Below are 57,671 nucleotides of genomic sequence, written 5' to 3'. Positions count from 1 at the left end.
TATAAATTTCTATCATGGAAATATTTCATATTAGTGCAGAATGTTATCCAATGGCAAAGGTTGGGGGTTTGGCTGATGTTGTCGGTGCATTACCAAAATATCAGGCGAATGCAGGTCACCAGGTAAGAGTTGTAGTTCCTTGTTATGATACAAAATTTAGAAAAGAAAATGATTTTGAATGCGTTCATTGGGGCAATATCAAATTAGGAAATTTCGATTTTCCTTTTAGTGTTTTAAAAGAAACTACAGATAAGTTGGGTTACGAATTATATCTGATAGAAATAAATGAATTATTTGATCGTCCAAATGTATATGGATATGAAGATGATATTGAACGATTTTTTTCTTTTCAAATTGCAGCATTAGATTGGTTATTAGCTAGAAAAACGATTCCTGACGTTATTAATTGCCACGATCATCATACCGGGTTAATTCCGTTTTTGATCAAATATGCTTATAAATATGAGAGTTTAAAAAGCATACGTACTGTCATTACAATTCATAATGGTTTGTATCAGGGTTGGTTTGGCTATGATAAATTGCATTATTTACCTGAGTTTGATTTGATTCATGTTGGTTTTCTGGAATGGAATAATTCTTTAAATTCTTTAGCTGTTGGCGTTAAATGTGCTCATGCAGTTACGACTGTTTCGCCAAGTTATTTAGATGAAATAAATTATTCGGCAAATGGTTTAGAATCTTTGTTTAATTCGGTTCGAAGTAAATCAAAAGGTATTTTAAACGGAATTGATTTCGAAGTTTGGAATCCATCCAAAGATCAAATGATTGAGAAAAACTATTCAATAGACGATTTTGAAATTGGAAAACAAAAAAATAAAGAAAAACTGTGTAAAGAATTTGATTTAGATCCAACCAAACCTTTGTTTAGTTTTATCGGACGTTTATTTGAAGAAAAAGGAGGAGATTTATTGCCTCAGGCTTCTGCACTAGCTTTGTCGGAAAATTTTGAGAACATTAATATCCTGATTTTGGGTTCTGGAAATTCTGTAATCGAAGAACAATTGGTACAGTTAAGAAATGATTATAAAGGAAATTATAATGTTTTCATTGGTTATAATGAAGATTTGGCACATCTGATATATGCGGGTTCCGATTATATTTTGATGCCTTCAAGAGTAGAACCTTGCGGATTGAATCAAATGTATGCGCTGCGTTACGGTACGATTCCGATTGTGAGAAGAACAGGAGGTTTAAGAGACACAGTAATCGATTTTGGTGATAATGGTAACGGAATTTGTCACGATCAGGCATCGGTAGGAGATATTTGTTACTCTATAAATCGTGCCGTGAAACTGTATAATGACAAAACAGATTTTAATAAAATAAGAAAAATAGGAATGGCGACAGATCATTCGTGGGAGAGCGTTTGCCAGGAATATTTACAGATATACAACCTAATAATTGAAAAAAATGAAATTTAAAAAGAAAAATGTCGTTGCTATTATTTTAGGAGGAGGACAAGGTTCTCGTTTGTTTCCATTAACGGAAACGAGATCAAAACCGGCTGTACCCATTGGTGGAAAGTATCGTTTGGTTGATATTCCAATCTCAAATTGTATCAATTCAGATATTTTTAAAATATTCGTTTTAACGCAATTTAATTCTGCGTCGTTAAATGCACATATAAAAAACACGTTTAACTTTAGTATTTTCAGTCAGTCATTTGTTGACATTTTAGCTGCAGAACAAACTCCGGATAATCCAACATGGTTTCAGGGAACTGCAGATGCTGTGCGTCAATGTATGCCACATTTTTTAAAACATGAATTTGATCATGCATTAATTTTATCCGGTGACCAATTGTACCAAATGGATTTTAACGAAATGTTAGAAGCACATATTGCTGCTGATGCTGAAATTTCTATCGCCACTTTACCTGTAAATGCGAAAGATGCGCCTGAATTTGGAATTCTTAAAACAGATCATGAAAATCGTATTCAGGCTTTTATAGAAAAACCACATGCTTCATTATTGCCAGAGTGGGAATCTGAAGTAAGCGAAAAGATGCATGAAAAAGGGAAAAAATATCTGGCTTCGATGGGGATTTATATTTTCAACAAACCATTGCTGGAAGAATTAATGTGTAATCCTGAAACGAAAGATTTTGGAAAAGAAATAATTCCGGAGGCCGTTAAAAAGCATAAAATTTTAAGTTACCAATACGAAGGCTACTGGACAGATATAGGAAACATAGAATCGTTTTTTGAAGCAAATATTGGGTTAACTGCGGATATTCCGGAGTTTAATTTGTTTGATAATGAAAATAAAATTTTCACGAGACCAAGATTATTGCCGCCGTCAAAATTTAGAAATTCCATTATAAATCAATCCCTTATTTCTGAAGGCTGCATTATCAATGCCAAAGAAATTAAACGTTCGGTAATTGGTATCCGATCCAGAATTGGTGAAGGAACTGTTATAGAAAACTGCTACGTAATGGGTAACGATTTTTATCAGGATCTTGATGAAATGCATGAGGAAAGCAATAACAATAAAATTCACGTTGGGATAGGAGAGAACTGTTTCATTCAAAATGCCTTAATCGACAAAAATGTGCGAATCGGAAATAATGTTCATATTAACGGTGGCAGGCATTTAGATAATTTTACTAATGAATTGTACAGCATAAAAGACGGAATTGTTGTGATTAAAAAGGGAGCAATTCTCTCTGATAATTTTAGAATTGAATAAGATTTAAGTAAAATTCAAATAAAAAAAATCAAAATCCAAAATCCGAATTCCAATTTTAAAAAACAAAGATGACTAAAGTAATCACGCATTCTCTATTTACTGATTTTGATATTGATTTATTTAAAGCAGGGAAACACTTCAAATTATATGAAAAATTAGGAGCGCATTTAATTGAAGTTGAAGGAGTAAAAGGCGTTTACTTTTCTGTTTGGGCCCCGACTGCACATTCTGTTTCTGTTGTTGGCGATTTTAATTATTGGACTCAGGGAGAACATCTTTTGAATGTTCGCTGGGATTCTTCCGGGATTTGGGAAGGATTTATTCCACATATTGAAAAAGGAGCACTTTATAAATATAAAATTCACTCAAATATTGACGGGATTGTCACTGAAAAGGCAGATCCTTTTGCTTTATATTGCGAAAAACCACCTCATACAGCCTCAGTTGTCTGGGATTTGGATTATAACTGGAAAGATGAAAACTGGATGAAATCGCGTAAGGAAACCAACAGACTTGATAAACCTTATTCGGTTTATGAAGTTCATTTAGGTTCCTGGAAACGTGCAGATCATAATCGGTTTTTGACTTATTTAGAATTGGCCGACGATCTGGTAAACTATGTAAAAGAAACCGGATTTACGCATGTAGAATTTATGCCCATTATGGAATATCCTTATGATCCTTCCTGGGGTTATCAATTAACAGGATATTTTGCGCCAACTTCCCGTTTTGGCAAACCGCAGGATTTTATGGTTTTGGTTGATAAATTACATCAGGCTGGTATTGGTGTAATTCTCGATTGGGTTCCGTCGCATTTTCCTGATGATGCACATGGCTTGGGTTTCTTTGATGGTTCGCATTTATATGAACATCCGGATCGTAGAAAAGGGTATCATCCCGATTGGAAGAGCTTGGTTTTTAATTACGGGCGAAATGAAGTTCGGGCGTTTTTAATCAGTAATGCAGTTTTCTGGCTTCAGCATTATCATGCAGATGGTCTTAGGGTTGATGCCGTTGCTTCCATGCTGTATCTTGATTATTCCCGAAATGAAGGGGAATGGGAACCTAATATTTTTGGAGGAAGAGAAAATCTTGAAACGATAAGTTTTCTTAAAGAATTTAATGAAGTTATCTACGCTAATTTTGATGGAGTTCAAACTATTGCGGAAGAAAGTACTTCTTTTCCGATGGTTTCAAGACCAACATTTACGGGTGGTTTAGGTTTTGGAATGAAATGGATGATGGGATGGATGCACGATACTTTAAAATACTTTCAGAAAGAAACAGTTTATCGAAAATACCATCAAAACGATTTGACTTTTTCGATGACGTATGCTTTTACTGAAAATTTTATGCTGCCATTTTCACATGATGAAGTGGTACATGGAAAAAGTTCTATAGCCAATAAAATGCCGGGGGACGAATGGCAGAAATTTGCCAATTTGCGTTTATTGTACGGCTATATGTTTACCCATCCGGGAACTAAACTATTGTTTATGGGATCTGAATTTGGGCAAAGTGATGAATGGAATTTTGAGAAAAGTTTAGACTGGCATTTATTGCAATACGATTATCATTCCGGAATAAAAAAGGTGATCACAGATTTAAATCAATTGTATAAATCGCATCCGGCTTTGTATGAAAAACAATTTACGGGTGAAGGTTTTGAATGGATTAATTATTCTGACCATCAAAATGCTGTTTTGTCTTATATAAGAAAAGGAAATAACCCGAAAGAAAATGTGATTGTGGTTTGCAATTTCACGCAAGTGGTTCGGGAAAATTATCGAATTGGAATTCCGCAAAAAGGAAAATTAAAAGAAATTTTTAATAGTGATGCTACTGTTTATGGCGGAAGCGGGGTTGGAAATTCAAAAGAATTAACAACTGAATCCGTTCAATATGATGGCAGGGATTTTTCTGTAGAATTAACATTGCCGCCTTTAAGCGTAACTGTTTATTCTTTTTCATAAAAAAGGAAGTAAATTTTATAATGCAATTTTATCAGTTTAGCGTTTATAAATTATCAATTTATTGATTTTTTGAGATGGAATTTAATACTCGTTCAGAAAAAACGTTTTCGTGAATAAACCTTTTATTCATAGAGGCTTACCAAGTTTTTTTGTATGTTTGAAAGGAAGATTAGCGTTATTATAATTAATTCATCAGTGATATGATTACAAATACAGCATTAGAGTATAAAGGCGATTTATATCCATCAAAAATTGTTTCGCATGAACATGAAGGCGATACCATTTTTTTTCATACAGACAATAAAGTAATCTTAAAAGTCACTGTTCTCAGAGACAGCTTAATTCGGTTTCGATTTACTACAAAAGGATATTTCAGTAATGATTTTTCGTATGCAATCGATAAAACGCAATTGCACGGTTATAATTTTCTGGAATTAACCGAAGAAGAAACTTATTTTCAAATAAGAACCAGTAAAGTAAAATGTAAAATTCAGAAATTAGATCTTCGTTTGTCGATTTACGATTTAAATGATTTTCTGATTCTGGAAGATGAACTTGGTTTTCATTGGGAAGAAAGCTACGAATATGGCGGGAATATCGTAAAAATGAGTAAATCTTCAAAAGATGGAGAATGTTTTTACGGTCTTGGAGACAAAGCCACACAAATGAATTTAAAAGGCAAAAGACTCGAAAATTTTGCCACCGATCAATATGCTTTTCACAAAGAACAAGATCCGCTTTACAAAGTAGTTCCTTTTTATATCGGACTGCATAACAAGCAATCGTACGGTATTTTCTTTGATAATACGTTCAGGACTTTCTTTGATTTTTGTCAGGAAAGAAGAAACGTAGCGAGCTTTTGGGCAGAAGGCGGTGAAATGAATTATTATTTCATTTACGGACCGCAAATGCAGGATGTTGTGACCACTTATACAGATTTGACCGGTAAACCGGAATTACCACCACTTTGGGTTTTAGGATATCACCAATGTAAATGGAGTTATTATCCGGAAAGTAAAGTAAAAGAAATCACTTCAAAATTTAGAGAATTAAAAATTCCGTGCGATGCCATTTATCTGGATATTGATTATATGGAAGGTTTTCGATGTTTTACCTGGAGTAAAGATTATTTTCCCGATCCCAAACGAATGGTTGCCGAATTAGCTGAAGACGGTTTTAAAACCATTGTCATCATCGACCCGGGAATTAAAGTGGATAAAGATTACTGGGTTTATCAGGAAGCGCTCGAAAAAAATTATTTCTGCAAAAGAGCCGATGGCCCTTATATGAAAGGAAAAGTCTGGCCCGGCGAATGTAATTTTCCGGATTATACAAATCCCGTAGTTAGAGAATGGTGGGCAGGATTATTTAAAGAATTAATTTCAGAAATTGGTGTAAAAGGGGTTTGGAATGATATGAACGAACCCGCTGTTATGGAAGTTCCAAATAAAACTTTCCCTATGGATGTTCGTCATTCGTATGACGGAAATCCCTGCAGTCATAGAAAAGCACACAATATTTACGGAACGCAAATGGCGAGAGCGACTTATCATGGCGTAAAACGTTTTGCATATCCAAAACGTCCTTTTGTCATTACAAGGTCTGCTTATTCTGGTGCTCAGCGTTATACATCGTCCTGGACGGGTGATAACGTTGCAACCTGGGAACATTTATGGATTGCTAATATTCAGGTACAAAGAATGTGCATTTCCGGAATGGGTTTTACAGGTTCTGATATTGGCGGATTTGCGGAACAGCCAACAGGCGAATTATACGCGCGTTGGATTCAGTTAGGCGTTTTTCATCCTTTCTGCAGAACGCATTCTTCCGGTGATCACGGCAATCAGGAACCTTGGGCATTTGATGAAGAAGTGATCAATATTACCCGAAAATTTGTGAGTCTTCGCTACCAGTTATTGCCTTATTTATATACGATGTTCTGGCAGTATATTGAAGAAGGTGTACCAATGTTAAAACCATTGGTTTATTACGATCAGGATGATACGCAGACGCATTATCGTAATGATGAATTCATCTTTGGAAATCAAATTTTGGTATGTCCAATACTTGAACCTAATGCTTTAGGAAGACGAATGTATATACCAAGAGGTGAGTGGTATAACTATTGGACAAATGAGTTTGCTATTGGCGGAAGAGAAGTCTGGATCGATACTAAATTTGATGAAATACCGGTTTTTGTAAAAGCCGGAGCAATAATTCCAAAATATCCGGTTCAGCAATATGTTGGAGAACTTGAATTTGACGAATTGACTTTGGATTTATACTATAAAAACGGTAAAGAAAAATCAGTAGTTTATGAAGATGCGCAGGATGGTTATGATTACAAAAAAGGGCGTTACAGCTTTTTGTCTTTCAGAACCATTGGAAAAGAAAAAGAACTGATTATTCAATTGCATAAAGAAGGAAAATACGATACGCCGTATAGTAAATATAAAATTAATTTAATTGGTTTGCCATTTAAAGTAACTGAACTTGAGATTGATAACGAAAAAGTTGAATTTGATCCTGTAAGATTTGAAGAAAATCATTTTCTGGTTATAGATAAAGAATTTACAGAACTTCATATTATTGGACAATAATAATAATTATGATACGTTTCGATTTAATTATATAAAAATACCTGTTAAAATTAATTGTATTTTTATTGTATATTTAAATCTATGATCATGAAGAATTACTTTTTCTTAACTGCTTTTGCAGCGCTCTTACTGGCTGCATGTGCAACAAATCCTGTAACAGGAAAACAAACGCTTAATTTTGTTTCAAACAGCGAATTATTTCCAACGTCATTTCAACAGTATAATGCTTTTATTGCAGAGAATAAGGTAATAACCGGAACTGCAGATGCTAAAAGAGTAGATGTAGTTGGCAGTAAAATCAAAGCTGCGGCAGAAAGATATTTAACTTATTTAGGACAAACCCAATATTTAAAAGATTACCGTTGGGAATATAAATTGGTAGAAAATAAAGAAGTAAATGCATGGTGTTTACCGGGAGGTAAAATCGTGGTTTATTCCGGAATTTTGCCAATAACTCAGGACGAAGCCGGTTTAGCTACCGTTTTAGGACATGAGGTTTCTCACGCATTGGCCAATCACGGGGCACAAAGAATGAGTGCTGCCCAATTACAACAAATTGGCGGAGTAGCTTTGGGCGCTGCAACAAGCGGTAAATCTGAGGCTACACAAGCAATATTTTCACAAGCTTACGGAATTGGTTCTGAAGTAGGAGTAATGCTGCCATTTAGCAGAAGCAATGAAAGTGAAGCCGATAAAATTGGTTTAACACTAATGGCCATTGCAGGATATAATCCGGATGATTCAATTGCTTTTTGGAGCAGAATGTCGGCTAAATCCGGAGGAGCTTCAACTCCTGAATTTATGAGTACGCACCCTTCTGATGCAACCAGAATTGCAAATCTTAAAAAATTAATTCCTGATGCAAGAGCAACAGCTGCAAAAGTTGGTGTTATCAGATAATTAAAACTACATAAAATTGTATTAAGCTATTCTTTTTAGAGTAGCTTTTTTTTGTTTACAATGTTTAAATTCAATAGGTTAGTTTTATATAATGATTTAATAATATAGATTTTATCATGTTCTGTATTAATTTCAAAAAAAAGGAATATTTTAGCATTCAAAATCATAAATATGGCAGATTTACCTAAAGGAGACAAAAAATTATTAAATGCATGGGCTTTTTACGATTGGGCAAACTCGGTTTATCCGTTAGTTATTTCATCAGCCGTATTCCCAATTTTTTACGAAGCATTATTTTCAAAAAGAAAAGATCATTATATAGATATTTTCGGAATGAACTTAAAGAACTCGGCTTTAATTAGTTTTACAACTGCTGCAGCCTTTTTAGTGGTTGCTTTTATATCTCCCTTATTATCGGGAATTGCCGATTATGTGGGGAATAAAAAATCATTTATGAAATTCTTTTGCTATACGGGAGCTTTGTCCTGTATGGGTTTATATTGGTTTGACCTCGAAAATATTTATATCGGTTTACTTTTCTATTTCTTGGGATTAATTGGTTTTTGGGGAAGTTTGGTTTTTTATAATTCGTATTTACCGGATATTGCTTTTCCTGAACAGCAGGATAAATTAAGCGCAAAAGGATATTCATTAGGATATGTAGGAAGCGTTATTTTAATGTGTGTTAACCTTTTTATGATTATGGGTGCCGAAGGCGGTGAAGCTAAAATGGCCGCAATGCGATATTCTTTTTTAATGGTGGGTATTTGGTGGATACTTTTTAGTCAATACACCTATTATTATTTACCAAAAGGAAATAACAATAAAGACCAAAAAGTAACAAGAGATGTGATTTTTAATGGTTTTAAAGAATTAAAGAAAGTCTGGAAATTGCTGGAAGAAAATATCTCATTAAAAAGATATTTAGGCAGTTTCTTCGTTTATAGTATGGCTGTTCAAACTGTTATGATCGTTGCTACTTATTTTGGAGCACAGGAAATCAAATGGAGTTCAGAAAGTGAAAGCACAACAGGTTTAATTATCTGCATATTACTAATACAATTAGTAGCTATTCTTGGTGCGTTTTTAACATCTCGCGCATCAGCAAAATTCGGAAACATTCCAACATTAATTGTAATCAATTGTATTTGGGTTGTACTTTGTATTTTGGCTTATTTCATAACCTTGCCAATTCATTTTTACGTGATGGCGACTTTAATTGGTTTTGTAATGGGCGGAATTCAGGCATTATCACGATCAACTTATTCCAAATTATTACCTGAAACAGAAGATACAGCATCTTTTTTCAGTTTCTATGATGTTTCTGAAAAAATAGGAATCGTAATCGGGATGTGTGTTTACGGAATCATTGATCAAATTACAGGAAGTCCGAGATTTGCAATTGTAATCCTGGCTTTATTTTTTGCTATTGGAGTATTATTGTTGCGCAGAGTTCCAAAAAAAGGCGTATTAAATTAATAAAACACCTTTTGATTTGGATTCCTTTTATAATATTTAAGCTCAATAATAAAAGAAAAGTGATTGTTCGTTTTTTGATTGAATGATTTTGAAATTCTTTTATTATTGAGTTTATTGAATTAACCTTTTGTAATATTCCCTGATCCTGAAACTTTTACATCGCGTTTTTCAGGATTTCCAAAATATTTAATGTTTCCCGAACCCGCAACTCTTGCTGTTAAACTTCCTTCGCAGTTCACAATACTGTTTCCTGATCCTGAAACGTTTGCTTCAACATTTTTAGATTTTAAATCAGATGCATTTACATTTCCGGATCCTGCCAGTTTTGTTGTGAATTTATCAGCAGAACCTTTTATAATAACATCTCCTGAACCGCTAACACTCAATTCAAAATCATTTGAATCAATATTTAAATTAAAATTTCCTGAACCGGCCAGTTTTGCCGAAAAAGTATCGCTCTTAATTTTATCCTTTGTTTGAATATCTCCTGAACCCGACAAACTTACTGCCGAAATTTTTTCAAACGGAACCGTAATTTCAATTTTATGTCCTGAACTTGGTCGGATATTAACTCCTTTTTCGACATAAATTTTCAAAGCATTATCTTCAACTTCTACTTTTATATTAGAAAGTAAATTTTCTTCCCCTTTAAGGGTGATTTTTCCTTCTTTTCCTGCAACTAAATTGACATCAAAAGAACCGCCCACTTTTATAGCATCATAATCACCCGTACTTCTGTTTTGGGTAATAATTTTGCCATTTCCTTTTACTTTATTACTACTATCAGACCATTGTGCCTGAGCCATAAAGCTAACTAAAAATGCACCGAAAACTAATAATTGAATTGATTTTTTCATTTTTTGATTGATTGAGTTATTGTTTTTTGATTAATGATACACTGCCATAATTAGAGTTTACAACTACTTTATTTTGGCCTTTTTTCTTATTATATCCGCTGATTCTTTTACTTGTATTTTTATTCTCGTTTACAGAAACATCCAATGAATTATCACTTTTTATATTTCCATACTTGGTATTAATATCAAAATCAAAAGAATAATTGACATCGTATCCCAATGAAACATCAGAATAAGTCGAATTAATATTCACATTATTAGCTTTATCTGTTATTGTCGAAATATTGATCTTGCTATAATTTGTATCCAGATTTACAGTATTTGAAATCTCAGCAATATTAACCGTCAGATAATTTCCTGAACCGGAAAACGAATTGATCTTTTGAAATTTAAAGTTTCCATAATTACAGTCGTATTTGATATTATTACTTTCTGCAATAACCAAATCGGTGTAATTGGTATCTAAAGTAAGATTACCAGAGTCGTTGATTCTCAGACCGGAATAACGAGCTTCAAGAATACCGTTTTTGATATAGTCAATAGTTGAATTTTGGCAATATTCGATATGAATACGATTGCTGGAACCATTTAATTTACCCAAAGTAACTTTACCGTATTTACACGAAATATCAGTTGTAGATTCTAAAGTAAGCGTCGTAATATTACCATATTTATTGTCGAGTTTTACTGTTCCGTTTTTCGGAATTTTAATTACATAATTGATTTCAAAACTGTTGCTGCTTCCACCACTTTTTATAGAAGAATTTCCGAGTTTTGTTATTGCCGAAACCATACTTTTTAATGCCGTAATATCTACATCAATACTGTTAAGTCTTTCGTTAACCCAATTTTCATTTCCGCCGGTCACTTTTATGGTAATGTCAAGATCAATTTTGTCTTCATCCCATGTACTTACAATAATATTTCCGTATTTGTTTTCAATATCAATTCCTGCATTTGAGTTTACGATATAGGTTTTTTTAATGTTTTTTTGTTTTGAGATAACGGTGTCATCATTGTTTGAAAATCCTAAAAAAGGAAGTAGTAAGAATAAAATAAGTATGTTATAATGTTTTTTCATGAGTCGTGTTTTTTAAATTTTCATTTTCTTCGATACGCTGCAAAACCGTTTGTAAAAAAGAAATTCGGGTTTGCAAATTGCTGATCATGGCATAAATAATTTGTTTGTTCTCTCCGTTTTTCTGAACCTCTTTTATGATCTTTTCATAATCGGCATCAAAAACTTTCATTTGTTTTAAAGCGTCATTTATGATTTGTTCATTTTCTGGAGAACTTTTTTCTTTTAATTTAACTAGCTCATTATCAATTAAAATATTAAAGATAGAATCGGTACGTTTGGTTTCTTGTGATGCAAACTTAAATTCTCTGGGTTTTTCGTAGTTCTTATAGAAAACAGAAACGCCCAGCAATAATGCAATCGAAGCAGCAATTGCCCAAACGGCATAATTCTTTTTCTTTGGTTGTTTTTTATTCAGTTTATTCAGGAAATCAAGCTGATGATCAGAACTTATTTCGTGAACATCCCATTGATTTTCAAATTTTTTAAATAATTCATCTAAATTGTCATTTTCCTTTTTCATAAATCCTCTAATTTTTTTCGTAAATTTTCTTTAGCTCTGCTTAATGTAGTTCTGCAGTTTGCATAACTGATATTTAAGATTTCACTAATTTCTTCCTGATCGTAACCTTCAATATAAAATAGTGTCAAAACCATTCTGTAATTGTCTTTTAAATCTGAAATAGTATCTAAAACCTGTTTCACTTTAAGTGAATTCAAATCGATATTTTCAGATAAGACTGAATCGTCTTCTTCAATTTTATAAAGCGTTTTGTTCAGGTCTTCCATCTGAAAAGCGTTTTTCTTTTTATAAAAATCAATACTATAATTAATAATGATTTTTTTAAGCCACGCCCCAAATGCAACTTCCTGCTTATAATCGTTAATTTTTGTAAAAGCCTTCAAGAAACCTTCCTGCATGACGTCTTGTGCAAAATGTTCATCTTTTACAATTCTGTAAGCCACATTATACATCGCTTTACAATAACGGTTGTAAACTTCAAACTGCGCTTTTTGATTATTTGATTTGCAAAGCGCAATTAATTCTTCGATATTTTGATTGGTTATATTCAAGTAATGGTTGCTAGTTTTTTATAATGACTTTGCTTTTTTTGGTTTGTTACAGTTTTGGATATTTTTTTTTAAAAATATTTTGAATTATTTATTATGATAATCTCAAAAGTAAATTTTTATTACATCCAATAGACTTTATTTGAGTTGTAAAATATTGAAAAATAAGTACTTATATTTAGTATTTGTTTTTAAGAATTAGTTTGTTAAAAAAAAGTGAAATAAATAATATTTTATGTTAATTTTGGAGTACTAAAAACAAATTAACCATGAAAAAAATTAAAAACATTGCTCTATTGGCATTATTGATGTCAACAACATTATTTACTTCTTGTTCGAATGATTCGGATAATGAAAACACTGCAGAAGATTCAACAGGAGATTATTGGCCAACTGCGGTTAATAATCAATGGGTTCTGGATCAAAATGGAACACAAACAACAATGAAAATTATTAGTTCGTCAAAAGTTAATGATGATACTTATTTTAAGTTTGATCAATTGGCAGGAGCGGGATCAGGAGTAGAAGGAGCAGCTTCAGCATCAATCAAAAAAGTAAAAGGAGATTATTATATTAAAATTGATGAAGTAGTTTATAATAGCGATGGAATTACAGGAAAAATGACAGGATATGAGTATATTTTCTTAAAAGATTATTTGGAAGTAAATAAAACATGGACAGGAAGTTATTCTCAGGAAACTTCATTTAATATTCCAAATTTTCCAACTATAAACATGACTGTGAATTATACAGGAACAATTTTAGAAAGAGGAGCAACTGCAACAATTAAAAATGTAACCTATAAAGATGTAATTAAATTTAAATTTCGTCAGGAGGCTAAAACTAATGGACAAACTTCAAGTGCTGATACAGAGTACTGGGTTGCAAAAGATGTTGGAGTTATTAAAGTGGTATCAGGAAGCTCAGTTATAGAATTAGTTTCTTACGTAAAAAAATAATAAGTAAGATTGAAAAATCCAGCTTGAACCCGAAAGTAATTTCGGGTTTTTTTGTGCGTACTATTTTCTTTAAATAAATACGACAAAAAAATAAAAACCCAAATTTCAAAGCCTACTCCTTTGCATTTGGCACAATGATTGTCTATTTTTACCTTCTATCTTGTAATTGAAACACTTATTATAGTTTTAACAAAAACTGCTGAATTTAAGGTTAACTTTGCAGTTAGGATTTAACTTTTAATGACAAAACGACTTATATATTATTATGTCAAATCATAAAATACTTACTATTGACAATCTGTCACTTCAAGAATTTGATTCAGAAGCAGAATTAATTCCATTATTAACTCCCGAAGACGAAGAGGAAATGAACAATGAAGAGCTTCCGCTTTCGTTACCAATTTTACCTTTACGTAATACCGTTTTATTTCCAGGAGTTGTTATTCCAATTTCTGCCGGACGCGATAAATCAATAAAATTAATTAATGATGCCAATGCCGGAGGGAAAATCATCGGGGTTGTTTCTCAAATTAACGAAGAAGACGAAGATCCGTCAAAAGACGATATTCATAAAATAGGAACTGTAGCCAGAATTCTGCGTGTTTTAAAAATGCCTGACGGAAATGTTACGGTTATTTTGCAAGGAAAAAAACGTTTCGAAATTGACGAAGTAGTTTCTGAAGAGCCTTATATGACGGCTCAAATTAAGGAAGTTGCAGAAACACGTCCCGAAGAAAATGACAGCGAGTTTACCGCCATTTTAGATTCTGTAAAAGAACTGGCAATTCAAATTATAAAGGAAAGTCCAAACATTCCATCAGAAGCAACTTTTGCGATTAAAAATATTGAAAGCCAATCGTTTTTGATCAATTTTGTTTCTTCGAATATGAATTTATCGGTAAAAGAAAAACAAGGACTTTTATCAATAAACGGATTAAAAGAAAGAGCGCTTGAAACCTTGCGTTATATGAACGTAGAGCTGCAAAAATTGGAATTGAAAAATGACATTCAGTCAAAAGTTCGCTTTGATTTAGACCAACAGCAGCGTGAATATTTTCTTCATCAGCAAATGAAAACCATTCAGGAAGAATTGGGTGGCGTTTCGCAAGAAGAAGAAATGGACGAAATGGGGCAGAAAGCGAAAACCAAAAAATGGGATGAAAAAACGCAAAAACATTTCGAAAAAGAATTGTCTAAAATGCGCAGAATGAACCCGCAATCACCAGATTTTGGAATTCAGAGAAATTATTTAGAATTGTTTTTAGAATTGCCTTGGGGAGAATATTCCAAAGATAAATTTGATTTAAAACATGCTCAGAAAATATTAGACAAAGATCATTTTGGACTTGACGAAGTGAAGAAAAGAATGATTGAACATTTGGCTGTATTAAAACTTCGTAACGATATGAAGTCGCCAATTATTTGTTTAACAGGGCCTCCGGGAGTTGGTAAAACATCAATTGGACGTTCTGTTGCGGAAGCTTTAGGACGTGAATATGTACGTATTTCACTAGGTGGTTTACGTGACGAAGCAGAGATTCGCGGACACAGAAAAACGTATATCGGAGCAATGCCAGGAAGAATTATTCAAAGTTTAAAGAAAGCCGGAACATCAAATCCCGTGTTTATTTTAGACGAAATCGATAAGCTTTCAAGCGGAAACAGCGGCGATCCGTCCTCTGCTTTATTAGAAGTTTTAGATCCGGAACAAAACAATGCTTTTTATGATAATTTCCTTGAAATGGGGTATGATTTATCTAAAGTGATGTTTATTGCCACTTCAAACAATATGTCAGCCATTCAGCCGGCATTGCGTGACAGAATGGAAGTAATCAAAATGTCAGGTTATACAATTGAAGAGAAAGTAGAAATTGCAAAAAGACATTTATTTCCAAAACAATTAGAAGCGCACGGTTTAACGGCTAAAGATTTAACGATTGGAAAAAAACAATTAGAGAAAATCGTAGAAGGTTATACACGTGAATCTGGTGTTCGTAATCTGGAAACTAAAATTGCACAAGTAATTCGTAACGCAGCAAAATCTGTTGCGATGGAGGAGGAGTACAATAAAAAAGTTACCGATGAAGATATTATAACCGTTTTAGGTGTGCCAAGATTAGAGCGCGATAAATATGAAAATAATGATGTTGCCGGAGTTGTTACGGGTTTAGCCTGGACAAGTGTTGGAGGAGATATTTTATTTATTGAATCTTTAATTTCTGAAGGAAAAGGTGCTTTAACCATTACCGGAAACCTTGGAAATGTAATGAAAGAATCGGCAACAATTGCTTTGGAATATATTAAAGCAAATGCCAAAAAATTAGGCTTAGGCGTAGAATTATTTCAAAAATATAATATTCACTTACACGTTCCGGAAGGTGCAACGCCAAAAGATGGTCCAAGTGCGGGTATTGCGATGCTGACTTCTTTAGTTTCGCTACTGACACAAAAGAAAGTGAAGAAAAACCTGGCTATGACAGGAGAAATTACGCTTCGTGGTAAAGTTTTACCGGTTGGCGGAATCAAAGAAAAAATCTTAGCTGCAAAAAGAGCCGGTATCAAAGAAATCATCTTGTGTCATGAAAACAAAAGTGATATCGATGAAATTAAAGCCGAATATTTAGAAGGTCTGACTTTTCATTATGTGAAAGAAATGAGCGAAGTTCTGACTTTGGCTTTGACAGATCAAAATGCTAAAAATGCAAAGACATTGAAATAAATTTCAATTGTAAATTCCAATATTTTAAAATTCCAAATTCCAAACTTTATTTACAGAATGGGATTTGGATTTTTTTTTATGATTTTGATTCTATTGGAATTTGGGGTTTTAAAATATTGGAATTTCCCTTTAAATTGGAATTTGGAATTTAAATATTGGAATTTCTTTTTCAATTGGAAATTGATTTAAAATTATTTTTTCTGTTATATAATTTTATCTTTGTATTTGCGTTATTCCCATATAGGAACGCCAAAAACACATGGTAAAACAATTTGTTTTATTTTTAATGGTACTAGTTTGTTCGGTTTCCTTCGGGCAAATTGGAGGGCGCTACACCTATCAATTTCTAAATTTAACGACATCACCAAGGCAGGCAGCGTTAGGTGGTAAGACGATAACGATTTATGATGAAGATGTTAATCAGGTCATGTTTAATCCCGCTACTTTAAACGCAGATATGGACAATCACCTGGCGATGAATTACGGTAGTTATTATGGAGAAGCTTCTTATGGAACTGCTTCTTACGCTTATACTTACGATCGACATGTGCAGACTTTTCAGGCCGGAATAAGTTATATTAATTACGGAACATTTGAAGGGTATGATGAAAATGGTCAGGCAACTTCTGATTTTACGGGAAGTGAAGCAGCTTTATCATTGGGTTATGCTTATAATATTCCTTTTACCGATATTCATCTTGGAGTAAACGCAAAGTTAATAACTTCAACTTTAGAGAATTATAATTCATTTGGTGGTGCGATTGATTTAGGTGCTTTGTATGTAAATGAAGAAAATGATTTAAATGTAGCACTTGTAATTCGAAATGTTGGAACTCAGTTTACAACATATTCAGGAATACGCGAAAATTTGCCACTTGAAATCATTGCAGGAGTTTCACAGGAATTAGAACATGTGCCGTTGCGTTGGCATCTTTCTCTGGAGAATTTACAACAATGGAATGTTGCCTTTTCGAATCCTGTTCGTGGCGAAACCAATATCGATGGATCAACAAGTGAAGAGAAAGTTTCGTTTGTAAATAATGCTTTAAGACACGTAGTGTTTGGTTTTGAACTTTTTCCACAAAAAGCAGTTAATTTACGTTTAGGTTATAATTTTAGAAGAGCAGAAGAATTAAGAATTAATGATCAGCGTAATTTCTCCGGAATTTCTTTGGGCTTTGGTTTAAAAATGAACCGTTTAAAATTTAATTATTCATATTCACGATACACATTAGCGGGTAATTCGAGTCTTTTTGGACTAATCTTAAACTTTCAATAATTAGGTAATTTATGAAGCTATTTTATTTGATTCTGTTTTTTACTACAGGTTTTTTTACTACCTCAAATTTAAATTTTAAAAGTGAAAACATGACTGTTGCAGAAATCGAAAGATTTAATTACCAGTTAAACGAAGTAAAGGAAGTGATAGATGCCGGTCCGCAGTATAATAAAAAAATCGCTTTTTTGGTAGACATGAGAATAAAGTCGGGAAAAAACCGCTTCTTTGTTTATGATCTTGTAAACAATAAAATATTAGACCAGGGACTTGTAGCGCACGGTTCAGGTTCTGAAACCGGGATTAATGGAGAATTAAAGTTTAGTAATACACCAAATTCTAACTGTACCTCATTAGGCAGATATGCTATCGAAAAATGCTATAAAGGTATATTTGGCAAAGCTTACAGATTAAATGGTTTAGACGAAACGAATAGCAATGCTTTGCAAAGAGCTATAGTTTTGCATCATTACTCAGCAGTTCCTGAACAAGAGCAAGAATACTATATCTCAAGAAGTCATGGCTGCCCAATGGTAAACGAACAATTTTTTAAAAGAATAGAAAAGATAATTGATAGTTCTAAATCGAAAATAGTATTAAATATCTATTATTAAAATTCACATTACAAACCATATAAAATTAAAAGATTATTTTGAAAAAAATAACGATTGCAATCGACGGATTTTCGTCAACAGGAAAGAGTACATTAGCAAAACAGTTGGCAAAAGAATTAGAATATGTTTACGTCGATACAGGAGCAATGTATCGGGCAGTAGCCTTTTTTGCTATGCAGAATCAGCTTATTGGAGCTGATTTTTTTGATAAAACAAGCTTAATAAATGCTCTTCCGACAATTCAGCTCGAATTTAAATTTAATTCTGATTTAGGATTTGCAGAAATGTACCTAAATGGTGAAAACGTCGAAAAACAAATCAGAACCATTGAAGTTTCTAACTTTGTCAGCAAAGTAGCCGAAGTTTCTGAAGTGCGTTCCAAATTAGTAGAACAACAACAGGAAATGGGAAAAAATAAAGCCATCGTAATGGACGGCAGAGATATTGGAACTGTTGTTTTTCCGGATGCCGAATTAAAAATATTCATGACAGCCAGTGCAGAAACGCGTGCCCAAAGACGTTTTGATGAATTACAGCAAAAAGGAGACAATGTTTCCTATGAAGATGTTTTAAAAAATGTTGTCGAAAGAGATTATATAGATACACATCGTGAAGATTCTCCTTTAATCATTGCCAGCGACGCAATAGAAATAGATAATTCTTACTTAAATAGAGAAGAACAGTTTTCTGCTGTTTTAGAATTAGTAAATGATGTTGTTAAAACAGATTAATTTTTTGCAGATATCATTTTTAATGGTAGTTTTACCGCTTCATTTATTTCTAAAGACAAATTCATCATATGGGCATTAAAAACAGGTTGATTATAATGAGCTTTCTTCAATTTTTTGTTTGGGGAGCGTGGCTTATAACAATTGGAAATTATTGGTTTGGAACTAAAAACTGGGAAGGAACCCAATTTGGTCTTGTTTTCGGAACCATGGGAATTGCTTCTTTATTCATGCCTACCTTAACGGGAATTATTGCTGACAGATGGGTTAATGCTGAAAAGTTATATGGTTTTCTACATATAGCTTATGCCTTAGTTTTATTTGGTATTGCACAAGTTACCACTCCGGATAATTTTATTTATGTAATGCTTGCGGCAATGTGCTGTTATATGCCAACAATCGCACTGAGTAATTCTATATCGTATACTTCACTAAAATTAAACAATAAAAACATTGTAAAAGATTTTCCGCCAATTCGTGTTTGGGGAACTATTGGTTTTATTGCCGCCATGTGGATTACCAATTTAAGTGGAAGTAAAGCAACTGAATATCAGTTTTATATTGCCGGAATTGGTGCTTTAATTCTTGGAGTTTATGCTTTTACATTACCAAAATGTGAGCCGCAGCGTTTAACAAAAGAAGATGCTTCATTGGTTGAAACTTTAGGTCTAGAAGCTTTTAAATTATTTGGAAATTATAAAATGGCTTTGTTTTTTGTTTTCTCTATGTTTTTGGGAGGAGCTTTACAATTAACAAATGCTTACGGAGATGTATTCTTGGATGAATTCAAACATTTTCCTAAATATGCAGATTCTTTTGTAATTAAATATTCGACGATTATTATGTCGATCTCTCAGGTTTCAGAAACGTTATTTATTTTGGCAATTCCATTTTTCTTAAGACGTTTCGGAATCAAACAAGTAATGCTTATTAGTATGCTTGCGTGGGTTTTACGTTTTGGATTATTTGCTTTTGGAGATCCTGTAACAGGTCTTTGGATGATTATTTTATCTTGTATCGTTTACGGAATGGCATTTGATTTCTTTAATATTTCAGGTTCATTATTCGTAGAAAGTAATACAGATTCTAAAATTCGTTCATCGGCACAAGGATTATTTATGATGATGACAAATGGAGTAGGAGCCGTTTTAGGAAGTTTAACTTCCGGTTGGGCAATTGACCGTTTCTTTACAAAATCATTTACCAATACAACTGAATTAGCAGGATTTTTGCAAACTGAAACTACAAATTCTAAAATGTTAGAATTTGTAAAAGGACAAGGAAATTCAGTTTCTGCTGATGGAATTTTTTCAAATCCAATTTTAATGAAAGACTGGCATACGATCTGGTTATCATTTGCAGCTTATGCTTTGGTTATTGCAATTGCTTTTGCGATTTTGTTTAAACACAAACACGATCCAAAGGAAATAGAAAATTTGAGTCATTAAAAAACTTTTAATTATATATTTCCCTATTTCTGATTTTTAGAAATGGGGATTTTTTTTTAAATCTTTGTCAAAGTTTTGAACCTTGACAAAGATAGTTACACATAGTAAACCCGACAGGTTTTTAAAACCTGTCGGGTTTGTTGTTTTAAAAAGTTTATCTTACAAAGTTTACTTTATATAAAAAAACTTAAATTTGATTTTACTAAAAACTTTCGATTATGATAAGACAAATTTTAGGAGTTATTATAAGTTACGCCATTTTTGTAATTAGTTCTGTATTTCTTTTTCGATTTTCAGAAGTTAATCCGCATGACGAGGCTTCGAAGTTATTTATGGTTTTGACTTTTGTTTACGGATCTGTTTTTTCTTTTATAAGCGGACTTGTTGCTCAATTAATTGCAAAGACTAAAAACTTAAAAGTCAATTATGTGCTTTTCCTTATAATGGCTGGTTTTGCTGCTTTTTCACTTTTTAAATCGAGTGGAAGTTCGTGGACGCAGTTATTGGCAATTTTTATTTTTGCTCCAATTTCTGTTTTGGGAGGATTATTTTGGATTAAGAGAAATCGATAATAATGAAGTGCGTTAAAACTATATATTTAATTATTGTTTTTATGACTTTAAGTTGTGATAAGAAAATTGAAAAATTTGTGCCAACAACAAAACTTGCTACAATTCTAAAAGATGATGAAATCAATAAGATATATTACAATTTCAGAATGGAAAATCCTTATTTATCTTATATGCTTACAGATAACAAGATTTTTATAAAATTCATTAATGATGCTAAGATCAATGATTTACTTTTATTAGCGGAATGTGAAAATCCTAAGGTTCGTTGTTTTGCTTTTAAAGCATTAATTGAGAAAAACTATCCAAAAATTAGAGAAGTATTATTTAAACATAAATATGACGATGAAGGTGTTGAGTATTTATCGGACATTGTATTAGAATGAGGATACCAGTTAAAGAATATATGTTGCAACAACTTGACCCATACTCAAAAAATAAATATTGTTTCAATAAAACCCAATACGAGGAAATTCAGAAAAAGTTTTGGAAATACTAAAGATCTTAAACTACAAAATTTCTAACCTAGCCCCGATAGAGCGGTTATCCTTTTATGGTGGGGTTCACCATAAAAGATAGGAGCGAAAGCGGGACTTCAGGTCTTGAAAAACCTCAAAATTGCTGCTCCTGAATAATTGACTGATTATCATTTACTTTTATTTTGCTATTACAAAAAAATGTATTAATTTTGCAGTCCTTTTGGCAAAGAAGAGTTTCCTTTAGGTATCAACTATTTATGTAAAACAACTTCTGTTTTTTCTAATGCTTATGAAACTCGAGAAAAACAGAATACAAATTTTTTATCAGCATGTCTGAACAATTAAAATCACAAGAAGAGTTTTTAGCAAATTTTAACTGGCATAACTTCCAAGAAGGAATTGATGCAGTAGATGAGAAAAACTTACAAGAATTCGAAGAACTAGTTTCAAAAACTTTCATCGCTACAGATCAAGAAGAAGTAGTTGAAGGTGTAGTTGTTAGAATTACAGATAGAGACGTTATCGTTGATATCAACGCAAAATCGGAAGGTGTTATTTCTTTAAACGAATTCCGTTACAACCCAAACTTAAAAGTTGGTGACAAAGTAGAAGTATTAATCGACATCCGTGAGGACAAAACAGGTCAATTAGTATTATCTCACAGAAAAGCACGTACTATTAAATCATGGGATAGAGTTATTTCTGCAAACGAAACAGGAGAAATCGTTAATGGTTTTGTAAAATGCAGAACTAAAGGTGGTATGATCGTTGACGTTTTTGGAATTGAAGCTTTCTTACCTGGTTCTCAAATTGACGTTAAGCCAATTAGAGACTACGATGTATATGTAAACAAAATGATGGAATTCAAAGTGGTAAAAATTAACCACGAATTCAAAAACGTTGTTGTATCTCATAAAGCGCTTATCGAAGCTGATATCGAAGTACAGAAAAAAGAAATCATCGGTCAATTACAAAAAGGACAAGTATTAGAAGGTGTTGTTAAAAACATTACTTCTTATGGTGTGTTCATTGACTTAGGTGGTGTTGACGGATTAATTCACATTACTGACCTTTCTTGGAGCAGAATCAACCACCCAAGTGAAGTTCTTGAATTAGACCAAAAATTAAACGTTGTAATCCTTGATTTCGATGATGAGAAAACAAGAATTCAATTAGGATTGAAACAATTAAACGCTCACCCATGGGATGCTTTAGATGCTAATTTAACAATTGGTGATAAAGTAAAAGGTAAAGTAGTTGTAATCGCTGATTACGGTGCATTTATCGAAGTTGCTGAAGGTGTTGAAGGTTTAATCCACGTTTCTGAAATGTCATGGTCAACTCATTTACGTTCTGCTCAGGATTTCGTAAAAGTTGGAGATGTTGTTGAAGCTGTTATCTTAACTTTAGATAGAGATGACCGTAAAATGTCATTAGGTATCAAACAATTGACTCAAGATCCATGGACTGATATCACTTCTAAATACCCAGTAGGTTCTAAGCATACAGGTATCGTTAGAAACTTTACAAACTTTGGTATTTTCGTAGAATTAGAAGAAGGAATTGATGGATTAATTTACATCTCTGACTTATCTTGGACTAAGAAAATCAAACACCCATCTGAATTTGTAAATGTTGGTGAGAAACTTGATGTAGTTGTATTAGAATTAGATGTTGAAGGACGTAAATTATCTTTAGGTCACAAACAAACTACTGCTAATCCTTGGGATCAATACGAAGATTCTTTCGCTGTAGGAACTATCCACAATGGTGAAATTTCTGAAATCGTTGACAAAGGAGCTACTGTAGAATTCGGAGATGATATCGTTGCTTTCATTCCTACTCGTCACCTTGAAAAAGAAGACGGAAAGAAATTGAAAAAAGGTGATACTGCTGATTTCAAAGTAATCGAATTCAACAAAGAATTCAAAAGAGTAGTTGCTTCTCACACTGCTATCTTCCGTGAAGAAGAAGAGAAAAACGTGAAAGCTGCAACTGAAAATACTTCATCTAACTCTACTACAAATGCACCAGCTGCAACTTTAGGAGATAACAATGATGTATTAGCTGCATTAAAAGCTAAAATGGAAAAAACTGAGAAAAAATAATTCTTAAGTTTTTTATAAATAGAAAGTCCCACAGTAATGTGGGACTTTTTTTTGTTTCAGGATTTTCTTGTTTTGTTGCCTTTTCATATAGCCCGTGGTTTCAACCATGGGATAAAGAGATGTGATATTTACTATGTATTCCAATGGTTGAAACCATTGGCGATGTTCTTATCTCTAAAATTAAATTTTATTTAGAAGCTAATAATTTTGTTTCTTCTGGAGTAAAATCATCAACAATCGCGTAACTGTTTATTCCGCTTATTTTCATCTCATCAAGAATATCGACTAAATTACCATAGTTAGATTTTTTACCAGGTTTTATAATTACAGTTAAACTTTCAGGTTTTGTATTTTTACTAGTGTATTCTAGAATAATATTTTTTCTTTTTAGCAATTCTTGTCGAATTCCATCTTTACCATATTTAATTCTTTTGGAGAAATAATTGGTGAATTCAAAAGTCCCATATAGTATATCAATTTATTATTTTCTCCTAACATTACTGTTATTGATCGATTTTCGCCATCATAGTTGGATGGAGGACAATCACAACATCCACGATCAGGAAAATCAAAATCAATCATTTTCGGCTTCGCCAACTCAATCGTCACCATAAAAAATATAATCAACAAAAAAGAAACACCACCATTGCCGTTAAATCAACTCTTGTAGACAACTTTTTACTTCTAACTTTTTTAGGCAGATTTTCCATGTATATTTATGTTTTAATTTGACGCCAATAATTTTGTTTCTTCGGGGGTGTATTCATCTGCAACGGTGTAAATGTCAATTTTTGTAATTGCCATTTCATCTAAAATATCAACTAAATTTTTGAGGCTGCATTTTTTGCTTGGTTTTATGACGACTATTATTCCTTTTCTTGGATTTCCTGTATATTCGTATATCAGATTTTTTTTATTTAATAATTCTTTTCGAATACCGTTTTTACCAAAAACAACAGTTTTGGGATTTTCTAAAGGATCAATCAATAATCCGGAATATGTTATTATCCTATCATTTTTATCTAATAATATAGTGTAAATTCGATTTCCATCAATACATCCAACAGAACCACAACCTGGATCTTTATCAGGAAGGCCTAAATAAACAGCTCTTGGCTTCGCCAACTCAACCGTCACCATAAAAAATATAATTAACAAAAAAGAAACGCTCATCATTGCGGTTAAATCAACTCTTGAAGACAACTTTTTGCTTCTAACTTTTTTAGGCAGATTTTCCATAGTAAATTAATTTTAAGGAAAGTTATCGAAAAAAACGAAACAAAATATACTCCCATTCTAAAATTATTTAAAAATATTTTTAAGGATTAAAGCCTTGTTTTACAGCGTTTTTTAAAGATGATTCAATAATATTTGTATTTTTTTACATTTTCTTTAAAACCAAAACGATTGTTATGGCGTAAATGAGCTTATAACTTAAAATATTAATTATGAAAACTAGAAATTTTTTAGCCGTAGCAATCTTAACATTAGGATTTGGATTTGCATCATTTGCACAAAAAACTGTAATGGTTGGCGGAGCAGCAATGTATCCAAACAAAAATATAGTAGAAAATGCAGTTAACTCAAAAGATCACACTACACTTGTTGCTGCTGTAAAAGCTGCAGGATTAGTAGAAACATTACAAAGTAAAGGACCATTCACCGTTTTTGCCCCAACAAATGCCGCGTTTGACAGATTGCCAGCGGGAACTGTTGATACATTATTGAAACCGGAAAACATTAAAGCATTACAAAATGTTTTGACTTACCATGTTGTTGCAGGAAAAATGAATGCATCTGATATTGCAAAAGCAATTAAAGCAGGTAAAGGAAAAGCAACTCTTAAAGCGGTTAATGGCGGAACTCTAACTGCCTGGATGGATGGAAAAGATTTATACATCAGCGACGAAAGCGGTAACAAATCTAAAGTTACTATTGCAGATGTAAACCAGTCAAATGGTGTAATTCATGTTGTTGACACAGTTTTATTACCTAAAATGTAATACAATTTTAAAAATTCAATTTCTAAATTCCAAATTCCAATTTTTAAAGTTGGGATTTGGAATTTTTAATTTTTTTGGAATTTGTAAATCTATTTTTTCGCTGTTAAAGTTGATCCGGCAGAAGCTACAACAACACAAACAACAGCCAAAATTTCATAGAAATTTAGATTTTCCTGCAAAAATATAAAAGCACAAATAGAAGCAGCGGCAGGTTCTAAACTCATCAAAATACTAAAAGTACGTGGAGGAAGCTGCCCTAAAGCTTTCATTTCTAATGTAAACGGAATAGCGCTTGACAAAAGCGCAAGAGCAACACCCATTCCGAAAAGTTTTGGAGTAAGATTTGCTAAACCATTTTCTAAAAATCCGAAGGGTAAAATTAAAATAGCGGCGAAAAGCATTCCGGTAGAAACAGCCTTACCACTATTCATTATTTTAGAAATTTTTCCACCCAAAACGATATAAGCTGCCCAAAGTCCGCCTGCAATAAGGGCAAACAAAACACCTAACGGATCTATTCTTTCATTTGACCACGGAGCAATTAAAACTATTCCTGCCGCCGCAAGCAGAACCCAGCAATAATCAACCCAGCGTTTTGAGCCAATAATCGCCACCAATAAAGGACCAATGAACTCTAAAGTAACGGCTAAACCAATTGGAATTCTTTCTATCGCAAAATAAAAAATCAAATTCATGGCTCCCAATGACAAACCATACGGAATTACAATTTTCCATTGTGCGGGTGTTATTGCTTTTAAATTTGGCCTGTAAGCCAATAATAAAATCAAAGCGGAAACTCCAATTCGTATCGAAGCCGTTCCCGCAGCTCCTATAGCCGGAAAAAGGGTTTTAGCAATCGCCGCACCGCATTGTACACTAATAATAGCTAAAAGTACTGCCGGAACAGGAGGGATGTTGAATTCTTTATTTTTCATGGAAATTATAATGAAAATAAAACTGTGAATCAGTTTTAAAAGATATTTTTTCTAATTTATTCAAATAGAAAGCTGTGTTGAAATTTAATCAACATTTATAAAAGAGAATGTTTTTAAACTATTCTAAAGCGCGTTTGGTAACATAAGCACGATAGCCAATAATAGCCATTTGCCATTTTTTTGCTTTAGAAATATCCAAACCTTGTTTGGTAAAACTCGGTAAAAGAATCTTATTTATTTTGGCTAAAATTTTATACATGGTTGGTTAATTTTTATCAAAGATATAAAAAAAGACTTTGCGTTTCGGCAAAGTCTTTTATATGGTTTTTAATTCAAGTAATTAAGTGTTATTCAATCTTTAAGAGTAGATTTTGATCAGGGCCATTCTCAATATTCAAAGCACTTTTTGGAGCTTCTATCCATCCGGTTTTATTGATAACAAATTTGAACATTCTGACTTTATCATTTTTAAACTGGCTTTTGGGAACAGAAAGTTCAAAAGTATTTTTGTTTTTTCGAACCATTTGAAAGCTTTTATCATTTGGATTCCAATTGTCGAAAGAACCCGCAATGGAAACGCTTTTGACTAAATCAGCATTAAGCGATTTATCATGCTGATAGCTAAAAACAACAGCATCATTAATGATTTTATAACCGTAAATTTCTTTTTTATCATTATTCTTGGCCAATAAATCACCTGCGATGGCTACTATTGCATTTCCTAGCGCATTTGAAGTTTTTTCATTACTGATATTCACAACAATAGAAAGCCCCAAACCACGTTCCGGATAAACCAAAAACATGTTTTGTGTTCCAAAAGCACCGCCGTGTTTCCAGCAGTTTCTGCCGTTATTATCAACTTGAATACCATCCCAAAAATATCCGCTAAAGTCACGATCAGAATCTAAAAGATTTCTCTGAGATTCCAATACGATTTTATTTTTGGTATTTAATTCAAAAGCAAGAAATTTGGTTAAATCGCCTAAAGTAGATTTTAGATAACCTGCCGCTCCCCAAAGTTTATCAGACAACATTGGCATTTGTTTTTTGCCATTATAACCGTTCGCGATAATCGTGTTTTTGTCCGGATTTAAAAATGTTGACGTCATATTTAATTTTGAAAGAATATTTTCTTTCAACAGCATTTCATAACTTTTATGATAAATATTTTCCAGAATATGTGCCGCTAACTGAACACTTCCATTGCTGTATTTAAATTTAGTTCCCGGCAAAGTATCTAATTTTATGGTTTTTAAATCTTCAAAAAATTTCTCTCTTGAATAAGATTTATCCATTTTTTTAAATCCAATATAACTGCTGTCATTTTGATTTTTCCTTAATTCAGAATTATCCGGAAGATCTTTATTAAAGCCGCTTCTAAAAGAAACCAAATCTTTTATTTTTATTGGAGTTCCCTGATATTCTAAATTTGGATAAGAACCGGTTATGTATTTTCTAATGTCGTCATCCGGACTTATTTTGCCTTCTGTAACAGCTTGCGCCATTAACAATCCGGTAAATAATTTTGTGATCGAAGCCACTTCAAAAACAGTATTATTATTGGCCTGATTTCCTTTTCCTTTGTCAATTTCGCCATAGTGTTTTGTGTATGTTTTGCCATGTTTTATAATACCAATGGAAACAGAATTGGCCTTTGAATTTTCTAATAAAACCTGGGCATTTTTATCCATTGTAACCAGAATATCTTTTTCTGATAATGAAATTATTTTTTCTTGTGCAAAACACGAAAAACTATAAGTTATAAAAAGTAATAATATTAGTTGCTTCATTATTAGTGTGTTGTTAAGTTTTATTTGAATATTTATTCCCTTTTGAAGAAATTTAAAAGAACTGAACTGCAAATAAAAAACCAGTGATTTTATACACTGGTTTCTTAGTTATTTACAAATTTTTATTTCTATCACTTTTTTGATGCAGTGATCAAATTTCAGTTTCGTTTCGTTCTTTTCTTTTTGATTAAAACATAAATTAAAAACGAACAATATAGCTGCAATAAAAAATGTCTCTTTCATTTTAATAGGTTTAAGATCTTTTTTCTTTTTGAGCTTTTCTTGCATCCTTTTCATATTGTCTCATGCTTTTCTCATAAGCTTTCATGCCTTTTTCATATTGTTTCATATTCTTAGCAAATTCCTCACTGTCCGGTCCAAATTTTTGTTCAATGTATTGATTGAATTTTTCCATATCTGCGTCAAATTTTTCCATGGCAAGATCGTATATCTCTATTTTCTTATCATAAATGGCTTCACGCTGTGCCATGATTTCTTCTACCTGTTTCTCATAAGCAGACATATCAGGCTCAAATGCTTCCATCTTTTTCTCAAATTCAGCCATTTCTTTTTCGAAATTTTTCATAGCTGCTTTGTCGTTCACATCTTTTGGAGCTTTAGGAGCTTTTGGCATTTTAGACATATCGATCGGAGCCGGAGGCAGTGGTCCGTTTGGAAAAGATGGCGGTGAAGGCGGCGAAGGAGGAGAAACTTCATCAACATTAGGATTTTTAACCTCTTTAATTTCAATTCTGCGATTTTGGATAACTATTGGTTTATCAATTGCATCATCCGTCAGTATACCTATTTTCTCAGAACCGTCATTATCAGCAGATACAATAATTCCGCATTTTTTTATAGCTGTATCACCTTCAATTTGAAGAGTTTGGGTTTGTTCATTTCCTTTTTTAATGTCGATTCTAATAGACGTTAATTCGTCTTTTGAATTTCTTTTAACATTAGAAATTGCGACATCAGCATTATGGTTTTTCTTTAAATTTTCGGCTATTTCTTTTAAATCCTGATCTGTTGTGTTTTTATGAATTTTGTAAACATCAACAGGATCTTTTTTCTCCACAATTTCGGTTTTCTCTTTACTTTCTTTTTCCTGCGCAATAACTTTGATCTGAAATAAAAATACAAAGGCAACAAGCGCCGGAATTACGGCATAATACTTCCAGTAATTCCATTTTTTTGATTGATTTTTGTTTAACATGACAATTCGTTTTTTGATTAATGATTGATAAAAATGATTGGTAATGGCAACGCATGATTGGTGCGTTGTTATTTTTAAAAGCGTGTATTGGTACGCTTTTTTGTCGGATATTTTTTTGGCAGCCTCGCTGTCAGCAATAAATTCCAAGTTTTGCAATATGGCTTTTTTGTACATCCAGATAATTGGATTAAACCAAAACAGGACACAAAAAACTCTGGAAATCAAAACATCAATAGTATGATTTTGATCACTGTGCACTTTTTCATGTTCCAGAATACTTTCTAATTCTGATTCGCTGTACATTGATGAGTTGTAAACGATATAATCAAAATAAGAAAAAGGAGCAATATTTTCTTTGATGTCAACAAATTTAAAATCAGCTTGTTGTTGTACTTGTTTGCCTTTTAAAACAGAATTTAAACTATAAAAATCAAGCGCAAATTTGATCATAAATGCCAAAAATCCAATTGCATAAATGGAAAGGGAAACTAAATTCCAATCTATCTCAAAAGTCTCTTTTTCAATTGGATTTGAAGCATAAACGTGCGGATAATTGAAATTCGGCATTGGAGTGGGATCAACCCAGACAATTTTGGTGTAAACTAAAAATGGCAATGCAACCGAAGTTATCAAACCAATTAATAAAAACCATCTGTTGCTGTTAAAGAAGGTTTCTTTGCGTAATAAAAAATAATAAGCAAAGTAAAACAAGACTAAAAGTCCACTTGATTTTGCGACAAAAATGAAAAGTGCTTCCATACAAGATTTTTTTGGGTTTTTATTTTTCTTTCGGGTTTTCGATCATCGCCAGGATTTCGCGTAATTCGTCTGCAGAAATTTTTTCTTCTTTGGCAAAAAATGAAACCATACTTTTATAAGAACTATTAAAATAGTTGTCGATGGCCGTACTCATAAACCCTTTTCTGTAATCTTCGATGCTTACAATTGGATAATATTGATGCGTATTTCCAAAAGCATTATGAGCCACATATCCTTTCTCTTCCAGATTACGCACAATTGTCGAAAGCGTGTTGTAATGCGGTTGATCTTCCGTTATTTCTGCCTGAACTTCTTTTACGAATGCTTTTTTAAGCTTCCATAAAATGTGCATGATTTCCTCTTCTTTGTTCGTTAGCTTTTGCATGTTTTCTAATTTTAATTCAAATCTACAACTATTTTTTTAGTTATACAACTATAAATGTAGTTATTTAACTAAAAAAGAAGTTGAATTACTATTTAAATATCGAAATATAGTTGTAAGTAATTGATTTTCAATGTAAAATTAGAATAAAGAAATTTTACCACAGAGTACACAAAGATTTTACTTTTAGGATTTTATAAAAAAAAAAACACAGAGATACACAAAGCTTTGTGAATAAAACTTTGTGTATCTCTGTGTAAAACTTAGTACACTTTGTGGTAAAATTCTCTAAAGTAAATTAATTAACTTTCTCGTCGATTAAAGCTTTTCTAATCCAAAAGCAGCATCCTGTTGCAATAACTCCAATACAAGCCATAAATAACCAGTTCGTTTGATAGCCCAATCTTGTAATTATTTCGAAACCTACTTTTGAACTTACAATATGAGCCAAACTAAAACTCATCGTATAAAGTGCCATATATCGACCTTCCTGACCACGAGGAGCACGACTTAAAGCGAAAGCATTCGAAAAAGGAAAGGTTAGAATTTCTCCAATCGAAATGCAAATCATACTTATAACCAGAATTCCCGCCCATATATTAATGAGTAATAGAAAGAAACTCAAAGCCATAATAAAAGATCCGAGAATAATAATTTTAATTTTGGGAAAAGCTCTTCTTTCCATAAAACCAACCGTAGGCATTTCTAAAGCAAAAATCAAAAGTCCGTTTAAGGTCATTAATAAACCTGTTTGGAACTCGCTTAAACCAAATTTTTCATTGTGATATAGAGGTAAAGTCGTAAATAACTGAAAGAAAATCATGGCTGTTACAAAACTCACAAATAAGAAAACCCAAAAAATGCGATCATGAAAAACCGATTTTATTTCTGCCGAAATTTCCATTTTATCTCCATGAACTGCTTTTTTCTTCTCCTTAACTAATAACGCAAAAATGGAAATCGAAATAATACACGAAGCACCATCAACCCAAAAAAGTCCCTGATACCCAATTCCCATAATAATTAAACCGCCCAAAGCAGGTCCGGCAGCAAATCCTAAATTTACAGCCAAACGCACTAAAGTCAAAGCACGAGTGCGATTTTCAGGTTTGGCATAAGCGCCTAACGAAACAAACATCGCCGGCCTGAACATATCGGCAATAGTCATCAGAATGAACATGGCACCGCATAAAGCCCAAAAGGTTGTAATATATTGTACGAGAAAAAGAGAAACTCCACTTGTAAATAAACTAAAAATCATGATTTTATAAAACCCAATTTTATCAGATAATTTTCCGCCAAGCCACGAACCCAGCATCGATCCCAAACCAAACGAAACCATAATCCAGCCTACTTGATTGTAGCTAAAATGTAAATCTTCTTTTAAATATTTAGATAAAAAAGGAAGCACCATGGTACCGGCACGATTGATAAAAGTGACCAACGTAAGTATCCAAATTTCTCTTGAAAATCCTCTGAAATTATTGATGTAATGGTTAAAAGCAGTCTTGAGCATTATAAATATGTATTTGCAACAAAGTTAGGAAACTTTGTCACTTCCAGCGGTTGGTGCTTTGTTACTTTTAAACTATTTTTGCTTAAAATTTCAAAGATGAAAAATGTAATTGCTTTTTTAGTATTGCTATTGGTTAATTTTTGTTTCGGTCAGAAGAAATTTGACAAAAGCGAAACAGAAAAATTTCAGAAAACCATAAATTCTGAATACGCTGATCCTAAGACAAGTCCGTTAATGGAAGAAGATTTAAAGACTTTTAAAAGTTTAGCATTTTATCCTATTAATGGAAAATATTTTGTGAATGCAAAGTTTGTAAAAGCAAAGAATGAAAAAGTCTTTGAAATGAAAACTACCGGAACAAGAACTCCAAAATACATCAAATACGGTACTTTATTTTTTACGATTGACGGTGTTGCTTTGCAATTGAATGTTTACAGAAATATTGAACTTTCTAAAACAAAAGAATATAAAGATCATTTATTTCTGCCATTTTCAGATTTAACAAGCGGTAAAGAAAGTTACATTGGAGGAAGATATATTGATTTGAAAATTCCGAAACGAAATACAATTGCAGTTGATTTTAATCAGGCTTATAATCCGTATTGTGCTTATAATCATAAATATTCCTGTCCGCTGGTTCCTTTAGAAAATGATTTGAAAGTTGAAATTAAAGCCGGAGTTAAAACATTTCATTAATGGAATTCTTTAATTTTCATACCCATCAATTTACCAATCAAACTGATATTTTGGAACTGGTGAATCAATATCCACAGGAATTTGATGCTTCGATTCCGTATTATTCTGTTGGAATTCATCCATGGTATATTGCAGAAGACAGGATTGATGCCGATTTGAAAATTATAGAAGAAAAATTGCATACGAAAAACTGCCTCGCTATTGGCGAATGCGGTTTAGATAAACGCATCGAAATTCCGTTAGAGCAGCAAATTATAGTTTTTAAAAAACAATTGGCTTTAGCCGAAAAATATAAAAAACCGGTTGTGATTCATTGTGTTGCTGCTTTTCAGGAAGTAATTGCAATCAAAAAAGAAATGAAAATTTCAGTTCCGATGATTATACATGGTTTTTCTAAAAATATTCAAATTGCAAATCAGCTTATTTCGGCAGGATTTTATCTTTCATTTGGAAAATATTTATTGAAAAATCCAGAATTAAAAACGGTTTTTCAGCAAATTCCAAACGATCGTTTTTTTCTGGAAACTGATACAATTGAAGAAAATATCAAACAGGTTTATAATTTAGCAGCAGCATACAAAAATTTAGAAATAAAGGAATTACAAGATATTATCTCAGGTAATTTTAAAAATGTATTTAAACAGGAAATAAGAGAAGCCTGAAACCTGAAACTTGAAACAAAAAAATAAACAAAAATAAACAAAAGATTATATGGCAGAGTGGACGGAAAGAGCCGAACTTTTATTTACAAAAGAAGGATTGCAGAACTTGCAAAATGCAAATGTATTAGTAGTAGGTTTAGGCGGAGTTGGCTCCTTTGCAGCTGAATTTTTGGCAAGGGCAGGAGTAGGAAATATGACAATTGTAGATGGAGATGTAGTTGATATTACAAACATTAACAGACAATTACCGGCATTACATTCTACAGTTGGTGAGCCAAAAATTAAAATTGTAGGCGATCGTTTGATGGATATAAATCCCGAATTAAAACTAACCCGTGTTCAGGAATTTTTATCTCCGGAACGTGCTTTTGAGATTGTTTCTCCAGAGTTTGATTATGTTTTGGATTGCATTGACAGTATTACTCCAAAATTAAATTTAATTATCGCCGCAAAACGCAAAAGAGTTAAAATTATAAGCAGTATGGGCGCTGGCGGAAAAATGCTGGCTTCAAAAGTAAAAGTAAGTGATATTTCTAAAACTATTAATTGTTACTTTTCAAAAACGATCAGAAAACGTTTAAAAGAAGTGAAAATCAATAAGTTGAAAGTAGTTTTTTCTTCTGAAATTCAGGACGAAAAAAGCTTAAAGTTAACTGACGGAAAAAATTTCAAAAAGTCATTCTACGGAACAAATAGCTATATGCCAGGATTATTTGGTCTTCATGCTGCAGAAACCGTGATTAGACATTTGTTGAGTAAATAGAGTTGCTAAGTTTGCTAAGGTTCTAAGTTACTAAGCTGTAGCTGAAAAACTTAGCGACTTAATAACTTAGAACCTTAGTACCTTAAAAAAATGATTAAAACAGTAATATTTGATATGGACGGCGTAATTGTCGACACAGAACCCGTTCATCGTTATGCTTATTATAAACAATTTACAGAATTGAATATTGATGTAACCGAAGAAATGTATACTTCGTTTACGGGATTTTCAACGCGAAATACGTTTCAAACTTTAAAAGGATTTTTCCCAACGATTGAACACGAAGTTGAAGATCTGATTCAAAGAAAAAGAAATATTTTTAATGATGCTTTTGATACCAAAGAAGATTTGTATTTATTAGAAGGTGTTGAAGATTTAATTAAAGATTTGTATGCCAACGGAATGCAGCTGATTTTGGCTTCTTCGGCTTCAAAAGTTACTATTGAGCGTGTTTTTACGAGATTCAATTTGCATCAATATTTTACAGATATTGTAAGCGGTGAAGATTTTCCACAATCAAAACCTAATCCGGCGATTTTCATTCATGCGGCTTCATTATCTGTTGCACCGCCAGAAAATTGTATTGTAATCGAAGACAGTACAAACGGAGTGAAAGCTGCAAAGGCCGCAAATTTATTTTGTGTGGGATATAATAGCCATCATTCTAAAATGCAGGATTTATCTGCTGCAGATTTAGTTATCAATCATTTCAATGAATTAAATGCTCAAAAAATATCACAGTTAGGCTCTTGAATTATAGAATATTTAACATTTGTTCGCTGATTGAATTTGTAAATTTGAGGAAAACAAAATAAACTCAAGAAATGAAAAAACTACTTATTGCATTAGTCATTATTTTGGCTCCTTTTGCTGCAGAAGCACAAATAAAAACACCACAAGCGAGTCCGAAAGGTTATATAAAACAAACCGTTGGTTTAACTGACGTTGAAGTTACTTATTCTCGTCCTGGAGCGAGAGGCAGAGCGGTATTCGGGAATTTAGTTCCGTTTGGTAAATTATGGAGAACAGGAGCTAATGAAAATACAATTATTAGTTTTAGTGATGATGTTATTATCGATGGTAAAACATTAAAAAAAGGAAAATACGCGATTTATACTATTCCTAAAATCGAAAGCTGGGAAGTAATTTTTTACCTTTCAACAGACAATTGGGGATTGCCGGAAAACTGGAATGAATCGTATGTTGTTTTAAGAACTACTGTAAAAGAAAACGCTTTACCAACTCCGGTTGAGACTTTTACAATTGGAATTAATGGTTTAGATCCAAATTTTGGATATTTAGAAATGGCTTGGGAAAACTCTCATGTTGCTTTGAAATTTGAAGTTCCAACTGCGAAAAATGCTATTGCAAGTATCGAGAAAACTTTGGGCGGACCAAATTCAAATGATTATTTTGCAGCGTCTCAATATTTGTTTCAGTCAAACGGAAACATAGAAACTGCGAGAACTTATGTTGACAAATCTCTGGATATGAGTACAGATAAGCCTTATTTTGTTTTAAGACTAAAATCATTAATCCAGGCTAAACAAGGTGATAAAAAAGGCGCAATTGAAACAGCAAAAGCATCTTTGGCCGCTGCAGAAACTGCAAACAACCAAGATTACGTAAAATTAAATAAAGACAGTATTGCGGAGTGGAGCAGATAATGCTTTAAAAATTCCAATATTTTTTATAACTCAATATCTTAAAATCCAAATTCCAAAGCTCAGACCTTGGAATTTGGATTTTTTTTATGATTGGAATTTGAAACCTGAAACCTGAAAAAAAATATTAATTCATACTCGGTGGTTCGGGAATTTTAATTGTTCTTTTGGTTTTCTTCACTATTAAAAGGTAAAAAGTAATTCCGCCTAAAACAATAAGTAAAGCAATTTCAAGCTGTCCCAGACTATTCGTGTCGTTATACATTGCATTTGCACTCGCTAATTTTGATTTTCCTTCTGTAATCTGAATTTGGGATAATTGCTATAAAATTTTTAATGCCTTTTCACTTAATTCTACAACTTGAATCCAGTTTTTATTTTTAGTTTGTTTATTAATTGATTCACAAGAAGTTATAAAGTTTTGAAAAAATATTCTTTCTGTGGGGGTTAAGACTGTTTTTGAATACAAATCGTCGATAGAATGAATTATTTTTAGTGTACTGCTAATTTCATTTGTTTTAATCGTATCACTTAAATTTAATTTTTCAGCTTCCGTTTTTATAAAATGGAGTTCTTTCGAATATTGAAAAATATAATTAGCAACAACCAATCTATCTTTATAAATCGCATTGATGTTTTCATTTACCTTTTTGGAATTTTGCAGTGTATTGAAATTACTTAAAATAATAATCAGCATCACAATTAGCAAAATGAAAGCAGCTTTGGTTTTATTGCTGATTTTATTTAGGTCTTTCATAATAAGAGAGTTAGTCTCTCAAAGGTAAAGATTTTTAATGGAGAATTAACAATGCAACTTTTTGTGCAAATTTTAAACATTGTCAGGCTTTTCAAGACTTAAATTGGAATCTTGAATTTAATTTATAAACTCCAATATATTTTTTAAAGTTTCTTCTTGCTGTTTTTCTCTGGAAATAGAAGCGGAGTCATCTCCTAATTGAAAACCATAATAACCAAATTGTCCATGATTTGCGCCTTCAATTTTTACGAATTTTGTAGATATAGGAAGCTTTGATTTATTTTTAAAAATTGTTCTTTCATCAGCGACACCATCGTTCGAACCGTATATTTTCATAATCGGAATTCTACATTCTGCTAATGAAATATCTCGCGGATGTGTAGTTCCAATTAAAATCAACTTTTGGATTAAATCAGGATTTTCTTTTACAAATTGCGCTGCCATTTTTCCGCCTTGCGAATGTCCGGATAAGATATAGGTTTTGGTTTTATCAGCAAATAAATTAAGCTCTTTCGGTATTTCATATCCTTGAGAAGCTAATCTCCACGGCATTTTAATCAAATAAACTTTAATTCCGTTTTCAGATATCCTTCTGCACAAAGGCACATAAGCTTTTGGATCAACCATTGCACCGGGGAAGAAGATAAAGACTTTTTCAAATTTTTGTTTTGGCTCAAATAAAAAATAATCGTTATTGTCTTTTACCACTATTTTTGAGGTACTTTCTAAATAAGAATCTGAAACATCTTTAGCCTGATAAGAATAAAACAACCAAATCGTAAACGAAATGGCAATGATGAACCATATTCTTTTTATTATACGTATGATTGAATGTTTCTTTTTCATAATAAAAGAAATTAATCGATTTCTTCCTTTGTATTTCTCTTTGCCAGCAACAGAAATATTTTAAAAACTACATTTAGTACCGGAATAAAATTAAAAATAAGATATGTTGTATTTACATTTAAATCATGTAATCTTCGGGTTGTAGCTGCTTGTATTGGAATAAATGTAAATAAAATAATAAAACAGATGTAGAAAAAATTAAGAATTTTTTCGTTATCTAGATTTATATTTTCGTGCAAATGAATACCAATAATGTATGTTAGAATATTGACTAAAAGATAAATTCCAAATTCTATTCTTCCAGATTTTCCAGAAAAAGAAGAATAGAAAAAAAATATATTTTTAAAATGCCTCATACAATTTTACGCCTGTTCTAGCTGTTTTTAAATAAATGGCTATTCAAAAACTACTTCTTCATTATCAGTTTTTCGTTTAAAAAATAAAACCTGCAGCAACAATGCCAACAATATTGTTAAAATTGCTCCAATAAAATTCAGCCATAAATAACCCAGTTTTTCCTGAGTGTAAATCAGGAAATAATAAATAACAAAAATGGTGGTCTGACTTATTACAGCGCTACAAAACATAGCTTTTGCGCCAACACGACGCAGATAAAATCCAACCAGAAAGATTCCTAAAACAGTTCCGTAAAAGATTGAACCAATAATATTTACAAGCTGAATTAAATTCTCAAATAAAGTCCCGACGCAGGCAAAAAGTATAGCTACAATTCCCCAGAAAAGCGTGAAAAATTTGGTTGCATTCAAATAATGCTTCTCTGATTTCTCTGTTTTCAGATTTCGTTTGTAAATGTCAATTGCAGTTGTCGAGGCCAAAGCATTTAAGCCAGAAGCTGTTGAAGACATTGCTGCCGAAAGAATTACGGCCAATAACAAACCAATTAAACCTTTTGGTAAATAATGCAGAATGAAATGAAAAAACACATAATCTTTATCATTCGTTTCACTATTACTGTCGGCCTTTGAAATAATTTCTTTGGCACGATCGCGTAAATCTTTTTCTTTGTTGGATAAAGCAACTAATTCTTTTCGCAAAATTGGATTGTCATAATCCTGATTTAACTGATCGATATACAATAAGTTGATTACTTTTTTATCTTCAGAAAGTGTACTTAGTTTTTTTTCTAAAGCATGATATTCTTCCTTAAAAGCTGATTTTTCAATGACAATTTTATTATTCGGATTAAAATTTAAGGGAACCGGATTGAATTGAAAAAACACAAAAACCATAACTCCCGTTAACAGAATAAAGAACTGCATTGGTACTTTTAAAAGTCCGTTCATGATTAATCCCATCTGGCTTTCGCGAATTGATTTTCCGGATAAATAACGTCCAACTTGTGATTGGTCTGTTCCAAAATAGGCGAGAGCTAAGAAAAAACCACCTGTAATACCGCTCCAAAAAGTATATTTTTCTTCGGGATTAAAAGAAAAATCAACGATATTCATTTTATCATTGGCTCCCGCAATATGCAGCGCACTTGTAAAAGTCATGTCGTTTGGCAAATAATGCAAAATCAGGAAAAACGTAATAAACATACCAGACATAATCACAAACATTTGCTGTTTCTGCGTTACGTTTACGGCTTTTGTCCCTCCGGAAAAAGTGTAAATAATAACAAGAACACCAATCATAATATTCATGAAAGTTAAATTCCAACCTAAAAGTGCCGACAAAATAATAGCCGGTGCATAAATGGTAAGTCCGGTTCCTAAACCTCTCTGAACCAAAAAAAGAATTGCTGCCAGAGAACGTGTTTTTAAATCAAATCGTTTCTCCAGAAATTCATATGCTGTAAAAACCTTATTCTTATGATAAAGGGGAATAAAAGTCAAACAAATTACAATCATAGCAATTGGCAATCCAAAGTAAAATTGCACAAAACCCATTCCGTCATGATAAGCTTGCCCGGGAGTTGACAAAAATGTAATGGCACTGGCTTGTGTTGCCATTACCGAAAGTCCCACGGTATACCATGGGGTTTCGTTGTTTCCTAAGATAAAATCTTCGACGTTTTTACTGCCTTTGGTTTTCCAGGATCCATATCCAACAATAAATAAAAGCGTGACAATAAGTACGATCCAATCAAATAATTGCATAGGTTATGAGTATAATTGCATGATTAAGAAAAAAATTGCAATGTAAATAGCGTTTGCTACTAAAACATACGTGTAGCTTTTTTTCCAGTTTTTTGTTTTTTTAGCTTCCATATCTTCAGGATTTATTTTTTTAATTCTTGTTTAGGAGCTTCTATTGGTTGTTTAAGCGAAATAATATTCGAAAGCAATCTATATGCTCCGGCAACACCTTCCGGTAATTCTCTAAAAAAGCTCAAACCGGTGTAAATGTAATATCCTTTTCCATAAGGCGCTACTAATAAAGCACCATCTTTTGCAGATTCGCCTTTGTCGTGCGATGACAGAATAGGAGTGAAGGCTGCATCATATTCATTAGGATAATACAAACCTTGTTCCTGCGTCCAGCCTTCAAAATCTTTGGTTGTAATTTTATTTGGCGTATTTAAAACCGGATGATTTGGTGCTAAAAAAGTAACTTTTGCATTTTCTTCGGTCACACGATCATTTGATATTTTTAACGGATATGGCGCAATCTGATCTGTTACGGTTCTCCCAAATGTGTTGTATTGAACAATCATATTTTTACCGCTTTTCACAAAATCAAAAAGTATTTTTTGTTTGTTAGCCAATGCATTTACTGTATTATAAGCACGAATTCCGGTAATTACCGTAGCAAAAGAATCCAGTTTTTCAGGTGTAATTTCTTCCGGTTTTACGATGGTTACTTTATAACCCATTTGCGTTAAACTTTCAGGAACTTCGTCGCCGGCGCCCATAATGTAAGCAATAGCATCTCCCGAAGTTTTTAAATCAATTCGAATGCATTTTGATTCGGCAGATTTTAAAACCATTTGTTTCGTAATATGATTGAAATCAATAATAATTTCGTCTCTGTCAAAACGTTTATTATCAACAGTTGCTACACTTTTTGCAATCGCTTCTTCCGGTAATGTTGGCGGAGTTACTTCAAAATAAAAGATTTGTTCTGTTCCTTTTTTTGCTAATGTAAACGGAATTTCCTTTGGAGAAACAGACCAGCTTTTTGGTAATTCTAATTGTAAATTTCCTTTAATATCATCTTTTCCGGCACGAACTTTTACAGGAATCATTTTGCTTTTAATACTTCCAAAAAGTAAAACTCTTTCTAAAATGGAAGTTGTAACATCAGGAACGATATCCAGAAAATTATACATTTCGCCTTTTACGCCATCATTATATTTATAAACAACTGTGCGTTCAAACGGAATTTCAATACCGTTAATTTTCACATTAAAAACGACCTTTACTTCTCTGATAATATCTGGAATTCCAATGTTTTCCTGATTAGAAACGGTGTACATTCCAACACCTGCTTTTTCTTTCAGCCAGTAAGGTTGTGTATATTCAATATTATTGGGAAGCTGAATCTGAAGATTTATTTTTTGATCGTTATTGTTTTGCAGAACAGTGTTTTGAACCGTAGTTTTATTATCCGGCAACGTAATTACACTTGTTAACTGCATTTCAACAGCACATCTGTTGATGGCTTCAAGACTTAATTTAACGGTACTTCCCGGAGTTGCTTCCTGTTCGCTTGCTACTGCTTCAAGATAAAGTCCGGAGCAGGAAGCTATAATGTTTTTTATAGCTGTAGATTTTAATGTTTTCCAATGATCATCCTCTAAAGCCTGAATCATGGAATATGCTTTTACTAAATCCGGAATACTGGCAGATGGATTGCTGAAATTGTAATTTGAAATAATTTTAGAAATTAATTCTCCAACAGGTTTTCCATTTTTCACACGATTCCAGGTCGTGTCAATTCCGTCAAATAAATTATCGCGTTCTTTAGGATTTTCTCCATTAATAAGTTCCAGATATTCCGTTTCATTTCCGCGAACGCCGGTACTTCCAAAACCTTGTGATTGATGACGGCTTCGGCTTAAAGCAGCAATTTCCTGATTTGATTTTCCAATTCCGGTGTAATAAACACCCGTTTCTAATTTCGTAAATTTTGATTTATTGGCTGCGTCAAATTTTTCCTGACTTCCATAAAACCACCACGATGGATTAAAAAATTGGCGTTTAACCTGCCATGGTTTAACATATTTTAATTGTTCAGGATATATTTTAGGGTCATTTGTTAACTTAAAACTTTCCACGCTTAACATCGCCGATGATGTATGATGCCCATGTGTAGTTCCCGGCGAGCGATGATCAAATCGGTTAATGATTACGTCAGGCTGAAATTTTCTAATTGTCCAGACAACATCTGCAAGGACTTTATCTTTATCCCAAATTTGTAACGTTTCGTCCGGATTTTTAGAAAAACCAAAATCATTTGCACGTGAAAAAAACTGTTCTCCGCCATCAATTTTTCTCGCTTCTATTAATTCCTGAGTTCTTATAACACCTAGTAATTCACGCAATTGTGGTCCAATTAAATTTTGTCCGCCATCGCCGCGTGTTAGTGATAAATAACCTGTTCTGGCATTCATTTCGTTTGCCATAAAAGAGATTAAACGTGTATTTTCGTCATCAGGATGTGCAGCAATATAAAGTACAGAACCTAAAAAGTTTAGTTTTTTAATTTGATTGTAAATTTCAACTGAACTTGGTTTTTGTGGTTGTTGTGCAAAAGAAATAGAAATTCCCGTAAAAAAAAGCAGAAGAATTTGTAATTGAATTTTTCGCATAGCGTATTTAAGTGTTTTTTTGAAAGAGCCTCAAAAATACTAATTATTTTATTGAACAGTATTTAAATGAAATGTTAATGCTTAATAAAAAAGAGAGCACCAAAAATAATGATGCTCTCTTTTCTAAAAAATTGGTAATTATCTTCTTCCATGTCCTCCGTGGTGATCGTCATGATGATCGTGGTGATCATCGTGATCGTGTCTTCCCGGTTTATCATGTTTGTCATGATTTCTGTTATCATGTCTATAATCTCTGTGCTCACTATAACCATAAACCGGTCTTGGTCTGTATGGTCTTTGCGGCGCACCATGATATCCTTTATAGTATGTAACTCTGTGTCTGTCAAAATAAGTATAAGGAGTTCTTCCATGGTAGTCATTTAAAACTACTTTATAACCTCCGTATAAGTCATAATTACGATATTGTCTTGGCAAACGAGTTGCTCTAATCCATCTTCCGCCTCCAAAATAAATAAATTGTGAAGCTCTAACATCATAATACGCTTCGATATCCGGCAAATAATAATATTCCATTTCAGCGTAACCAGATGGTCCCCAGGCTGGTGGCGTTCCGATGTTTACATTTACTGATACTTGGGCTTGTGTGGCATTTGCAACCAAAAGAAATAATCCTGCGATTGCTATCTTAATTGTTTTCATTTTTTTTAGTTTTTATGTTAATCGTAATGTTACTTAGCGATATTCATATACTGTGCCAAAAAATAAAAATGGAGTGTATTTCGACGAAGAAAAAAGGTATTTTGTCGATGAAAAACCCTTACTATACTTGGAAATATTTGATTATTAAAAAGTTATAAAAAATTTAAAAAATATTTTTTTTTCACTTTTTTAAACAAAAAAATTAAGCTCAGACTTTCTTAAAAATGACTATCTATATTCTATAGTTCGTGGTTTAGCCAGCTCAAAATTCTGCAAACCAAAATCAGTAGTTTCAAAAGTATTGGTTTTAAATACATTATCTCCCTGAAAAGGAATACTAGGATAATATGACAGTGACAGTTGAAAAGAACTGAAAACCAAATAGTCATTACTGATCAAAAGACCTATCGTAACTTTTTGATAAGCTTTACTTTTGAGCATGGAATCGTTTGGAGTTCCTAATAATGCGACAGTGTAATTAAAAAATGGATTCAAACGAAATCCCCACAAAGCATGAGGCGAGTAGGTTTGTGTTTGCAATGATAAAACCGCTTTGCTGGTTCCGTACAATGCAGCATTGAATCCCTGTAATGCATTTTGCTCATTTAAATTAAGTTCATCGCCAATAATCTCTTCCCTGTTAATTCCTAAAACCAGTTTAGGATTAACGAATTGTCTTAATTTCCAATTTCCAATACTATATAATTTTGTAAAGTAATTAGATTCGAATAAAAACGAAGTCTGATATGTTTTTGATTGATGAAAATAAGTTCCAGCTTCAAAATTGGTACTTAAAAATCCCCAGTCATAATAATTTCCAAAAGAAAACTGGGCACCTACATAAGGCCGCCAATATTTATTTTTATATTGATATCCCAGCGTTATCCCGTAGATTCTTCCAATTGGAACGTCTTCGGTCACACCATTTCTAAAAATATAACTGTCCTTGACGAATTTTCTGGTGTTGATTCCGATTCCGCTTAAAAGCAATTTTTCATCTGAATAAAAATGCGTAGGATCATAAATATCCGAAGGCATTTCTGTGTAATCTATATTTAGAAAACGTGCAGATACAATCAAATTTGTAATTCCGTTATTTTCATCTTCAAAAACTTTTGAAGCTTTTCCCACCCAAAAATCCTGAACATTATTTTTAAAAGGCTGCCACTCATATAAAGTATCAGGCGGAACACGAACCTGTAATGTATCCCGTCTAAAATTTTGGGCAAAATACATTCCGCCCGCCCATTTGGTTAAAGGAGAGTAAAAATCACGCTCAATATCAATGCTTTTGCTGTAATTGTTATCCAGATCTACATTGTATTTTAGTTTTGTACTAATATAAGTATTCTTGATATTTGGTACTGTATAGGTGATATCATTACCATTTGCGCCATCATCAAAACGATTGGTAAATCGATATTCCAGTTCTTGTCCTGAACCAAAAAAATCTTTTTCTTTAAATCCAACAGAGACACGGTTACCTGAAATGGAGAATTTCGGAATTGTACTCCAGGAATCTAAAACACGAATCGTAATATCTACAGAATCTGATGTCGGACTGGGCAGTTCTTTCGTGATTTTTACGGCAGTAACATATCGCTGAGCACGTATAAGACGCTCAGATTCCTGTACTTTATAAGAATCATACGGAACGTTTCTTTTAAAAAGCAATAAATTATAAATCGCTATTTTTTTTGTTTTAAGGTGAATTTTATTACCCGTTCTTTCTCCCCAGTTACGAGGCATTGCCGTAGTATCTACGACCGAATGTCCAAAAGGATCTAAGGTGATTACATTAATTTTTCTAATAATTTTACCGTCGTAATTGGTACGGTCTTTCTTTTCAACTATTTCAGCTTCTTTCTTTTTAGGTTTATTGGCTCTGAAAAGTAATTTATGTAAGGTTTTGGTAAATTTATGTTTCTTAGAATAATTCTGAATCTTTTTATACATTGCAGCGCTATCCTTTTTCGTTTCAGTTTTTGGCTTATTTACCTGCGCGCAAACGCTTTGCATAAAGAAGCATAGTAGAATAGAAATGATTATTTTTAATTTTCGAAACATTAAGTATAGTTGGCTTATTACAGATAATTTTTACATGAATATAAGATAAATAATACAGATATTTTTAAAATCTAATTATTTGATTTCGATTGGTCGTTTTCGTATTCTCCACGTAAATTTCTTGGGCATATGATTTCCCATTAAATAACCCCAAGGTTCTAATGATTCTATTCTTTCAAAAATAATTTTTAAAATAGCCAAAAGCGGAATTGCCAAAAACATACCCGAAATTCCTGCCGCAGCGCCACCCACAATGATTCCCAGAATGGAGACAAAGGCATTAATTTCAACTTTAGAATTAATAATTAACGGCACAAGTAAATTATTATCAATTAACTGCACGACAACATTCACAATTAAAATGCTAATAAATACAGAAGTATCCGGCGTTCCTGATAAGGTAGCCAAAAGAGTGATAACTCCGGCAATTGTAATACCGATATAAGGAATCAGATTTAAAATTCCGGTTATTAATCCTAAGAGGATAAAATATTTGACACCAACAATCCAAAGGCCTAAACCTGTCAGAACTGAAACTACAATCATTTCTAATAATAAACTAACAATGTAATTATTTATCGAAACGCGTATTTGCGCCAAAATATCTTTTAGCGCAGAATGATCTTCCTTGTTCACCAACTTCGCTAGAAAAAGAATAAAATGATCTTTATAAAGCAGAAACAAAAAGGTGTAAATTGGAATAATAGTACAATCTATTAGAAGATCTGTGATAGATAATATTGCAGTACCTAAGGTAACAACGCCACTATTTTTAACGGAATCTTTTGTGACCGTATCAAGGTATTTTTTTTGTTCGCCAATACTAATGTGAAAATTATCTTTTACAAACTTGTGAACCTCAGTAATAAAGACATTTGTGTTTTTCTTAATTGTATCAAAATCATTGGCAATGTCTTTAACCTGATAGGAGATAAAAACCAATATCCCTACAATAACGGCGGCAAATATAAGAACGCAGATAATCGCAGCAAGATGTCTGGGAAATTTAAGTCTGACGTTTAAAAGTGTGAAAATAGGAAGTAATAAAACTGCAAATAAAAAGGCCATCAATACGGGAGTAATGATATCTTTTCCCATACAAAAAATAGTCGCAAAACAAATTAAACTTATAAGTATAAAGGAAAGCTTAGCATAAAATGGCAATTTTATAGTTCGAATCATTGGTATAGAAATTAGGTTTAGATAGATCGAAAAATGATCTTAACAAAATTCCTTAATTCTAAACTAAATTATGTTCTACGTTTTTTGAATTACCTTACAAGATTCCCATTACAAATTTCAATCAAAAAATTCTCTTTCTTCATAATGACTTGGCATAATCGAAATTCCCTTTTGAAGTAAAAGATTATTTGGAAAAATGATTCTTTCGCCATCTTTTGTTCGAAGATTGACATGAAAAGCACTAATGTCTTCTATTTCAGCTTCTATTGGAAAATCTTTATCATGAATTTTAATTGTATCCCCAATTCTGAAAGGAAAAGAAAAGAACAAAATCATTCCGGAAGTAATATTGCTCAAAATAGACCATTGCGCAAACATAGCCACACCAATTACAGTTGCAATTGAAGAAACGGTAATAAAAATATCCTTTGTATCAACACCCCAAATCACGATAAGACTTATCGTAACCAAAACGTTCATTAAGATGTGAATGTATTTGATTACCAGATTAGTTCGGTGTTCTAATAATTGACTTGAATGTGCATAACGACGAATTAATTTTGCAATAATAATACGCAATGCAATTAATGTAAAAAGGAGAATTATCGTGGATACTATTTCCTGGCTATATTCTTTGAAAGAAAACATAAATGAATTTTTACACTAAAGTACTCAAATATTCGTAAACTTTGGCTGTTGGCAAGCCCATAACATTGGTATATGAACCTTCGACTTTTTCAACTGCCATAAAACCAAACCATTCCTGAATGCCATAAGCTCCGGCTTTATCATAAGGTTTGTAGTTTTCTATATAATAGGAAATAGCTTCATCAGACAAATCTGTGAAAGTTACTTTTGTAACATCATTAATTAGAGTAGAGCCGGTATTAGTTTTAAAACAAACCGATGTAAATACTTCGTGCGTAGCATTTGACATTGATTTGATCATTTCAAAAGCTTCTTCGGCACTTTTTGGTTTTCCCAAAGCTTTATTTTGATGCCACACAATGGTATCGCTCGTCACTAAAATTTCATTTTCTTTTAATTCACCATCAAAAGCGCTGGCTTTTAGTTCGGCTAAATAATCTGTGATTTCAACGGCCTTTAATTCAGGCGGATAAATCTCTTCAATATCTTTCAGTCTAATTTCAAAATCAAGATCTAAGTCTTTGAAAAACTGTTGTCTTCGAGGCGAACCCGAAGCCAGAATTAAAGTATATTTTTTTAATTTTTCTTTAAGCATTATATTTGATATTTAAGGTAATAACCAAAATAGATAAAATTCCAAAAAGCAAAATCAGTTTTAAAATTGTACTTAAATGCTGGAAATCTTTTTGAGATTTGGCACTCATTATTTTAACGGCAAAATATCCTAAAGGTGCTAAAACAAACGCAAACGCATATAAAGTCACAATATAGAGGTTGTTCTCAATAAAATATTTATCGATGTAAAACAAAGTTAGAATAAACGGAATTGCGGAAAATCCTAATGCTACTTTCGCAGCCCGGCTATTTCCTATTGCAATTGGTAATGTATTCATTCCCTGATTGTAATCGCCATTTACATCTTCGATATCTTTTATAATTTCACGAATAAAATTAATCATAAAAGCAAATATGGCATAATCAATTAAAATGGAAAACATACTCGCCATCTGAGCTTTATTTTCAATAGTAGTTGCCGGAAAAAGATCGAAAACCCCAATAATAATGACGCTTAAAGCCAATAATAAGGCTACTACAAAATTTCCTAAAACCATGATTTGCTTTAAGGATGTAGAATAAAAATAAAGCAACGAAGCAATGAATATAAAAATTACTGCAAAAGTAGGTCTCATAATCACGTTTGACAAATAACAGCCAATCGCAACTCCGGTAACATTTAGTCCGAAATAAATATTATAAGCACGCGTTTCCGAAATTCCTTTGCCAACCACAACATCATTTGGTTTGTTGATTGTATCGGTTGCAACATCAAGAATATTATTAATTACATATCCGGCAGCCGCCAATAAAACACTACTTAAAACCAATAATCCATATTGCCAATCGGCCAGAGCCAAGGGAATATCCTGCTGTTTTAAAAAAGCATAACGAAATAAAAGCTGCATAAAAGCCAGCATGAGTAGGTTTTGATAACGTATTAGTTTGAGGTATTTCATCTGTGTAAGGTTCAAAGGTTCAGAGGAACAAAGGTTCAAAGGTTTTGTTGCAATCTTTGTCAAAGTTTAACTTTGACAAAGATAATATTACGTACTGACTGAAAACTGTAACTGGGACTGAGACTAAAAATTAATCGTGTTTTCCGTTAAAATATTCCATCCATTTTCCCTGTACTTTCATCACTTGTTCGATTACGTCGCGTGCAGCGCCTCTTCCGCCTTTTACGTGTGAGATATAACCGGAAATATTCTTGATTTCAGGACTTGCATCTTGTGGGCAGGTTGGCAATCCTACTAATTTCATGACATGAAAATCGGGAATATCGTCGCCCATATATAACACTTGTTCCGGTTTAATATTATATAGTTCAATATATTCTTTAAAGGTTTTAACTTTATCCGGAGTTCCTAAATGAATATCGGTAATACCCAGATTACGAAGTCTTACGCGTACACCTTCATTGCTTCCGCCAGAAATAACACAAACATTATAGCCGCTTTCTACAGCTGCTTTCATCGCGTAACCATCACGAATATTCATCGTGCGAAGAATTTCTCCTTCGCTGGTTACAAAAACAGAACTGTCTGTAAGTACGCCATCAACATCAAAAATAAATGTGGTGATGTCGTTCATTATTTCTTTATAACTTTTTGCCATTATTTTGTATAGATTGTGTTAGTATTTTATATATATTTTTTTGATTTTCGTCGCTTAAGTACTCCAAATGTGCATCAATGGTAATCGAGTCATGGCGTTTTGCTGGTCCGGTTTGAGCGTCAATTGGGTTTAGGGTATTTATTTTATCAGCCGTTTCCTGAATCAAAGGTTTCAGGATTTCGAAAGGAACCTGGTTTGCTTCACAAATTTCCTGACCAATCTGATATAAATGATTGGTAAAATTATTGACAAAAACAGCTGCAACATGCAATGCTTTTCGCTGTTCTGAATTGATAGGAAAAACGGAGTTTGAAATGCTTTTGGCAACAGTTTCTAAAACTCTGAAATCAAATGTATTTTCAGCTTCCACACAAATTGGAATCGCTGAAAAATCAACCTCTTTATTTTTAGAAAAAGTCTGAAGTGGATAAAAAACGCCTTGACGATTTTTATCATCCAAAGTTTCAATTGAAGCCGTTCCCGAAGTATGGGCCACAAGTTGATTGTTGAAAGGTAATTGTGCTGAAACTTCAGCAATTGCGTTGTCTGTAACGGCAATAATATATAAATCGGCTTCTTTTAAATCGGTAAAATCATCAACAATTTTATCAAATTCAATTACAGCACTTAAAGTTTCTTTTTTTCGCGAAAAAACCTGCACAATTTCGATAGCTTCACTTTTATCAAAAGCTTTTATCAAATGCTGTGCGACATTTCCCGAACCAATTAGCGTTATTTTAATCATAACGCAAAATTAGCATTATTTTTTTAAAGTAGAGACGCACAGCAGTGCGTCTCTTGTATAGTTTTACAATTTAACCGCTCCTTTAGCAACAGTTTCACCAATTGTAGTTTTTTTAGAATAATCTGTTTCCTTAGAAGAAACCAATTCAATTTTCTCACTCGCAGCGCCGTCAATTGTAACCGCTTTTGGAGAAGTTGAGCTGAATTCTACATCTTTTAAAGTCATATTTTTTCCGTTATAGATTTGAAAAACAGTCGAATCCTGAATATCTAATTTCACATTTGTGATTTTTATTCCGTTTGCATCGATAATTGAAAAGCCTTTTTCTGCTTTAGCAGTTAAGTTTGAGATTTCGATGTTTTCCAGATTCATTTCAGGCAAACCTTGTAAAAAGACCGCTTGGTAAGCTCCTGAAATTGTAATGTTTTTTATCGAAATATTTTTAAACTGAGGCGTTTCTTCATTAACCGGAACTGCTTTTGTGCTGATTTTATTTCCGCCTTCAGCTAAAGTTTCGGCGATAGATTTTCCTCCATAATAAAGGTCAAAAGAAATTGCCTGCGATGGAATATCAGTCATAAAAATATCTGAAATGAAGATATTCTCCACAATTCCACCACGTCCGCGTGTACTTTTAAAACGCAATCCAACATCAGTTCCCATAAAAGTACAGTTGGAAACATGCAGGTTTTTTACACCTCCTGACATTTCGCTTCCTACCGTAACTCCGCCATGTCCGTGATATACGACATTATTTCTTACGATGATATTTTCGCATGGAACTCCGCGATCACGACCATCTTTATCTTTTCCTGATTTGATGCAAATGGCGTCATCACCAACATCAAAACTGGAATTTTCTATCAATACATTTTTGCAGGATTCTACATCTAGACCGTCTCCGTTTTGAGAATACCATGGATTTCTAACCGTTACATTTCTAACAATTAAATCTTCAATCATTAAAGGATGAATATTCCAGGCTGGAGAATTTTGAAAAACGGGCCCGTCAAAAAGCACTCTTTTACTATTTTGAATGCTGACCATAACCGGCCGTAAAAAATCATGAATAGCTTCAAATTCTTCTTTGGTTTTCAAATCAAGACGTACGTTTTGATCTGCTCCAACAGCAGCCTTCATAAATGTTTCAGAAGGATACCAACTGTCTTTTTTCTCATTTAAAACACCACCTGAAGCCACAAATTTTTTCCATTGGCTATCGGTCAATTTGCTTTTTTTAACTTGTCTCCAAACTTCTCCCGAACCATCCCAAACGCCACTACCTGTAAAAGCAATATTCTCCAGGTTTTTACCGTAAATAGGAGAGATGCAGCGCCATGTATTTAAACCTTCAAAACTGGTTTCTATAATAGGATATAAACTTTTATCTGGTGAAAATTTAATCAAAGCTCCGGTTTCAGCATGTAATTCGATATTGCTTTTCAGGATAATGGGTCCTGTAAGCCAGATTCCCGGCGGAATAACCACTTTTCCTCCGCCTTTTTTTGATACAGCGTCAATAGCATCTGCGAAAGCCTTTGTATTTAAAACATAACCGCCATTTACAGCGCCAAAATCTTTTATATTAACTGAGTTATTAGGAATTTTAGGTTCCTGAACTTTTGACATTTTAAATTCAATTCCGGCATAAGTTTCATTAGATTTTGACTTTTGAGCAGAAATATCCTGAGAGAAGCAAGTTGCCAAAAATACTGCCAGAAGACCTAATAAATTGATTTGTTTAGTTTTCATTTTGAGTGTGGTTATTTGATAGTGTAATTATTATTCTGAAACTAGATTTTTATTAATAGTAAAATAAATCACTATTTTTAAATATAAATTAAAAATGTAATCGATTACACAAATCTATAAAAAATATTTAGATTTAAAAAAGAAATGTTTGTTCATATTAAAAACAGTTTTAACTTAAAAGGCCACGAGTTGAATCTTTTTTTTAAGACTTTTTTTTGGTTTTAATTAACAAATCTCAAATATTGGAACTCAACATTTTTAAGTACTTTTGTGGCACTTTTATACAATGTAATTCCTCAAAAATGGATAAAAAAATATTCTCTTTTTTGTTTTCTACACGATTAATGGCCGTTCTTTTTTTAACATTTGCAATCGCAATGGGTGTTGGAACTTTTATCGAAAGTAGATACAATACTGATACAGCCCGAATTTTAGTTTACAATACCTGGTGGTTCGAGGCTATAATGGTTTTCTTCATGATCAATTTCTTCGGAAACATCAAACGTTATCAATTATTGAAAAAAGAAAAGTGGGCTACTTTTTTACTTCATATTGCCTTTATTTTTATTCTTTTAGGAGCTTTTATTACACGATATATTAGTTATGAAGGTATGATGCCAATTCGCGAAGGCGCTGCCGAAAATCAAATTTATTCTGATAAAACATTCATAACTATTTTTGCAGATGGTGATTACAAAGGTGAACCGAGGAGAAGAGTTTTCGAAAAAAGCGTTTTATTATCGCCGGTTACCAATAATGATTTTAGCGTTTCAGGAAAATTTGACGAAACTCCTTTTGAAGTGAGTTACAAAAATTATATCATGGGAGCTAAGGAAACTATAAAGCCAAGTGCAAACGGAACTTTATATCTTAAATTGGTTGAAGCAGGAGCAGGCGGGCGTGAAGAACATTTCCTGAAAGAAGGTGAAGTTCAGAATATTCACAATGTTTTATTTGCTTTGAATAAACCAACGGATGGCGCTATAAATATTAATACTAAAGGCGAAAAATATACGATTCAAACTCCTTTTGAAGGACGTTTTATGCGAATGGCCGATAAATTAGAAGGAGACGTTACAAAAGATAATGTACAGCCTTTAATGATGCGTTCTCTATATAGTATTGGCGATATTAGAATCGTTTTTCCGGATCCTGCTATAAAAGGAATTGTTGATTATCAATCAAATAATGATTTTAAAGCCAAATCACATTCAGATGCTTTGATTGTAACTGTAAAAGCGGATGGTCAGGAAAAAGATGTTAGGCTTATAGGTTCTAAAGGCAGTATTGGTGAACCGCAAACCGTAAAAATAGGTAAAATAGAATATACTTTATTCTACGGAAGTAAAGCGTATGTTTTGCCATTTAAAATAAAACTAAACGACTTTATTGCAACGAAATATCCGGGAACTGAAAAAAGTTATTCTGCTTTTGAAAGTAAAGTAACTGTTCAGGATTCTGCAGAAACTTTTGATGCAGATATTTATATGAATCATGTTTTAGATCATAAAGGTTACAGATTTTTTCAATCTTCATTTGATCCCGACGAAAAAGGAACAGTACTTTCTGTAAACCACGATTTCTGGGGAACTTCAATTACTTATTTAGGATATTTTATGTTATTCTTTGGTTTGATGGCTATTATGTTTACCAAACATTCTCGTTTTGCTGATTTGAAACGTAAACTGGAAAATGTGAAAAAGAAGAAAGAAAAATTAATTACCATTTTCATTTTATTATTCAGTTTAAATGGTTTTGCTCAGGCACCGCACGTTCACGAGCATAATCACTCGCATAACGAAGATCCAAATGATCATGCTAATCACGTTACGGCTCCGCCAAGTCAAAAGCAATTAGATTCGCTATTGACAATTTACAAAGCTCCCGTAGAACACGCAGCAAAATTTGGGCGTTTGATTATTCAGGATGCGGGAGGAAGAATGAAGCCTATTAATACTTTTTCATCTGAATTATTGAGAAAAGTAAGCCATAGCGATACATATAACGGAATGAATTCTGATCAGGTATTTTTGTCAATGACACAATACGCCCAGGTTTGGATACAAATTCCGATTATCTATATTAAATCAGGAAATGACAGTATTCGTAAAATTATTGGTGTTGACAAGGAAGCAAAATTTGCTCCTTTTGTAAATTTCTTTGATGCAAACGGAAACTATAAATTATCTCCTTATTTAGATGCTGCTTACAAAGCCGCAAATCCAAATCAGTTTGAGAAAGATTTTATTGAAACTGATAAAAAAGTAAACTTAATGGAATCCGCTTTAAGCGGAAGCATTTTGAAAATATTTCCAATTCCGAATGATCCCAACCATAAATGGGTTTCTTATTTAGAGCGTCAGCAAGGAGGTTTTAAAGGAATGGATTCTACTTATGTGGCACAAATTCTGCCAATGTATTTTAGTGCTTTAAACAACGGTTCGATTTCTAAAAACTTTAGTACAGCAGATCAATTGGTAGAAAGTATTAATGGTTTCCAGAAAAAATTTGGAAGTAAAGTACGTCCGAGCGAGCAAAAAATTGATGCTGAAATTGCCTATAATAAATATGACGTTTTTAAAGTATTGCCATATTGGTACATTACAGCTTCTATTTTAATGTTGATTTTTACAATCGTAAACATCTTTTTTGAGAAAAAATGGCTTCGTATTACGGTGAATGGTTTCCATATCATTATCGGATTATTATTTGCACTTCATACTTTAGGATTAATAGCGCGTTGGTACATTTCAGGACATGCTCCATGGAGTAATGCATACGAATCTATTGTTTATGTGGCTTGGGCAACAATGTTTTTTGGATTGGCTTTTGACAGAAAATCAAAATTAACGGTAGCATCATCTGCCTTTGTAACGGCTATGATTTTAATGGCGGCTTACATGAACTGGATCGATCCGGAAATTGCAAACTTACAACCGGTTTTGAACTCTTATTGGTTAATGATTCACGTAGCGGTTATCGTAGCAAGTTATGGTCCTTTTGCTTTGGGAATGATTTTAGGTTTTGTCGCCTTGATATTGATTTTCTTTACAAATGAGAAGAACAAAGCTAAAATGAGCCTGAACATAAAAGAAATCACCTATATCAACGAAATGGCTTTGACTATTGGTTTGATAATGTTAACAATAGGAAACTTTCTTGGAGGACAATGGGCTAACGAAAGCTGGGGACGTTATTGGGGATGGGATCCAAAAGAAACCTGGGCTTTAATCTCGATTATGGTTTATGCGTTTGTAATTCACGCTCGTTTTGTTCCTTCATTAAGAGGAAAATGGTTCTTTAACTTAATGAGTATGTTTGCTTTTATTTCGATTTTGTTTACGTATTACGGAGTAAACTTTCACTTGGTTGGATTGCATTCCTACGCAAGCGGAGAAGCACATTCTCTAAACTGGATTTGGTATTGTATGGGAACAATTAGTATAATTGGTGCCATTACATATCCAAGTTATCACAAGCATTATAAAAGCAAAAAGTAATATTTAATTCATAAAAAAGGTTCAACATTTTAGTTGAACCTTTTTTTATGCAGAAATTTTATTTAATTATTCAGGCAGTTTTCCTATAATAGCAAGTATTGAAATAAAGAGGGTCATAAAGCAAATTAAAAAAATGATATGACTTAATATCGTTAAAAAGAAAGCTTTTGTTTCTGACATTTTATTAAAAAACTGAATGTTGGTCCAGAATGTTAATATAATTCCAATGGCGTAAGTTAACGATGAAAATTTCGCGGCTTGGTGCGTATTATTTAAATAGATCAATATGGGAAAAGTGAGGATTTGCACAAAAAGTCTTTGTGAAGCCTTATAAGTATTCAATACAAAAAATTCGAAGAAATTATATCCTTGTTTTTTAAAAACAATATACGTTCCAATAGTATAAATTGGAATAGTGGCAATTGTAACCCATGAAAAATGCGTTGCCATCCATTCATTATAATCGCTTAAATCGATTGAGTCTGAAGTAGCTACAAATAAATTGATATGAAAAGAATGGTACAAAAAGCCATACAATGCGCCCAAAACCGCAACTAAAGACAAAGGTTTGAAATGTTTTATTCGTTTTCCCTCAATAAATTCGCGTATTGAATGACCGGGTCTGGTGAATAATTCTTTTACAGAATAAGGAATTCCAGTATCAAAATGTAGTAAACCATGCTGAATATCATGCCATAAAAAATGGGCATTTATTCGATGTGTATCAGCAGGCTGACCACAATTATTACAATAATGGCCTTTGTAATTTTGATGGCAATTTTTACAGATTATTTCCATTTTAAAATTGTTTTGAATTATAGTTGATTTCTTTTTTTCAAACCATTTGGATACATTATTGCCAGCAAAACGCAAATCAATAAAAAGTTATACTCAACACCATTTCTTCCGCCGCCAACCACAAACCAGCCTTCCTGAAAATGAACTAAAATAATTCCCATTATCAGAACAAAAATGGTTACAAAACTGGCTAACTTTACATATTTATTAAGAAGTAAAAGAATTGCCGCAACAATATGAGATAATTTAATGAACCATGCTATAATAACACCAAATGGCGCAAAACCAATCTGATTAAGAAATAAATTGCCAAAATCGTTTATGCCGTTATTAAAAATTCCAAAAACAGAATGGGTGAGAAGTATAACTGCAACTGCAATTCTTAAAAGTAGATTTCCGTTCATATTATAATAGATTGGTTTTTAGTATTTTGAATTAAAAATAATAAAAAAACGCACATTAATAAATTAATATGCGTTTTAGATTTATGTCAAATTGCAATTTAAACTTTTCCTAAAGTATATAATTGTGTCATTGTAGGCGTTAAACTTCCGCCGGCAGGCTCAAGTGTAATTCCAAAAGCTTCTGCTGAATCTGTCTGATCTACAGCAAATATCTTTTGATCGTTTTGATCAAAATTATCCAGTAAACCAATACTTGTTGGCGTAAGAACCGGACTTAATTTTAAAGACCAAACTTGGTATACCATTCCTTTTGGTGGTTTTGGCAAACCAGCAGCATCAATATAAGTCGTTTTGGTATCTTTATTCCAGTATACTTTTGCAAATGATGTTGGAGAAACTGCCTGACCGCCCAATGTTACACCGGTATTTTTAATATCTCTAACAATAGTTAGATTTTTCTCTGTTTCTTTATTTTGCTGATCTAAATAAGCAAACTCTCTTTGAATTTTATTTTTTTCATTACCAACAGTTGCAATAGCTTCTTTGGTTTTTGTTAATTCTAAAGTTTGATATCCAAGACCTAAAAGCATTACCACTGCAGCTGCCCAGCCCACATATTGAGACCAGTTTGATGCCGGTTTCATATCGACTACTTTGCCGTGTTTCAGTTCCAGACGTGCTTTTATTTTCTCGAAATTGGCTACCGAGTGAAAAGGAGAAAAACTGGAAGATAGTGCTACAATTGCTTTTTCTATCGCAAGGATTTCCTGTTCAACTTCGGGATTTTTTTTGGCCAGTTCGGCGATTTCCAGATTTTCTGCTTCGGTTAATAAACCATAAACGTAAAGTTCCAGAGTTCCTGATTCTATATATTCTTGTGCTTCCATTAGATTTTTAAATAGTTACGTAAATCGTTAATACAGTTTCTGTTTTGTGTTTTGATAGTTCCCAACGGAATTGCCAGTTCTTCTGACGCTTCTTGTTGAGTATATCCTTTAAAGAATAATAAGTCAATAATTTCAATACACTTTGGTTTCAATTTTTTTACAAATTCCTGAATCCCGATTGTGTCAATTTTATTAGTAAGCTTATTACTGTCATCTAACAGATTTACGAAATTATCTGAAGAAAGGTTTTTTTGGCTGTTATTAAAGTTTTTAGATCTTAACTTATCTATGCTCGTATTACGGGCTATATTAAGGATCCAGGTGTAAAATCGGCCTTTACTTTCGTTGTATGAATCTATGTTTTTCCATATTTTAACAAAAACTTCCTGCAAAACATCTTCAGATTCTTCGCGATTTTTTATCAGAACATTGATAACCGAAAATAAACTTTTCGAATACATATCATACAAATGGGTAAAAGCTCTTTCGTCTTTCTTGTAAATTAAAACTAACAATTCTTCTT

Annotated in this window: 51 protein-coding genes and 1 pseudogene (1 of these 52 cut by a window edge); 22 read left to right on the top strand and 30 right to left on the bottom strand. The window is 32.7% G+C overall.

What is annotated here, in order from left to right; all coding sequences use genetic code 11:
- Positions 1–14: 14 nt before the first annotated feature.
- The 6 genes from AC3QL1_RS16560 (at position 15) to AC3QL1_RS16535 (ending at position 9,664) form a co-directional block, all read left to right on the top strand.
- Positions 15–1,442, top strand: coding sequence for a glycogen synthase (locus AC3QL1_RS16560; protein ID WP_492493093.1), 1,428 nt, complete (start codon positions 15–17; stop codon positions 1,440–1,442).
- On the top strand, positions 1,432–2,712 hold the full coding sequence (locus AC3QL1_RS16555; protein ID WP_492493091.1) for a glucose-1-phosphate adenylyltransferase: 1,281 nt from the start codon (positions 1,432–1,434) through the stop codon (positions 2,710–2,712). Before AC3QL1_RS16560 ends, AC3QL1_RS16555 begins: the two co-directional genes overlap by 11 nt.
- Before the next feature lie 68 nt (positions 2,713–2,780).
- Positions 2,781–4,685: a 1,4-alpha-glucan branching protein GlgB gene (gene glgB / locus AC3QL1_RS16550; protein ID WP_492493089.1), complete on the top strand. Its 1,905-nt coding sequence runs from the start codon at positions 2,781–2,783 to the stop codon at positions 4,683–4,685.
- A gap of 200 nt (positions 4,686–4,885) precedes the next feature.
- Positions 4,886–7,285 (top strand): glycoside hydrolase family 31 protein, encoded by a 2,400-nt coding sequence (locus AC3QL1_RS16545; protein ID WP_492493087.1) that lies wholly within the window; start codon positions 4,886–4,888, stop codon positions 7,283–7,285.
- A gap of 87 nt (positions 7,286–7,372) precedes the next feature.
- Complete coding sequence (locus tag AC3QL1_RS16540) at positions 7,373–8,185, top strand: M48 family metallopeptidase (RefSeq protein ID WP_492493085.1); 813 nt, start codon at positions 7,373–7,375, stop codon at positions 8,183–8,185.
- A 171-nt stretch (positions 8,186–8,356) separates the two neighbouring features.
- Entirely contained in the window at positions 8,357–9,664 is a 1,308-nt protein-coding gene (locus AC3QL1_RS16535) for an MFS transporter (protein ID WP_492493083.1), read from the top strand.
- 119 nt (positions 9,665–9,783) lie between these two features.
- Here AC3QL1_RS16535 and AC3QL1_RS16530 read toward each other — a convergent pair whose 3' ends face one another.
- Genes AC3QL1_RS16530 through AC3QL1_RS16515 form a run of 4 tightly spaced genes read right to left on the bottom strand, consistent with a single transcriptional unit; the run spans position 9,784 to position 12,673 of the window.
- Positions 9,784–10,521 carry a head GIN domain-containing protein gene (locus AC3QL1_RS16530; RefSeq protein WP_492493081.1) on the bottom strand — a complete coding sequence of 246 codons (738 nt, stop codon included), beginning with the start codon at positions 10,519–10,521 and terminating at the stop codon, positions 9,784–9,786.
- Positions 10,522–10,537: 16 nt separating this feature from the next.
- Positions 10,538–11,602: a DUF4097 family beta strand repeat-containing protein gene (locus AC3QL1_RS16525; protein WP_492493079.1), complete on the bottom strand. Its 1,065-nt coding sequence runs from the start codon at positions 11,600–11,602 to the stop codon at positions 10,538–10,540.
- Positions 11,586–12,122, bottom strand: coding sequence for an anti-sigma factor (locus AC3QL1_RS16520; RefSeq protein WP_492493077.1), 537 nt, complete (start codon positions 12,120–12,122; stop codon positions 11,586–11,588). Before AC3QL1_RS16520 ends, AC3QL1_RS16525 begins: the two co-directional genes overlap by 17 nt.
- Positions 12,119–12,673, bottom strand: a complete 555-nt coding sequence (locus AC3QL1_RS16515; protein ID WP_492493075.1) for an RNA polymerase sigma factor — start codon at positions 12,671–12,673, stop codon at positions 12,119–12,121. Before AC3QL1_RS16515 ends, AC3QL1_RS16520 begins: the two co-directional genes overlap by 4 nt.
- Positions 12,674–12,939: 266 nt before the next feature.
- On the opposite strand from AC3QL1_RS16515, the gene AC3QL1_RS16510 reads away from it, so the two are divergent.
- From AC3QL1_RS16510 to rpsA, 9 genes are all read left to right on the top strand, one after another.
- The gene (locus AC3QL1_RS16510; RefSeq protein ID WP_492493073.1) at positions 12,940–13,629 is read left to right on the top strand and encodes a hypothetical protein; all 690 of its coding nucleotides are present in this window, start codon (positions 12,940–12,942) and stop codon (positions 13,627–13,629) included.
- Positions 13,630–13,894: 265 nt separating this feature from the next.
- Positions 13,895–16,348: an endopeptidase La gene (gene lon / locus AC3QL1_RS16505; RefSeq protein ID WP_492493072.1), complete on the top strand. Its 2,454-nt coding sequence runs from the start codon at positions 13,895–13,897 to the stop codon at positions 16,346–16,348.
- 259 nt (positions 16,349–16,607) lie between these two features.
- On the top strand, positions 16,608–17,627 hold the full coding sequence (porQ, locus tag AC3QL1_RS16500; protein WP_492493070.1) for a type IX secretion system protein PorQ: 1,020 nt from the start codon (positions 16,608–16,610) through the stop codon (positions 17,625–17,627).
- Between the two features lie 89 nt (positions 17,628–17,716).
- On the top strand, positions 17,717–18,238 hold the full coding sequence (locus AC3QL1_RS16495; protein WP_492493068.1) for a murein L,D-transpeptidase catalytic domain-containing protein: 522 nt from the start codon (positions 17,717–17,719) through the stop codon (positions 18,236–18,238).
- Positions 18,239–18,276: 38 nt separating this feature from the next.
- The gene (gene cmk / locus AC3QL1_RS16490; RefSeq protein WP_492493066.1) at positions 18,277–18,969 is read left to right on the top strand and encodes a (d)CMP kinase; all 693 of its coding nucleotides are present in this window, start codon (positions 18,277–18,279) and stop codon (positions 18,967–18,969) included.
- A 68-nt stretch (positions 18,970–19,037) separates the two neighbouring features.
- Positions 19,038–20,414, top strand: coding sequence for a nucleoside permease (locus AC3QL1_RS16485; protein WP_492493064.1), 1,377 nt, complete (start codon positions 19,038–19,040; stop codon positions 20,412–20,414).
- Between the two features lie 218 nt (positions 20,415–20,632).
- Positions 20,633–20,986 carry a hypothetical protein gene (locus AC3QL1_RS16480; RefSeq protein ID WP_492493062.1) on the top strand — a complete coding sequence of 118 codons (354 nt, stop codon included), beginning with the start codon at positions 20,633–20,635 and terminating at the stop codon, positions 20,984–20,986.
- A gap of 41 nt (positions 20,987–21,027) precedes the next feature.
- On the top strand, positions 21,028–21,369 hold the full coding sequence (locus AC3QL1_RS16475; protein ID WP_492493060.1) for a hypothetical protein: 342 nt from the start codon (positions 21,028–21,030) through the stop codon (positions 21,367–21,369).
- A gap of 422 nt (positions 21,370–21,791) precedes the next feature.
- Positions 21,792–23,570 (top strand): 30S ribosomal protein S1, encoded by a 1,779-nt coding sequence (gene rpsA, locus AC3QL1_RS16470; protein WP_029270489.1) that lies wholly within the window; start codon positions 21,792–21,794, stop codon positions 23,568–23,570.
- 187 nt (positions 23,571–23,757) lie between these two features.
- On the opposite strand, the pseudogene AC3QL1_RS16465 reads toward rpsA, so the two are convergent.
- Together AC3QL1_RS16465 and AC3QL1_RS16460 are read right to left on the bottom strand one after the other, a co-directional pair.
- Positions 23,758–24,280: pseudogene (locus AC3QL1_RS16465) on the bottom strand (ExbD/TolR family protein).
- A gap of 13 nt (positions 24,281–24,293) precedes the next feature.
- On the bottom strand, positions 24,294–24,809 hold the full coding sequence (locus AC3QL1_RS16460) for an ExbD/TolR family protein (protein WP_492493058.1): 516 nt from the start codon (positions 24,807–24,809) through the stop codon (positions 24,294–24,296).
- Positions 24,810–25,018: 209 nt separating this feature from the next.
- Here AC3QL1_RS16460 and AC3QL1_RS16455 point away from each other — a divergent pair, with 209 nt between their 5' ends.
- Entirely contained in the window at positions 25,019–25,573 is a 555-nt protein-coding gene (locus AC3QL1_RS16455; protein ID WP_492493056.1) for a fasciclin domain-containing protein, read from the top strand.
- Between the two features lie 89 nt (positions 25,574–25,662).
- On the opposite strand, the gene AC3QL1_RS16450 is transcribed toward AC3QL1_RS16455, so the two are convergent.
- The 6 genes from AC3QL1_RS16450 to AC3QL1_RS16425 form a co-directional block, all read right to left on the bottom strand.
- Entirely contained in the window at positions 25,663–26,508 is an 846-nt protein-coding gene (locus AC3QL1_RS16450) for an EamA family transporter (RefSeq protein WP_492493054.1), read from the bottom strand.
- Positions 26,509–26,626: 118 nt separating this feature from the next.
- Positions 26,627–26,767: an SsrA-binding protein gene (locus AC3QL1_RS16445; protein ID WP_264537765.1), complete on the bottom strand. Its 141-nt coding sequence runs from the start codon at positions 26,765–26,767 to the stop codon at positions 26,627–26,629.
- Between the two features lie 88 nt (positions 26,768–26,855).
- On the bottom strand, positions 26,856–28,298 hold the full coding sequence (locus AC3QL1_RS16440) for a serine hydrolase (protein ID WP_492493052.1): 1,443 nt from the start codon (positions 28,296–28,298) through the stop codon (positions 26,856–26,858).
- Between the two features lie 253 nt (positions 28,299–28,551).
- Positions 28,552–30,273 (bottom strand): M56 family metallopeptidase, encoded by a 1,722-nt coding sequence (locus tag AC3QL1_RS16435; RefSeq protein ID WP_492493051.1) that lies wholly within the window; start codon positions 30,271–30,273, stop codon positions 28,552–28,554.
- Between the two features lie 19 nt (positions 30,274–30,292).
- Positions 30,293–30,658 carry a BlaI/MecI/CopY family transcriptional regulator gene (locus AC3QL1_RS16430; RefSeq protein ID WP_115848244.1) on the bottom strand — a complete coding sequence of 122 codons (366 nt, stop codon included), beginning with the start codon at positions 30,656–30,658 and terminating at the stop codon, positions 30,293–30,295.
- Positions 30,659–30,953: 295 nt separating this feature from the next.
- On the bottom strand, positions 30,954–32,171 hold the full coding sequence (locus AC3QL1_RS16425) for an MDR family MFS transporter (protein ID WP_492493049.1): 1,218 nt from the start codon (positions 32,169–32,171) through the stop codon (positions 30,954–30,956).
- A gap of 96 nt (positions 32,172–32,267) precedes the next feature.
- On the opposite strand from AC3QL1_RS16425, the gene AC3QL1_RS16420 reads away from it, so the two are divergent.
- The 5 genes from AC3QL1_RS16420 (at position 32,268) to AC3QL1_RS16400 (ending at position 35,959) form a co-directional block, all read left to right on the top strand.
- Positions 32,268–32,867, top strand: a complete 600-nt coding sequence (locus AC3QL1_RS16420) for a DUF1684 domain-containing protein (RefSeq protein WP_492493047.1) — start codon at positions 32,268–32,270, stop codon at positions 32,865–32,867.
- The gene (locus AC3QL1_RS16415; RefSeq protein WP_492493045.1) at positions 32,867–33,529 is read left to right on the top strand and encodes a TatD family hydrolase; all 663 of its coding nucleotides are present in this window, start codon (positions 32,867–32,869) and stop codon (positions 33,527–33,529) included. Before AC3QL1_RS16420 ends, AC3QL1_RS16415 begins: the two co-directional genes overlap by 1 nt.
- Before the next feature lie 49 nt (positions 33,530–33,578).
- Entirely contained in the window at positions 33,579–34,292 is a 714-nt protein-coding gene (locus AC3QL1_RS16410) for a tRNA threonylcarbamoyladenosine dehydratase (RefSeq protein WP_492493044.1), read from the top strand.
- 90 nt (positions 34,293–34,382) lie between these two features.
- Positions 34,383–35,045, top strand: coding sequence for an HAD family hydrolase (locus AC3QL1_RS16405; RefSeq protein ID WP_492493042.1), 663 nt, complete (start codon positions 34,383–34,385; stop codon positions 35,043–35,045).
- Positions 35,046–35,116: 71 nt separating this feature from the next.
- Positions 35,117–35,959 (top strand): DUF2911 domain-containing protein, encoded by an 843-nt coding sequence (locus AC3QL1_RS16400; RefSeq protein WP_492493041.1) that lies wholly within the window; start codon positions 35,117–35,119, stop codon positions 35,957–35,959.
- Positions 35,960–36,278: 319 nt separating this feature from the next.
- Here AC3QL1_RS16400 and AC3QL1_RS16395 read toward each other — a convergent pair whose 3' ends face one another.
- The 14 genes from AC3QL1_RS16395 to AC3QL1_RS16330 all read right to left on the bottom strand — a co-directional run bounded on the left by AC3QL1_RS16395 (position 36,279) and on the right by AC3QL1_RS16330 (position 51,559).
- Complete coding sequence (locus tag AC3QL1_RS16395) at positions 36,279–36,713, bottom strand: MCP four helix bundle domain-containing protein (RefSeq protein WP_492493039.1); 435 nt, start codon at positions 36,711–36,713, stop codon at positions 36,279–36,281.
- Positions 36,714–36,830: 117 nt separating this feature from the next.
- A complete protein-coding gene (locus tag AC3QL1_RS16390; protein WP_492493038.1) occupies positions 36,831–37,559 on the bottom strand; it encodes an alpha/beta fold hydrolase in 729 nt (242 codons plus the stop codon).
- A gap of 11 nt (positions 37,560–37,570) precedes the next feature.
- Complete coding sequence (locus AC3QL1_RS16385; protein WP_492493036.1) at positions 37,571–37,915, bottom strand: DUF805 domain-containing protein; 345 nt, start codon at positions 37,913–37,915, stop codon at positions 37,571–37,573.
- A gap of 39 nt (positions 37,916–37,954) precedes the next feature.
- The gene (locus AC3QL1_RS16380) at positions 37,955–39,679 is read right to left on the bottom strand and encodes a sodium:solute symporter family protein (protein ID WP_492493034.1); all 1,725 of its coding nucleotides are present in this window, start codon (positions 39,677–39,679) and stop codon (positions 37,955–37,957) included.
- Positions 39,680–39,801: 122 nt separating this feature from the next.
- Positions 39,802–42,333, bottom strand: coding sequence for a PIG-L family deacetylase (locus AC3QL1_RS16375; RefSeq protein ID WP_492493032.1), 2,532 nt, complete (start codon positions 42,331–42,333; stop codon positions 39,802–39,804).
- 138 nt (positions 42,334–42,471) lie between these two features.
- Positions 42,472–42,993, bottom strand: a complete 522-nt coding sequence (locus AC3QL1_RS16370) for a hypothetical protein (protein ID WP_492493030.1) — start codon at positions 42,991–42,993, stop codon at positions 42,472–42,474.
- Positions 42,994–43,221: 228 nt separating this feature from the next.
- On the bottom strand, positions 43,222–45,012 hold the full coding sequence (locus tag AC3QL1_RS16365; protein WP_492493028.1) for a hypothetical protein: 1,791 nt from the start codon (positions 45,010–45,012) through the stop codon (positions 43,222–43,224).
- Between the two features lie 123 nt (positions 45,013–45,135).
- Positions 45,136–46,242: an AI-2E family transporter gene (locus tag AC3QL1_RS16360; protein WP_492493027.1), complete on the bottom strand. Its 1,107-nt coding sequence runs from the start codon at positions 46,240–46,242 to the stop codon at positions 45,136–45,138.
- Between the two features lie 117 nt (positions 46,243–46,359).
- Positions 46,360–46,890, bottom strand: coding sequence for a mechanosensitive ion channel domain-containing protein (locus AC3QL1_RS16355; protein ID WP_492493025.1), 531 nt, complete (start codon positions 46,888–46,890; stop codon positions 46,360–46,362).
- 10 nt (positions 46,891–46,900) lie between these two features.
- Entirely contained in the window at positions 46,901–47,485 is a 585-nt protein-coding gene (locus tag AC3QL1_RS16350) for a Maf-like protein (protein WP_492493023.1), read from the bottom strand.
- Positions 47,478–48,404 carry a geranylgeranylglycerol-phosphate geranylgeranyltransferase gene (locus AC3QL1_RS16345; RefSeq protein ID WP_492493022.1) on the bottom strand — a complete coding sequence of 309 codons (927 nt, stop codon included), beginning with the start codon at positions 48,402–48,404 and terminating at the stop codon, positions 47,478–47,480. Before AC3QL1_RS16345 ends, AC3QL1_RS16350 begins: the two co-directional genes overlap by 8 nt.
- 130 nt (positions 48,405–48,534) lie before the next feature.
- Positions 48,535–49,062 (bottom strand): KdsC family phosphatase, encoded by a 528-nt coding sequence (locus AC3QL1_RS16340; RefSeq protein ID WP_492493020.1) that lies wholly within the window; start codon positions 49,060–49,062, stop codon positions 48,535–48,537.
- Entirely contained in the window at positions 49,046–49,807 is a 762-nt protein-coding gene (locus tag AC3QL1_RS16335; protein WP_492493018.1) for a Rossmann-like and DUF2520 domain-containing protein, read from the bottom strand. The genes AC3QL1_RS16340 and AC3QL1_RS16335 overlap by 17 nt, the downstream gene beginning before the upstream one ends.
- Before the next feature lie 63 nt (positions 49,808–49,870).
- Positions 49,871–51,559, bottom strand: a complete 1,689-nt coding sequence (locus AC3QL1_RS16330; RefSeq protein WP_492493017.1) for a glycoside hydrolase family 28 protein — start codon at positions 51,557–51,559, stop codon at positions 49,871–49,873.
- A gap of 302 nt (positions 51,560–51,861) precedes the next feature.
- On the opposite strand from AC3QL1_RS16330, the gene AC3QL1_RS16325 reads away from it, so the two are divergent.
- Positions 51,862–55,059, top strand: coding sequence for a cytochrome c biogenesis protein (locus AC3QL1_RS16325; protein ID WP_492493015.1), 3,198 nt, complete (start codon positions 51,862–51,864; stop codon positions 55,057–55,059).
- Between the two features lie 66 nt (positions 55,060–55,125).
- Here the strand turns inward: AC3QL1_RS16325 and AC3QL1_RS16320 are convergent, their stop codons facing one another.
- From AC3QL1_RS16320 to AC3QL1_RS16305, 4 genes are all read right to left on the bottom strand, one after another.
- Positions 55,126–55,857, bottom strand: coding sequence for a DUF3667 domain-containing protein (locus AC3QL1_RS16320; protein ID WP_492493013.1), 732 nt, complete (start codon positions 55,855–55,857; stop codon positions 55,126–55,128).
- A gap of 17 nt (positions 55,858–55,874) precedes the next feature.
- Complete coding sequence (locus AC3QL1_RS16315; protein ID WP_492493012.1) at positions 55,875–56,261, bottom strand: DoxX family protein; 387 nt, start codon at positions 56,259–56,261, stop codon at positions 55,875–55,877.
- 98 nt (positions 56,262–56,359) lie between these two features.
- Positions 56,360–57,148, bottom strand: a complete 789-nt coding sequence (locus AC3QL1_RS16310) for an anti-sigma factor (RefSeq protein WP_492493011.1) — start codon at positions 57,146–57,148, stop codon at positions 56,360–56,362.
- A protein-coding gene (locus tag AC3QL1_RS16305; protein ID WP_492493009.1) for an RNA polymerase sigma factor crosses the window boundary here: on the bottom strand, positions 57,148–57,671 show its 3' portion. 7 nt of this gene lie beyond the right edge of the window; the window shows 524 of its 531 coding nt (coding positions 8–531); the start codon falls outside the window, past its right edge; its stop codon occupies positions 57,148–57,150. The genes AC3QL1_RS16310 and AC3QL1_RS16305 overlap by 1 nt, the downstream gene beginning before the upstream one ends.

The organism is Flavobacterium sp. GW823-FHT04A11, assembly GCF_058796535.1.
This window is presented reverse-complemented; position numbering and strand designations above follow the sequence as displayed.

Excerpts from the sequence above, each read along its gene's own strand:
- AC3QL1_RS16410 (WP_492493044.1), top strand. The coding sequence starts at position 33,579 with ATGGCAGAGTGGACGGAAAGAGCCGAACTTTTATTTACAAAAGAAGGA.
- AC3QL1_RS16460 (WP_492493058.1), bottom strand. The coding sequence starts at position 24,809 with ATGGAAAATCTGCCTAAAAAAGTTAGAAGCAAAAAGTTGTCTTCAAGA.
- AC3QL1_RS16445 (WP_264537765.1), bottom strand. The coding sequence starts at position 26,767 with ATGTATAAAATTTTAGCCAAAATAAATAAGATTCTTTTACCGAGTTTT.
- AC3QL1_RS16560 (WP_492493093.1), top strand. The coding sequence starts at position 15 with ATGGAAATATTTCATATTAGTGCAGAATGTTATCCAATGGCAAAGGTT.
- AC3QL1_RS16425 (WP_492493049.1), bottom strand. The coding sequence starts at position 32,171 with ATGCTCAAGACTGCTTTTAACCATTACATCAATAATTTCAGAGGATTT.
- AC3QL1_RS16310 (WP_492493011.1), bottom strand. The coding sequence starts at position 57,148 with ATGGAAGCACAAGAATATATAGAATCAGGAACTCTGGAACTTTACGTT.
- glgB (WP_492493089.1), top strand. The coding sequence starts at position 2,781 with ATGACTAAAGTAATCACGCATTCTCTATTTACTGATTTTGATATTGAT.
- AC3QL1_RS16335 (WP_492493018.1), bottom strand. The coding sequence starts at position 49,807 with ATGATTAAAATAACGCTAATTGGTTCGGGAAATGTCGCACAGCATTTG.
- AC3QL1_RS16360 (WP_492493027.1), bottom strand. The coding sequence starts at position 46,242 with ATGATTCGAACTATAAAATTGCCATTTTATGCTAAGCTTTCCTTTATA.
- AC3QL1_RS16405 (WP_492493042.1), top strand. The coding sequence starts at position 34,383 with ATGATTAAAACAGTAATATTTGATATGGACGGCGTAATTGTCGACACA.
- AC3QL1_RS16475 (WP_492493060.1), top strand. The coding sequence starts at position 21,028 with ATGACTTTAAGTTGTGATAAGAAAATTGAAAAATTTGTGCCAACAACA.
- AC3QL1_RS16530 (WP_492493081.1), bottom strand. The coding sequence starts at position 10,521 with ATGAAAAAATCAATTCAATTATTAGTTTTCGGTGCATTTTTAGTTAGC.
- AC3QL1_RS16480 (WP_492493062.1), top strand. The coding sequence starts at position 20,633 with ATGATAAGACAAATTTTAGGAGTTATTATAAGTTACGCCATTTTTGTA.
- AC3QL1_RS16535 (WP_492493083.1), top strand. The coding sequence starts at position 8,357 with ATGGCAGATTTACCTAAAGGAGACAAAAAATTATTAAATGCATGGGCT.
- AC3QL1_RS16415 (WP_492493045.1), top strand. The coding sequence starts at position 32,867 with ATGGAATTCTTTAATTTTCATACCCATCAATTTACCAATCAAACTGAT.
- AC3QL1_RS16420 (WP_492493047.1), top strand. The coding sequence starts at position 32,268 with ATGAAAAATGTAATTGCTTTTTTAGTATTGCTATTGGTTAATTTTTGT.
- AC3QL1_RS16350 (WP_492493023.1), bottom strand. The coding sequence starts at position 47,485 with ATGCTTAAAGAAAAATTAAAAAAATATACTTTAATTCTGGCTTCGGGT.
- AC3QL1_RS16455 (WP_492493056.1), top strand. The coding sequence starts at position 25,019 with ATGAAAACTAGAAATTTTTTAGCCGTAGCAATCTTAACATTAGGATTT.
- AC3QL1_RS16355 (WP_492493025.1), bottom strand. The coding sequence starts at position 46,890 with ATGTTTTCTTTCAAAGAATATAGCCAGGAAATAGTATCCACGATAATT.
- AC3QL1_RS16545 (WP_492493087.1), top strand. The coding sequence starts at position 4,886 with ATGATTACAAATACAGCATTAGAGTATAAAGGCGATTTATATCCATCA.
- AC3QL1_RS16430 (WP_115848244.1), bottom strand. The coding sequence starts at position 30,658 with ATGCAAAAGCTAACGAACAAAGAAGAGGAAATCATGCACATTTTATGG.
- AC3QL1_RS16345 (WP_492493022.1), bottom strand. The coding sequence starts at position 48,404 with ATGAAATACCTCAAACTAATACGTTATCAAAACCTACTCATGCTGGCT.
- AC3QL1_RS16400 (WP_492493041.1), top strand. The coding sequence starts at position 35,117 with ATGAAAAAACTACTTATTGCATTAGTCATTATTTTGGCTCCTTTTGCT.
- AC3QL1_RS16510 (WP_492493073.1), top strand. The coding sequence starts at position 12,940 with ATGAAAAAAATTAAAAACATTGCTCTATTGGCATTATTGATGTCAACA.
- AC3QL1_RS16380 (WP_492493034.1), bottom strand. The coding sequence starts at position 39,679 with ATGCAATTATTTGATTGGATCGTACTTATTGTCACGCTTTTATTTATT.
- AC3QL1_RS16395 (WP_492493039.1), bottom strand. The coding sequence starts at position 36,713 with ATGAAAGACCTAAATAAAATCAGCAATAAAACCAAAGCTGCTTTCATT.
- AC3QL1_RS16485 (WP_492493064.1), top strand. The coding sequence starts at position 19,038 with ATGGGCATTAAAAACAGGTTGATTATAATGAGCTTTCTTCAATTTTTT.
- porQ (WP_492493070.1), top strand. The coding sequence starts at position 16,608 with ATGGTAAAACAATTTGTTTTATTTTTAATGGTACTAGTTTGTTCGGTT.
- AC3QL1_RS16495 (WP_492493068.1), top strand. The coding sequence starts at position 17,717 with ATGACTGTTGCAGAAATCGAAAGATTTAATTACCAGTTAAACGAAGTA.
- lon (WP_492493072.1), top strand. The coding sequence starts at position 13,895 with ATGTCAAATCATAAAATACTTACTATTGACAATCTGTCACTTCAAGAA.
- rpsA (WP_029270489.1), top strand. The coding sequence starts at position 21,792 with ATGTCTGAACAATTAAAATCACAAGAAGAGTTTTTAGCAAATTTTAAC.
- AC3QL1_RS16435 (WP_492493051.1), bottom strand. The coding sequence starts at position 30,273 with ATGGAAGCACTTTTCATTTTTGTCGCAAAATCAAGTGGACTTTTAGTC.
- AC3QL1_RS16440 (WP_492493052.1), bottom strand. The coding sequence starts at position 28,298 with ATGAAGCAACTAATATTATTACTTTTTATAACTTATAGTTTTTCGTGT.
- AC3QL1_RS16340 (WP_492493020.1), bottom strand. The coding sequence starts at position 49,062 with ATGGCAAAAAGTTATAAAGAAATAATGAACGACATCACCACATTTATT.
- AC3QL1_RS16325 (WP_492493015.1), top strand. The coding sequence starts at position 51,862 with ATGGATAAAAAAATATTCTCTTTTTTGTTTTCTACACGATTAATGGCC.
- AC3QL1_RS16540 (WP_492493085.1), top strand. The coding sequence starts at position 7,373 with ATGAAGAATTACTTTTTCTTAACTGCTTTTGCAGCGCTCTTACTGGCT.
- AC3QL1_RS16555 (WP_492493091.1), top strand. The coding sequence starts at position 1,432 with ATGAAATTTAAAAAGAAAAATGTCGTTGCTATTATTTTAGGAGGAGGA.
- AC3QL1_RS16370 (WP_492493030.1), bottom strand. The coding sequence starts at position 42,993 with ATGAAAACAATTAAGATAGCAATCGCAGGATTATTTCTTTTGGTTGCA.
- AC3QL1_RS16375 (WP_492493032.1), bottom strand. The coding sequence starts at position 42,333 with ATGCGAAAAATTCAATTACAAATTCTTCTGCTTTTTTTTACGGGAATT.
- AC3QL1_RS16520 (WP_492493077.1), bottom strand. The coding sequence starts at position 12,122 with ATGAAAAAGGAAAATGACAATTTAGATGAATTATTTAAAAAATTTGAA.
- AC3QL1_RS16320 (WP_492493013.1), bottom strand. The coding sequence starts at position 55,857 with ATGGAAATAATCTGTAAAAATTGCCATCAAAATTACAAAGGCCATTAT.
- AC3QL1_RS16385 (WP_492493036.1), bottom strand. The coding sequence starts at position 37,915 with ATGAGGCATTTTAAAAATATATTTTTTTTCTATTCTTCTTTTTCTGGA.
- AC3QL1_RS16365 (WP_492493028.1), bottom strand. The coding sequence starts at position 45,012 with ATGCAAAGCGTTTGCGCGCAGGTAAATAAGCCAAAAACTGAAACGAAA.
- AC3QL1_RS16390 (WP_492493038.1), bottom strand. The coding sequence starts at position 37,559 with ATGAAAAAGAAACATTCAATCATACGTATAATAAAAAGAATATGGTTC.
- AC3QL1_RS16450 (WP_492493054.1), bottom strand. The coding sequence starts at position 26,508 with ATGAAAAATAAAGAATTCAACATCCCTCCTGTTCCGGCAGTACTTTTA.
- AC3QL1_RS16315 (WP_492493012.1), bottom strand. The coding sequence starts at position 56,261 with ATGAACGGAAATCTACTTTTAAGAATTGCAGTTGCAGTTATACTTCTC.
- AC3QL1_RS16330 (WP_492493017.1), bottom strand. The coding sequence starts at position 51,559 with ATGAAAACTAAACAAATCAATTTATTAGGTCTTCTGGCAGTATTTTTG.
- AC3QL1_RS16525 (WP_492493079.1), bottom strand. The coding sequence starts at position 11,602 with ATGAAAAAACATTATAACATACTTATTTTATTCTTACTACTTCCTTTT.